Below are 55860 nucleotides of genomic sequence, written 5' to 3'. Positions count from 1 at the left end.
CTGCCCGCCCGGCAATCCAGCCTTTGCCCGGGCCGGGTCGACGTGGATCCAGTTGTGATCGCCGGTGGCGGCGGCGAAGGCGTCGATGCGCGATTGCGCCAGCCGCGTGTTGCCGCTCAGCCGCTCGTTCGCCGCCCATTGCTGCAGGGCCTGCAGGGCGGCGGGCAGTTCAGTGGCCGTGACGGCGGCGCTCATCGCACGCGCTCCAGCAAGGCCAGGATGGCCTCACGCGCCTCGGGTTCGGACAGGGTGGGCGCATGCCCGACATCGGGCACTTCGACCAGGCGGGCGCTGGCCGAGGTCGCCGCCATCTGCCGCGCGACATCGGCCGGCAATATGTCCGACAACGCCCCGCGCACCACCAGTACCGGCACGCGCGCGGTCAACGCACGCACCGCGCGCCACAGCACCGGGCGCAGCAGCCACAACACCCACGGCCGGGTGGTGCGGATGATCGCCGGGTCGTAGTCCAGTTCCAGCAGCCCATCCTCGCGCCGGCGGAAGCTGCGCGAGGCCATCGCCCGCCAGTCATCGCCGGTGAAGCGCGGGAACGCCGCCTTGCCGATGGATTCCACATAGGCCGTGGCCTGGGCCAGATCCATCGGCGGCACCGGCTTTCCGGCATAGCTGCCGATCCGCGCCAGGGCCTGGCGCGGTACCTTGGGGCCGGCATCATTGAGCACCGCGGCGGCAATCCGTTCCGGGGCGCGCGAGGCCAGGGTGATGGTGACCAGCACGCCCAGCGAGGTGCCGATGAACACCGCCTTGTCGATGTTCTGCGACTGCAGCAGCGCCACCATGTCGTCGGCATACGCGCGCGGGTTGTAAGCGGAGGGGTCCGGCGAACGTTCTGAACCCGCACGCCCACGCAGGTCGACGGCAAGCACGCGCCAACCGACGGCGGTCAGCGACTGGGCAAGCGCATCGAAGTCGGCGGCATTGCGGGTCAAGCCCGGAATGCAGACCACCGTGCCGCGGGCCGATTGGCCCGCCGCCGGTGCATGGTCGCGCGCATGCAGGCGCAGGCCATCGCTGCTGTTCCAGTACAGGTCATGGTAAGACGGCGTCATGCGGGTGTTTCCTAGAAATCGTAACGGACGCTGAGGCTATATTGGCGCGGCGGGCCGTAGAAACCAATCAGCGTGCCGACCGCCGGAATGTTGTAGCCGGTGGTGCGGTACTCCTTGTCGGCCAGGTTGGTGCCCTGCAGCGAGAAGGTCCAGGCGTCGTCGAGCTTCCAGATCACCCCGGCATTGACCAGCCCATAGCCCTCCTGGCGGATGACCGGGCTCAGGTCGGTGGTCGGCCACACCTCGCCCTGGTAGCTGTAGCTCACCCGTGCCGACAGGTTGCCGGCATTGCCCAGCGCGGTGCGGTACTCCACGTTCAGGGCACCGGAGAAATCCGGCGCGTTGGTGAACTTCATGCGGTCGGCCACGTTGATGCCGCGGTCCATGTACTCGTCGTACTTGGTGTCCAGCCAGGCCAGGTTGCCGGAGATCAGCCAGTGCTGGGTGGGCAGGTACTGGTACTCGATCTCCAGGCCGTTGACCGTGCCTGAGCCGGCATTGGTGAAGTCGCCGAAGAAGGCATCGTCGACGCCATCGCCATTGCTATCGATGCCGGTGAACACCGACAGCTGGATGTCCTTGTACTTGTTGTGGAACGCCGACAGGTTCAGGAACAGGCGCTGGTCGAGGAAGGCCATCTTGCTGCCGATCTCGAAGCTGTCGACGGTCTCGTCATCGAACGGCTCGGCCGAGCGCGGCACCGCCACGGCATTGGCGCGGATGTTGTACCCGCCGGACTTGAAGCCTCGCGTTGCCAGCCCGTAAACCATGATGTCCGGGGTGATCTGGTAGTCCAGCGACACCTTGGGCGAGACGTTCTTGAAGTTGGTTTTCTTGTCGAAGTTCGCGGTCACCGCGACCGGCCGGCTGAAGGTCGCATCGGAATACAGGCGGTTGAGCACGATCGCGCGCTTGTCCTCGTCGGTGTAGCGGGCACCCACATCCAGCTTGAGCTTGCTGGTCAGGTCGAAGGTCCAATCGGCATACAGCGCGATGCTGTCGGTCAGCACCTTGCCCTGGTTGTCGGCGAACTGGGCGCTGAAGTAGTTGTTCTGGATCTGCCCGCCGGCTTCACCGCTGAACTGATAGAGACCCACCACGCCGCGCACGCGGCCGCCGGCATCGTAGTTGACCTGCACCTCGTTGCTGACCTGGCTGTCGCTGTAGGTACCGCCCACGTCGGCCAGCTTGACCGGGGTGGTGTCGAAGTCGATGTTGGCCTCACTGTCCGATTCGCGCTTGGCCACCACGTACTTCACCGCCACATCCTCGCTGGGCCGCCAGTTCACCGTGGCCGAGGCCCCCTTGGTCTCCACGCTGTTGAGGTTGCGCATGCCCGAGCGGATGTCGTAGCGGCTGTCCATCGGCGGGTAGGCCCGCAGGAACGGATTGGGCGCCAGCATCTTGGAGCCGCGCATGCCGGATTGGTCGTCCATCCAGTCCAGGGCGAACTGCACATCGAAGTCGTCGCCCGCATAGGCGCCCAGGTTCAATCGCGCCGCATTGATCTGCTTGTCGCTGATCGGCTGGCCATTGAAGGTGTTCTCGCCGAAGCCATCGCGGTTCATGCTGGCCACCGCCACGCGCGCGCGCAGGCCGCTGTCGGGCCCGCCCAGCGGGCCGCCGATGGCCGCCTTGGCGTCGAGTTGGCTGTAGTTGCCCACGGTGATCTGGGCGAAGCCTTCGGTCTGGGTGGGCAGGCCGCGCGAGATGTACTTGATCGCGCCGCCAATGGTGTTCTTGCCATACAGCGTGCCCTGCGGGCCACGCAGCACCTCGATGCGCGATACGTCGAAGACATCCAGCAGCGCACCCTGCGGGCGCGCGATATAGACATCGTCCAGGTAGATGCCCACGCCCGGGTCCGCCCCCCAGGTCGGATCGGACTGGCCAATGCCGCGGATATAGGCGGTCACCGTGCTGCTGGCACCGCGCGCGGCGTAGATGGTCAGGTTGGGCACCTGTCCGTCGAGGTCGCTGATGTCCTGCACGTTCATCTTGTCCAGGGCTTCGGAGGTGAAGGCGGTGACCGCAATCGGTACCTCCTGCAGGGTTTCCTCGCGCTTGCGCGCGGTGACCGTGATGCTGTCCAGGTTGGTGGCCGAAGCGGTCCTGCCTGCCGTCGGCGCGGCCTGTGGCGCCTGCTGCGCCAGTGCCGGCGCGGAGGCCAGCAGCGCGCCGATCATAAGACTCAGACAATTCCGTTTCATTCGGTCCTCCCCCAAGGCAATACGTTGCAGATGGCCCAATGCCACCCATGGAGCGCAGGCTACCGGTGCCGTGGCGCACCGGCGAGTGGACCTAGGTCCAGTCGGCAGCACCGGCCAGATCCGGATACTGGGCGCGTCCCCAGCTGGAAGCGCCCCATGTCGTTACTGATCGTCCTTGCCGCACTGGGCTTCCTGATATTTGTGGCCTACCGCGGTTACAGCGTGATCCTGTTCGCGCCCATCGCCGCCCTCGGCGCGGTGCTGCTGACCGATCCCTCGCTGGTGGCGCCGATGTTCACCGGCTTGTTCATGGACAAGATGGTCGGCTTCCTGAAGCTCTATTTCCCGGTGTTCCTGCTGGGCGCGGTGTTCGGCAAGCTGATCGAACTGTCCGGCTTTTCCCGGTCCATCGTCGGCGCGGCGATCGCGCTGTTCGGCCCGCAGCGGGCGATGCTGTCGATCGTGCTGGTATCGGGCCTGCTCACCTATGGCGGGGTGTCGCTGTTCGTGGTGGTGTTCGCGGTGTATCCGTTCGCGGCCGAGATGTTCCGCCAGAGCAATATCCCCAAGCGGCTGATCCCGGCCACGCTGGGGGTGGGCGGTTTCAGCTTCACCATGGATGCGCTGCCGGGTACCCCGCAGATCCAGAACATCATCCCGACCACGTTCTTCGGCACCGACACCTGGGCAGCGCCGGTGCTGGGCACGCTTGGCAGCCTCTTCGTGCTGGCGGTGGGCATGGCCTACCTGGAGTGGCGCCGTCGCGCCGCGGCGCGCAATGGCGAGGGCTACGGCGACCCGGCCACCCTGGTCAATGAGCCGGCACCGTTCGCCGGCACCCATCTGGCGCATGCGGGCATCGCCATGTTGCCGCTGCTGCTGGTGTTCGTCTCCAACAAGCTGTTCACCCTGGGCATGCCGCACTGGTATGGCAGCGAGCACAGCTTCGTGCCATCGATCCTGGGCAGTGCCGCGCCCGTGGTGCAGGACGTGGCCAAGATCGGGGCGATCTGGGCCGTGGTGGGAGCGTTGCTGGTCGGCATCCTGTCGGTGCTGGCGCTGGCCTGGCGGCCGGTAGTCACGCAATTTGCCGACGGCACCCGGACCGCAATCGGCGGTGCGGTGCTGGCCGCCATGAACACGGCGTCCGAGTACGGCTTCGGTGCGGTGATCGCCGCCTTGCCGGGTTTCATGATGGTGGCCAACGCACTGGGCGCGATCAAGGATCCGCTGCTGCATGAAGCGGTCACGGTGACCGGCCTGGCCGGCGTCACCGGCTCGGCGTCCGGCGGCATGAGCATCGCCCTGGCCGCGATGTCGGAAACCTTCATCGCCAATGCGCAGGCCGCCGGCATCCCGATGGAGGTGCTGCACCGCGTCGCCGCGATGGCCTCCGGCGGCATGGACAGCCTGCCGCACAACGGTGCGGTCATCACCCTGCTGATGGTGACCGGGCTGACCCATCGCCAGGCCTACAAAGACCTCTTTGCCGTGACCCTCATCAAGACCCTCGCGGTGTTCGTGGTGATCGGCATCTATTACGCCACCGGCTGGGTGTGACAGCGGCGTCGCAGCAACCCTCGGGAAGGCGGGTCCACGAGGATTTCCGGTACCACTTCATCCACGACTCACGCATGAGGATCTGGCTATGAAATTTGGAATCGATTCGATCAAGACCGCACTACTGGTGCTGTGCACCTGGCTGGCGACGGCGGGCAGCGCCGTTGCGGCAAGCCCCGGGCATTGGGATGTGGGCCTGTACGGCAATATTTTCGGTGCCCGCGAGTACCAGGTGTGGGTGCCGGCCGATTACCAGCAAACCCAGCCGCTGCCCGTGCTGTTGGTGCTGCACGGCTGCGTCACCGGGCCGAACCTGATGGGCGAGGCCTCCGGCTTCAACGACGTTGCCGATACCGAAGGCTTCATCGTGGTGTACCCCCGCCAGAACCTCACCGCCAACCCGGCGCGCTGCTGGAACTGGCAGCTGCCGATCAACCAGGCGCGCGGCAGCGGCGAGGCCTCGATCCTGGCCGGGATCGTGGACGAGGTGAAGGCGGACTACAACGTCGACCCGCGCCGGGTCTACGTCACCGGCATTTCCGCCGGCGGGGCGATGACCTCGATCATGCTGGCCTGCTATTCGGACGTGTTCGCCGCCGGCGCGGTGCATTCCGGCGGCATGTACAAGGGCGCCACCACGGTATCCGGCAGCGCCTACGCGCTGTTGGCCGGCAGCATCTACTCGCCGGACAGCAACGGGCGGCTGGCCTGGCAGTGCTCGGGCTCGCCGTCGCCGCGCCCGATCCCGTTGCTGGTGTTCCATGGCACCGTCGACACCACGGTCAACCCGGTGAACGGACAGCAGGCCGTGCGCCAGTTCCTGCAGACCAACGACCTGGCCGATGACGGCCTGGACAACGACTCGGTGAAGTACCAGCCAACCAGCACCATCGCCGGACAGGTGCCGGGTGGGCACGCCTATACGGTCTACAATTACAGCTACGGCGGCAAGACCCTGGCCCAGCACTACGTCGTGCAGGGGATGGGGCATGCGTGGAGCGGGAGCCAGTCCGGGTTACCGTTTACCGACGTCAAGGGGCCGGATGCGACCTTGATTACCTGGTTGTTCCTGAAGGATCACCTGCGCTGAGCACAGGGATCGCCAGAGCGGTCAATTGGCGGGGCAGGGACGTGAGGGGAGGGGAGCGATCGCCCTTGCGGGAGCTGACTGCTCCCGCGCTGGTGTTTGGTTTTGGGGGAAATCCAAGGCATTAAACTTGACTGCGATGGGAGTTGCTTTTTCCCCCAGCTCAGTTTCTGCCATGGGGGGCAGTGACAGCGCCGCGATAAAGGGTGTTTATCGGGGGGGGGTGATAGCTTCCGACCTAAAGCGGACGTCCGATATTGCTAGCGCCGGTCCAGTGGATTCGGCTATACGTCAGCTTGCTAGCCTGGCCCAGCCGCCATAAACTCGAACTGCATCAAGGGTGTAGTGCACCACAGGGGCGCTATGGATAAGGCGTATGACCGGACCTAGGTATCCGGCTATTAGGTAGTTAGGCAGCATGGCAACTTACCGGTTCACCTCTAGCTTGTTTGATGTTGAACTCGGTGAGGACCAGGAGTCAACCCAGGCATGCATGGGCGACATCTGGCTGCTTGGATCAAAACTCAGCTCGATCTACGCGGCCACACCATCGAGTGCATTATTGCCGAGAACCCAGGCCGTTGCCTCACAATTCATTCAAGCTGATATCGCTTCGCGGCATGGCTTAACTCAAGCGTTAGGGAGCATATGGATATTGCCGAGAACCACGACGGACATGTCTACAGCTGGATCATGTTTGAGCGTGAAACAATTGAATTTGTACTGCGTGCGATTGACTTCTATGTATCGTTACTTGGCGACGAGTCGCGAGAGCTTGCTGAAGACCCGGACCTCGCGAGCTTGATCACGGAAGATACGCGCAGAGAACTTGGTCTTGGACGTGATAAGGATCGAGCTAACCGTCTCAAACAATGGATCAAGGACCAATCGGAAAAGAGCGACGATTCCTACCATGTAGACATATCCATGAGCCATGGGACCGTCCGCTTCATCAAGGCGGTTAGCCTGCTTTACCTTGCAAAGCTAAAAACCAAAAGAAACAGGCTGGCCAGTCGGCCAAATGTAACGCTTTCGACTCTTTCGGCATTGGATCGTGAAATATCTAGGAAAGAAGAGCTCTTCTCTTCCGCTGGCGTGTTTAAGAGCGCCTCTCCCATCCAGCTACTCGCCGAGTACGGCGAAGCACCCGAAACTGAGGTTGCGGAGACGCCACCGCAGCGCAATGAAGAAGTCGCACTCCTCACGGCGTCGCGGCCCCGCCCGGTGCTCGTCGGCTCCATCGAAATTTTGGATCATGAGCTGCGGAGCCGGTGCTTGGACCTGTTCAACCAGTTCCAGGAGTCGGGCCAATCTGAGCGCAATGACACGGTCGTCGCAGAAGCGTCGCGCATCCTAGAAAACCGCCTTCGAGCGGTGACGGGCTGTACCGACGGGAGCACTGGCAAGCAACTGGTCACTCTTGCGTTTAACGGTCAGAAGGCCAAGTTGCGTGTTAGTTCCGTTCCATCGGAGCAAGAAGCCGCGCAACTTCTCTTCATGGGCACCTTTGGCTTTATCCGAAACCAGGTTCAGCACAAACTCTTGGGCAGCCTTCCGGCCGAACGTGTACTTCAGATTCTGGGCTGGATTGACTATCTATTGTCAGTCCTAGAGCAGGCGGAGCGCGTCGCAGATGCCCCCTAATAATTCGTTCATGCCAACTAGCGACTTAGGCTTCCAACTGTGCGTCTTCTACCGCAGCATTGGACGTATCAGCTCGCGCGTGATCACTGCGGCCTGTCGGCGCGCGTTCCATTCAATTAGCCCATGATGAGGACCACAGCCAGGGCAACACCTCAAGCCATCAATGCCCAAGAAGGGGAGGTGTCTTGTTGTTCAAGGCGTCGTGGCCCACTGGATATGTGCGCCACATTTCAGTTGCATTCGATCATGCGCATCCATCGCGGTCATGCCTCAAGCTGGCCAACGCCAGGTGCGCGGGCAGGGACGCAAGAGCCGATCCAGAGTCGTAGCCATTGCCAGCCAGAGCCTACGAGCCGTGCGAGACGGCCCACCTAGCATGCAGTGGAATCGCGAGCTTGACCTCATGATGCAGCATCTAATGAAAGATTGGCTTTTGACCAAGCCTTCCGAGGCCCGACCCCTAGTCTCGGTGTGGCGCAGCTGAATCTCGTTAGTTCCTTCCAACATTGGGTTGCTACTCTAGCGGGGATCCGAGAGGAATTCGCCGGAAGCGGCAAGCGAGCAATATTGGATGGCGTGGGTGATACACTCCATTGAGTGCTGCTGCAAAAAGCGACCCGTTATAGCTGCCCCATTCACTTTCGACATCCATACATCCAATCGATAGGGCGATGCGACCGCGGCGGAATTAGCCGCCGGGAGTTTGAGAGGCACCGGGCTATTATGCGCAAGCTCCGCCGGCATAGTCACGCATTGGCCGCAACCAAGAGCTAGGCCAACAAGCCCGAGGGCTGCGGGCACCAGCCACCATTAGGGACAGGCGCCTCACTCACTGGAAGGTTATCCGGGATTCCACTCGACCTTCGTTTCCTTGAGCAGCGCATTGAAATGTGCAACGTCCTTTGCGCGGAGCGCCTCGAACAACGTTCTAACCACGTCACGTGACTGGGCCGGGAAGTCGGAGACCTGGAGCATCCTCAGGCTGGTCTGGCTGTGGGATCCTTCGTTGGCGAATTGGTAGATGCTGTCGCTCACATCGCTATCATCAAACAGGATATGCATCTTCTTCTGTATGCCCGCAGCTTCTGGGAGCCGCGCACCCAGATACATCTCTAGGAAGCGACGGACAAGATTTGGCGTGCCTATGTACAGGTCAACGTCAATCTCGCAGCTCTGACTAATTCTTGCCAAGCAGTGAAACACATGATGGTAGTCCGAGCGGAATTTCGAGAGGTGCTGAGGCAGCGCGGCTAGTTGACTGGTGGATTCACTAACACGATGCATCAGGTATCCCGCAGTTTTGGCTTTGAAGTTGCCGCGGTCTGTCCACTCCTCTTTAATGGCATTGAACAGTTCTGAACTGTGGGTCGAGATGAAAAGTTGCTTGGCGTCCTGCAGATGCCGGAGCAACAGAACAGACACCTGATGGACGTGATTGGCATCCAGACTGCTGATGGGGTCGTCAACAAAAACTATGGTCTGCGTCAGTTGCGCTCCTCCCTGACGTAAGCTAACCAGGAAATAGGACAGCGATACAGCAGTGCGCTCACCATCGCTCAGGTTGGCGGCAGGTACCAGTCCGCGCATGAATTTTAGCTGGCTGTCGGCCGCCTGAGCAGCCTTGATTCGCCCCCCGAGCAACTTGTGTAAAAGCACGTTGATCTCAGCAGCGGCGACCGACTGCTGCTGTAGCTTGGCTTGGGCCGCATGAATCCGATCTTTGGCCTTGGTGCCCACATGCGTCACACGCGAAAGATAGGCGCTCGCCTGTTCATGTTCGGCGAGCCGCAGCTTGCATTCCTCATCTGTAACGTAACGCGCGGCGAAATGCCGCTTCACCTTCTCTGCCGCAGCGGCTTGGATCTGACCAGCTTGGTCAATGATCCGCCTCTGGGCAGCCACGAGTTCTCGCAAGCCGGCATGAATCTCACCAAGCGCCGCCGAACGATCCGCAACATCAGCGACATCCACAGGCAGGTCCATGCGCTCTAGCTTCTCCGCAATTTGTGCCCGCCAACGCGCCCGGATCTGAAGCTCTGCTTCCTGCCATTGAACGGCTTGGTCGGCCAGTGTTCGAGCCCGATCGCGGATCGGCGGCGCCCACACCTGTTCCGGAGGTAGCGTTGGGAGCGGTAGTGCCACCGCCAGCCTTTGATCGAGAGAGAGCAAACGTTGACGCAGCTGGCTATACGCATCGGAGAAGTGCTTGGCGTAGTCAGCTAAGGCTTGGCTGGCGTCGCCACCACAGAACGCACACTGGCTGTTGTGCTGGTGAAACTGCAACCCTTGCCTAACCCAATCGCTCAAGCGGGTGTCACTGACAAGGTGAGCGATGGCCTGCTGCTGGGGGCATTCGCTCAGAGACGCCGCCAGGTGTTCTGCCTGTGGAAGGGGTAGGGGAAGAAGCCCGCCCAAGTTGACCGTCTGGTAGGTCTCTCGGTCGCGTGCCGCGTCTACGGCAACGGCAAGGGCGACGTCATCTAGCAAATCGCTGGCCGGCTGCTCCAGCTGGACCGCGAGCGCCTTCAGGTTGGGCGCGCGAAAGTTCCTGACACCCAGTCGGTCCGCGCACGCGCTGGCCCGGTCGGTCGCAAGACGCTCATACGCTCGCTCGGCATCTTGGGACGCCCTTTGCGCGGCCCGGAACGACACGGCCAGACGATCCCGGTGAATCTGCAAACGCTCGATGCGCTTTGTGAGACGAATGTTGTCTTCGCCGATGATGAACAGCGAGGGGGCGCGCGTGTGATCGCTCAGGTTGCGCTCTACGAAGTCGCGGTTGAATACGCGGACGTTGACGGTCGCTCGATCGGCCTCCCGCCGTGCATCGAGCTGGGCGCCGGCGACTGTCTTCCAAACTGCGCATGCCCCCTCAGGCAGCTGTGGGGCCCCAACACCCGGCTCAAGTTGCCCGAACAGACGTGAGAGGGTAGTTTTTCCGGATGCGTTCCAGCCATAGATCAGGTTCTTTGTCTTAAAGTCAGGTAGCTGTGCTGTTGCACCTGAGAAGCCTGCAAGAACACCGGCATTACTGATCGATACAATGTTGCTCAACATCCTTGTTCCCCCCTTGTTAACACCAGTGCCTAGAACGCGCTCAAGTAGCCGCGACCACGCCACATCGCCGTCTGAATCTACGAGTCCGCCGGTAGTTGCGCGTTAATCTCCCCGAAAGCCTTCTCAAAGCGGTCTAGCGTCTCATTGACCGCAGCACTGTCTTCAGTCAATACATGTTGGTTCTGGATGAGCCAAGACGCCGGTGAGAAGTGGTCGAAAGTCGGCACTGAGCTATCCATCACATTGAACAAGCTTTCCGCCTGTTTCACTTGGCGCAACGACGCATCCCCCGCACTTAGCTGGGCGGCCGTAATCCGCCCCTTTCCCTTCAGGGCATAGGCACCATTGAGGATTTCGGCATAGAGCGCCGGCGCAAAGAAGTCCTCAATATCGCTCTCATCCTTGCCAGTGAAGTCAGTTGCCACTAAGACCCCAGTGGATTTCAGGATCTGCGACGCCCGCAGTCGCTGGACCTTACTCTTGTCACCGCTTCCGTAGTCGCACAAGGCCACGATGTTGATACCTTTGCCCGCGAATAGAGACGCAAACGACTGCACCTTGTCGATACCGCCAGTGGGGCAGATCGTCCAACGGCGATCCAACCCATTGCGATTACGCTGCTTCAAGGCATGCGAGGCAGCCTGGAGGAAAAGAACATCCGACGGCCCCTCCACGAGCAGCGTATGGGCACCCACAAACATGCTCTGTGTTACCTCATAGCCCAGATGGGCTTGCAGCGGGAACAACGTGTCCTGATCAACGGTCAGTATGTCCGCGGACACCTGTGTGCCCTTTACGGTGGCGCGGTGACGCTGGTCATAGCTCACCACGTCCTCCACCACTCTGACATCCGCTAAACGATCCGCGGGCACCATGAACGGCGAGTGGGTGCTGTAGATGACCTGATGATCCGGCAGCAGGCGCTCGATGATGTAGCGGAGGAGATCAGCCTGAGCTTTACCATGCAGCGTCAGGCCCGGCTCGTCCAGCAGAATGATCGCGCCTGGCGTCTTCTTACGCATCTGCTTGAACTGCGAGAGGAAGGAAAAAAACCAGACAAAGCCAGCGCTGCGCTCGGACAAGGGTACAGACACCTTGTGATTATCATTGTGGATTCGGATCTTGGCTACGGTTCCCGAGTTGAACGGCGCAGGATCCTCCGACAGCCCCTGCGCCAACGCAATCTCTACGCGCAGCGCGTCGTTTTGACTCCAGAAATCGAAAATCTCATCAGTAATGTCATTGGATGCGGCCTGACACTTGGCGGTGAGTTCCTCCAGCCGCGTGCTATTTTCGAGCTCGTCTACCGAGGTGCCCGCGTACTCCAGGAAGTCCAGGAAGATCTGATCGCCTGCCGAGACGGGTTCATCATTGCGTTGATCACGGGTCAACTTCTCCAGCGACACCTCACCGGCCATCCTGTCAAAATGAGACGTGTAAAAGAACACGGGAAGCCGTGTTGAAAGTGCGTCTATGGCTGCCAACACCGGGCGACCATCGCGGAATTCGCCGATCTGCTTTTTGACCGCTTTGAGCGCATCTGAAGGCTCAGGTTGCGCCTCAATTTCTGCAAGCAAGTTCGCAAATGGCGTCTTGGAAAATTTGGCCAACTCTTGAGCCTCTACCCCATTTTGCTTAAGTAGGGTGGAGCGAACCTTGTTTTCATCGACCTGCAGGCTCCAGGTCTGATGGCCCCCATAGTGGGTCGTGATATCGAGGAGGGCATCGAGCACCGCGCCCTCCCCAAGCACCGCGGCCACAGAGGCGAGGTCATCAGGTGAGAGCTCCCACGTGGTGGTGGCCACCTCGGCGTCCCTACCGCCGTGACGCTCTGCATAGCGCGTTAGATAGCGGCGCGGGTAGTCGCGCACTTTGTCATAGGCAAATTTCTTGCCGAACGGCTTGACGCCATACAGCGCTGAAAGCACCGCTGTCTTGCCGGCCTCATTCTTGCCAACCAAACACGTCAGGCTTCCGACATCGAACGTCCCGGTGTCCTCCGCTGAGCGGAAATTGCGAATCCGTGCCTTGACTAGCTTCATGCTACCCCCGTGATGCCCGGCGTGGATGCTGCGGCTCTTTGCAGGATAGGGCGGGGCGGCGACACATTCAATGCAGTATCTTGCAGGCTTTACAGGCTCAGTCGGTGTCCAGCAGCGGCTTGTCCGGGCTGATGCCGGCCTTGGTGCCGTCCTGCAGGGTCTTGCCCCGGTCCAGGTGATAAACCGCACTCGGGCAGGCGGCGCAGATGGGCCAGCGTAGCCGCGGCGATTTCGCTGCGTCGACGACCGCCACTGGCAAGGCGAAGGAGAGCAGGGCGCAATCGCACGGGCCGACTAGGCCGGTCCCGCAGTTGGCCAGCAACGCGTGCAGTTCGACGCGGGTGATCGCCGCCTTTCTAGAGATTGACCCAGCGCCAGCCAGGGCCGGCAAACGCTGCAACACGGGCCATCGGTCATTTCGCATAATGTATAGACAGTGGCGCTATCGCCCACGCGTGCAGCGGCCTTCGCGTCGATAGGGGAGGCGAACCCCACTGCCAGGCAGAGCATCATTGCCGTGGCGGCCAGACGCTTCCAAAAGGTGCGCTCAGAGGATGTGCGCGCCTCGTTGCGCATGATCTCCACCGCAGCTATCTCGGGGTTGGGGTGCTTCTGGATCCGCAGGGCATCCGCTACCACCCACACCGATGGGATTTGTCGCCCGCGCCGGTAATGCCCGATGGCACCGTCCGTTACGCCAAGCTTCGGGGCGAGCTTTGAAAAGCTCTCGACGCCAGCTGCCACGCGCGTCTTTTCGAAGAAGTCATCCCAATCCATACCGCCTCCAGTCGTCTACAGCGGTAGCCTACAGCTATTGACGCCTACCGCAGTAGGCGCGTATAAAGCCCCCATCGCCTACCGCAGTAGGCGATACCCGCCACCGGTCCCCCTAGGCCGCTGGCGGGGTTCCTAGGGGCTAGGGGCAGGGTAGGGGCAAGGCATGTTCGAACTCTTCCACCGCGTGCGCATGCGCCGCATCGTCATCGGGGTGTACGTCACCCGCGAGGCCGCAATGGCCGTTCGCGCGGCTCGCCAGCATCGGCAGATCGCCGCAGGCAAGCCCGTCAGCATCTACCAGATCGGGCGGGTTTCGTGATGGTCGGCGTGATCATGACCGTCTGTCTGATAGGCGCCTGCTTGTCCATCGCGTTCGGCGTCGCAGTGTTCCCGCGCAAGCTGCGCGACTGCATCGAGACCACCCGCCCGAACCCGGAGCGTCATGCCCAGGTCGTGGCCGACACGCTGGCCGAACTTCTCCGTAACGAAATCGACGCCACCAAGCGCGGCGACCTACTGGCTGCTGCCGGCTTCGCCGAGCGCGCAGAGGTGATCCGTGGCTGACGGCGCGGGAGCGGCGGCAGGACTCCCCGCGTCTAACAGGGGAGTCAGTGAATTCAGAAACGCCGATGGCACCCTGACGGTCGGCATTGACTGGTTCTCCGCCTCGGTTGATCTGTTCGTTGCTCTTCAAGAAACCGGCTTCCTCGACCGCGACGCGCAGGACGAAGTTCGCCAGTGGATCGATGCCAGCGCGGATAACGCCCGCGTTGCTGCCCTACAGGTGTTCTGCTGGTTCTTCGCCGGGCTGGGGCTGGAACTGGACGAAGCTGCGAGTGGCGGTCGCTTCTACCTGTGGCGCGTCAAGATCCTCAACGCGGCTAAAGAATTCGTGGGCATGATCGAACTCGGCGGGGAAAACTGTCGCCGTGCCGATGGCACGTACACCGCCCGAATCGAGCTCACCGGCGATGGATGCAAGAGCGTAGGCGCAGCGCGCTGCGGCCATGCGAAGCGGTGGCTGGAGCTTCGAGCGAAGCTCGAAAGCTGCGCCGGAAGAATCACCCGTGTGGACGTATGCGCCGATGACTTGATCGGTCAGTACCCGCTTCGCCTCGCACAGTCGTGGTACGCCCAGGGCGAGTTTGACCAACGCGGCCAGCGACCCAAGGCGCAGACCGTGGATGACCACGATAGCGGCGATGGCAAGACGTTCTACGTGGGCGGCAAGAAGTCCGAAAAGCAGCTGCGCGTCTACGAGAAGGGCCGGGAACAGGGCGACAAGTCGTCGGAGTGGGTCCGCTATGAGGCTCAGTTCCGCGCGTCCAATCGCAAGGAACTGCCGCTTGACATCCTGCGCGACCCAGCCTCGTACCTGCTCGGCGCGTATCCGGTGCTGCACTTCCTGCACTGCGTAGCCACCCGCATCGACATCACGAAAGCCGCAGTCGAAGCGACGTGGAAGAGCGCACGCCGCCACATCAAACGCCAGTACGGCGCAACCCTGAATTTCATCACCCGCAACTGCCCGGACGCCGAGGCGTTGAAGGCGGTCATTGAATCCTGCACCTCGAACAAGCTGCCGAGGTGGGTCACAGGCGACACAGCAGCGCATTGGCCCGAAATCGCGGGCGTGAATCAAACCTCAAAGGGGTAACGAAATGGACAACATCATCAAGGTCACCGTGCTGGATTCGCAGATTGACGAACGCGGCGGCAGCTTCAAGAACGACCGCAACGAGGACGTGCAGTACAGCACCCGCAAGCAGAAGGGCAAGCTGGAAACCGGCGGTTTTGCCTACCCGTTCGACGTGCGCCTGGACAAGGGCCAGCCCGCCTACGCCGTGGGCGAGTACGAGCTCGACGTCGCCGCCATGGCACAGGTCAACAAGGGCGTCGTGACCCTGAGCAAGTTCACCGTACTGCGTCAGCTGGGCAAACCCGCTCCCCGCGCCACCACGGCGGGCTAACCCATGTCCCTGTGCGTAGCCCTGCAAGAGAACGGAACGCTGATTCCAACCGGGCAACCGGTGACCGAATGCACGGGCTACGTGCTGGTGAGTGCAGCCGAACACGGCATCTATGCCGTTGTGCAGCAGGCGCTTGCAATGCCCACAGCGGAGGACGCGCTCAAGTGGTTCACCGCGTGCTGTGGGGCAGTCATTTTCTGGTTTGTCGTGGGACGCATGGCCGGCAGCGTCGCATCGATGTTCAACAACTAGCCGGCACCAACCAAAACCAACAACCAACGTAGGAGAGACAACATGGAAGCGATTCTGACTGGCTTGAGCACCGCTGATGGCGTGACCGCAATGATCGGCGCAGCTGCGCTGATTGCGCTGCTGGGCTTCACCAAGTGGGCGGCCAAGAAGGTTGCCAGCTTCTTCGGCTGATGCAGGGCAGGGCGGGGCGGTGTTTCGGCATCGCCCCTGCTCTATGTCGGGACATAGGGGGGACAACGACCATGATCGTACTGGTGTTTTGCGGATTCATCGGCGCGTGCTGCGGTATAGCCGGGGTCAAGGGCCTGGACGCATGAAACGGAATCCGTGCGGGCTAATCTACAGCCCTGTCGTGGTAATTCTTGCTGTGCTTGCCTTCGGCGTGTTCGCGCCGTCTGCATCTGCACAGGACGTCTCGCAGTGCATGGCGCAGATTCGCGACGGCCGTCACTGTGAGGATCAGGGAAAGGCATACGTTGCCGCCGGTGCGGTAGCAGACATGTTCCTTGCGTCTGGGTGCGATGGCATCACGTCGAGCCGCCTAAGCAAAGGCCCTGTCGAACTTACGGGCGCAGACAACTATTCCGGCTTTCTCATTTGGGCGGCCAATGGCTCAAAGACTTGCGCTATTAGGCGCTACTGGCCGGAGGGGAAAACCTGCGCTACGCGGCCGGAGCAAACGGGCTGGAAAGGTGGCGGCGCTGCTGGGCTAGGTAGCGTCTGCAGCGATGGCTGCGCCTATGAGGGCAGTTTGTGGGCCGGATCGCCGACCGGTCGTTTATTTCAGGCCAATGGCGAGACCTGCAACAAGGACAATATGGCACCGCCCGACACTGGCGGTGGTGGCGATGACGGTGGTGGTGGCGGCGAAATTCCGGGCGGCGGCGATGGCGGTGGGGACGGTGGCGGTGACGGTGGTGGCGATGGAGGTGGAGACGGTGGTGGTGGTGGCGGGGATGGGGATGGCGATGGAGACGGCGATGGAGACGGAGACGGCGATGGAGACGGCGATGGCGACGGTGACGGTGATGGCGGCGGGGTAACCCCCGGCCCGGGCGAGGGTGAGGGCCCAGGCAAGCCCACGCCCCCAGACGGGCAGCTCTACAAGAAAAGCACCAAGACCGTTAAAGATGTGGTGAGCGAATTTCAAAGCAAGGTTAAGCAAACTGACCTTGCAGATGGCATCAAGGATTTTATGACGGTGCCGGGTGGCGGGTCGTGCCCCACCTTTACCGTTTCCGCCACGAAATGGTGGCAAACGATGACCTATAGCGCGCACTGCTCGGGCGACTTCTTGGCCCTGCTGCGAGCTTGCGGATACGTGATTCTTGCGATTGCGGCCTACGCGGCTGTGCGCATTGCGCTGACATAAGGGGCGAATATGTACGCTGGCTGGCTCGATGACATAACCGCGTGGCTGTGGAAGGTCGTAAAGCTGTTTTTTGATGCGCTTACCGACTTCATCGGTGACCTGTTCGTGCGCACGCTGGAACAGATTTTCTCCGTGATACTTCTGGTGTTGGAGTACATTCCGCTGCCCGAATTCATGAGCCAGAATAGCATCGGCTCCATGCTGGCAAACGGCGGCGGCACCGTCTTGTGGTTCGCCGAGGTGTTCCAGATCGGCCCGTCAATGGTCCTGATCGGCATTGCGATTGTCTTCTACCTGCTGCGGCGGGTCCTGACCATCGGTATCTGGTAATGCTGGTATTCAACGAAGGCGTGCCCCGGGCGGGCAAAAGCTACGACGCGGTGAAGAACCACATCTTGCCGGCTATCAAGAAGGGCCGGCGGGTGTATGCCCGGCTCAACGGCCTGCGTCATGACAAGATCGCCAAGCATCTGGCCATGAGCGAAATCGACGTGCAGAAGCTGCTGGTCTGCGTCGACACCAAGGACGTTGCAGGGACATTCGCGTGTGTCCAGGACGAGAGCGGCAAGTGGTGCATCCCCGACGAATTTAAAGATGCGTTGGTGGTGATCGATGAGGTGCATGAGTTCTACGTCAACGAGCGCAAGCCGCTGCCGCCAGCGGTAGAAAACTTTTGGGCGCTGCTGGGTCAGAACGGCGGCGACGGCGTGATCATGACGCAGTGGATCAATCGTCTTCACTCTGCGGTTAAGGCTCGCATCGAGCGTAAGAACACATTCCAGAAGCTGACCGTGGTCGGTGCGAAAACGCGTTACCGCGTGACTTTCTTCCACACGACATCGCCGGGCAAGTTCGAAAAGGTGGGCGGCCAGACGCTCAAGTACGATCCCGCGATTTTTCCGCTCTATGACGGTTACGCGCCGGGCGCGGAAAACACGGAGGTCTACGAGGAAGGTGGCAAGAGCGTGTGGGCGGCCATGGGCATGCGCGCGGCCATCTTCGTCGTGCTGGGCGCTGTCGGGCTGGTGGCCTTCCTCGGGTTCTTCAAGAAGTCAGAGCCGGCCGAAGCACCCGCCACGGCCGCGCAGGGCGCATCAGCGGGCGCGCAGGCAGGATTGGGCGGGGTAGGGCTCGCATCGGCCAGTAGTGTCGCTGCGGCCGTTCCTGTGCCCAAGCCGGATCCGCTGGCAGACCTGACCAGCGAGCAGCGCTATGTCGCAGGCCTCAGCGAAAAGGCCCGCATCCGGCTGGCGATGCTCGCCCAGGTCGATGGGCAGAACCGGGCGTCTATCCATTGGATTTCCAACGACAGCGGCGAGGTCATCGAAGAGCTTGATATCCGGCAGCTGCGATCACTGGGATTCGCCGTTGAGGTTAAGACCTACGGTGTGCGGTTGTCGGTTGGGAAGCATGTCATGGTCGCCACGGCATGGCCCATGCAGAAGCCAATCCGCGAAAAGGATGCGCGCCTGTACAACCTGTCGGGCGATGGCGCTGGCGCTGGGCCTGCGAGCGTAGCGAGTGGGGGCGGCGCTGGCGTCGTCGCCCAGGGCAACCCGGGTAACGTTGTCGTGAGCGTAGGCGTTCGCCCGCTGGGAACGTTCCCTGAGTCGGTCCAGCACACCTACAGCGGCAAATAACGCAACGCGTCACGCCTCAGCAGGGAGTGTTGATCTGCTTCCACCCGTTCTCGACGCGCTCAAACCGCCGGCCCTGCATGCAACGCTGATTGTCGCGCAGAGGGGCGGGCGGTGACTGCTGGCGCGCAGGCTCCGGTGCGTACTTGCTGGAATAGAGCGGCTCCATTTCGGCCTCAAACCGGCGCGTCACTTGGCCGACTTGGTATTTCAGGTATGCGGCCTCAACCAAGCTGTGCGCCGTCAGGGCTAAGAAGCCGCCCAGGGCAACTTGCCACCAGATGGAATGGATCGCGCTGGCCGTCCGTTGGTCGTTCAATTCCGTTCCCCGGTTGAATGGTCCGCGCATTCTAGCCGGGGTGTAGGGGCATAGCCCCTACGGACAACATTTCACACGCGCTGAGGCCGTCGTGGCCCACGTGACATGTGCACCACATTGGACACGTCGGCGCCGGCACCGGGATCGCCCATGCCCAACCGCCGTTCTCTGCGAATTCTGACGTACTCGCGGAGGTATACAACGCTGGAATCCTTTGTGGCGCAGCGCTTTCCAGAGGCCAGCGATCGCGTCGGCCGCGGCCGGGCTTCGGCCATCATCAGCCGCCATTCCCGGGCGATGTTGCAGGTCAGCGACCACCAGGCCATGTCGCAGGGTTCAAGCTGATGGCCTTCGGGGGTGAACATGTGGTCACCCTGAAAGCCGAAACCGGCCCAAGGGCCGGTCAGGTTGATACGGTCGTGCGGGTCCATCTGGCTCATGCTGCGATCTCGTCCTTGTTGGGGGAACGAGAGGGCAAGCAAGAGCCGATCCAGAGTCGCAACCAGCGCCAGCCAGAGCCGACAAAGCGCTGGATAGCCCTGTAGAGCATTTCGCATAATGTATATTATGTTAAATCGTTGGTAGCCCGGCTGGGGTACTACGCCGGCCTGCTCAAGCTGGTCCTGGCATCGCTCTTGCCTTACAGCTTGGGGCCAAGGACAAATCAAGCATTGCGCGCCTACACCCCAGGCTTCATTCCTCACGGCACCTCTGCCAGCCGCCGGACCGTGAGCTTACCTGCACCCATCCGTTCGGCAGCTTGCGCATCGCCTGCCCACCAATGCACGTCAGTCCTGATCGTCGCGCACCATCGGAACCAAGTGACGGCAGTCGTACAACATCGGTCGATGGTCCGGGCCGTCCGGCGCGGCGTGCCTCATCTTGGAGCGTGCGGGCCTCAAGACCGTCGCAGAAACCCTTCATGCCCGGATGCGGATGATTCGGCCAACGATGGTCCTCACAGTTGAACGGCGTGGTACTTTTCGCCATTGAGTTGTGGTGCGGCTTTGGAACCGGAGCAAGCGGCTTTGGCTTGGGTCCAGTGGCCGTGTGAATCTGGGCCGCTGCCGGGCAAGCAATTGCCAGTAACGCGCACAGAATTCCGGTTCGGATATCCATTTCCACCCCCTGTTGGTGGGCAGAAGGATATCAAAGCGCCTGCGTTAGGCGTCACATTACCGCCGCTGCAGGTGTGCTGGACCGGCTCGCGGAACGTGCCCAACGGGCGAACTCGCGGACGCGCCAACCCAGCTTCGGTGCTTGGCCTACTTCGCCTTAGCCCGCTCTGTCCCCGCCTCTGGCGCCAACGTATGAATCACCTCCCCTTCTGCATTGAGGAATTCAATGGCGCCGTAGCCTTCCTCGGTTACCGTCAGCCGCAAGCGTGTCTTGTCGGCCTTGTCGTTCAACGCGATCGCCGGCGTTCCGTCAGCGCCCACCACCATTCGGATGCGCGTGGACGTTTTAACCCCGGGAACCAAGCGGTTGTCGAGGGACGGCTCGCGCAGCAGCGGCGGCGCTTGGTTGATCGAGAACGCCACCTCCCCGTCCGGCGAAACGCGCCAACCGATTGCGTCCATCGCCGGGTGATCCAGGGCCAGAACGCCCATCCCGCCGGCCACATCGGCGGTGCCAAAGCCGCCCCGCTCGCTGCCCTTGTCGTCGTAAAGCACCAGGCCGGCAACGTTGAAAGCCCGACGGTACTGGATCCCATCGATGATCGGGGCCGGCGTCCGGCCCGAAAGTGTCATGCGGATCACGCCGTTCTCGTCGACGATATCGATGCGCTGTGCCGTAATCCGATCGTGGTCGGGCTTGGCGACCTTTGTCTCCGGACTTCGGGACTCAATGATGCGCTGCAGCGCCTCCAGGGAAGGCCGGGACGGAGCTGGATGCTCGGCTGCATTGGAGAAGGGGCAGGCAATCATGGCGGCAAGGAAAACAGCGAAGGCACGATTCTTCATGCAGGTTCCCGAGGTGGTTAATTGGCTTCTCGCGGAGCGCTTTGACGCTTCGGCAGGATCTCACCGCCACGTCACCCACGCCCCTGGCTGCACTGGCTGGACTTCGATGGAAGTTCCCCGCGCCACCCTGGCCAGAGCGCCAAGAGGATCGTCTACTTCCCGATACTCATCAACTCCCGAGATGCCGTAGTGGATTGGGACGACAAACCGCGCGCCCAGGATGGTGGCAGCAGCGATGGCCTGCCCGGGCGTCAGGACGCCCGGCTCTCCGCTGACAGGCTTGCGCCATCCGAACCTGGCGCCATTTATCGGCAGGAACGCCGCGTCGAAGGGTCCGAACTGGCGGGCGATCTTCCACCAGTGGCCGTGCCACATCGTGTCTCCGCCGTGGAATATCCGCCGGCCGGCTGCCGATACGACCCAGGATACCTGGGTGTCGCCGTATCCGTCCGAGGCGGGCACCGCCGTGGCGGTAAAGTCACCCAGCAACTGCGGCTCCCAAAGCGGCGCGGGCCGTGCCCGTGCGCCTGCAGGGACGGGAAGCGGGTGGGTTCCCGCCGGGTGAATCAAGCTCCCGCCGTTCCGCAGCGACTGGGCCACGGCCCCGGCGTCAAAATGGTCCGAGTGGACGTGAGTGAGCAGGACCGTGGTGTCGCCCTCCCCGCCCCCGACGGGAACCAGGACGTCCGGCAGTGCACTGCCCCACTCCCCGGCATTGGTCAGCGGGTCGATGAACAAGGTTGAGCCCGGCAGCTGAAGACGAATGCCGGCCCAGGCAAGCCGCTGGATTCGCAAAACATCCGACGATGGCCTTGCGGTGGCCTGGGAGACCGGCAGAAGCGCAGCCGTGGCGCCGGCCGCGAGGCTGGAAAGAAAGACGCGGCGCCCCATCCGTGCGCCGTCGGGTTGGTGGCCGCTCATGCGACATCCGCCGAGCGGGCCAGGTAAGTGTCCAGTCCAAAGATGCCCTGGGCCTCAATGGCCTCCAGGTTGCGCAGGTGCCACTCCCTTTCAAACGCGCTTGCCTCGACGCCGGGGGCCAGGCAGTCTTCGATCCGGATGGCGGCCAACCGGGACCTCAACGATTCACCCTCCGCCTGCGCCCGTATCGCCACCACGTTTCGGCAGATCCGGTCCAGGTAGTGCAGTGCGTTGTCGAGCACTGCGGCGCCAAAGCGTCCCATGTGGCCGCCGACGACGGTGCCGCGCCCAACCTGCTTTACCCGGTCAATGGCCGCTCGCATCTGGACGGGGTCGGAATTTGACAGGTAGACGATGTTCCCCACGATGTTGTCGCCGACGCAGGCCAGGTCAGCGCTGGGAACATCCACGCTTATGTGATCGATCGTCCTGCCGGGATTGTGGAGCAGGCCGAGCGCATGGCGGCCCCAACGGATGCGCATCGCGCTGTCAAACACCACCTGCGGCTCGCGGTAGAACCCGTCGACACGGCGGTTCTGCGACAGAAAGGTGTGCCGATAATTGCGATGGGCGATGACCATGGCGTCGGGAAAGGTCGCGAGGCCTGCGATGTGATCGCTCATGAAATGGGTGGAGACGATGACGCGCACCGCCTTCCCGAGCTCTTCGCAGATCAGTGCGCGCAAACGATCGGCGTCCGCTGCGCTCCCCATTGAATCCACCAGCAGCGCATCGTTGCCATCGAGGAATACGGTCGCAACGGATTGGTAATCCTCGCCGACGCACAGCAGCACGTCCGGACCCAGCGGTTGCAAATGCATGGCGGCTTCCCTTGGATGGAGGCCGCCATGATTGACGGATGGGGCGGCACCGACAAACGAGAAGATTTGACCTTCAGATTAGCAAAACTGAGCTGATAAGATCGGTCAACTGTGCTGGTAGGAGCCCCCGATGAAGCCGCGCCGCGCGCCTCCCCTCAATGCGTTGAGAGCGTTTGAAGCCGCCGCCCGATCCCTCAGTTTCCAAAAGGCAGCCACACAGCTTTTTGTCACACCGGCGGCCGTGAGTCACCAGGTCAAACGACTCGAAGCATACTTGGGGACCGAACTGTTCGAGCGCGGCCACAGGACGGTGACGCTCACCAGGGAGGGCGCGACCCTTGCTGCGTCCCTGAGTGAGGTTTTCGGGATGCTCCACCTGGCGCTGGACCTGACTGCGTCTACCTGCCCCGGCCATCTGCGCGTCAGTACCATGGAGTCTTTCGCGGCGAAGTGGCTGGCGCCCAGGCTTCACCGGTTCCACGAAACCCACCCGGATATCCACGTTCGGGTTCTGACGACGGATCAGCTGGCCGACTTCGGCCAGGAACAGGTCGATGTGGCGATTCGATACGGCCTTGGCAGATACCCGGGCGTGCAGGTCGAGAAATTGATGGACGCCCCTGTGTTTCCGGTATGCGCCCCCGGCACGTCGCGCAGGGATGGAAAGCCGATTGCCTCGCCCGCCGATCTGGCCCATGTCGCTTTTGTCCATGATCAAAGCGCTGAAGGGCGACCGGGCGTTCCCGATTGGGCTGCCTGGCTGCACGCTGCTGCCCTGCATGGCGTGCCAGCCGACGCCGGCCCCGTGTTTCCCAGCATCTACCTGGCCCAGGAGGCGGCGATCCACGGCCATGGCGTAGCTTTGGGATTGGCTCCGCTGGTAGAAGAGGACCTGCAGCGAGGGCGGCTTGTGAGGCCCTTCGAAGCGAACCTGCCCAATGCGTATGCGTTCTGGACCATCCGGCCGTTCGGAGGGCACCGCCAAGCAGCGACGGACGCTTTCTGCAGCTGGATCCACGCCGAGGCCTCAACCTCCCCTGCCCTGGGCAACGCCGCCTGATGCCGCGCCGTTTTTTCCCGCGCTCCGCTGCGCTCGGGGCGGTCGTTCCTGCTGATGCACGGGCGAACGCCTACGCCCCGGTCACCATCTCCCCGTCTTCCTTTCGGAACGGTCCGGGCAGCGGCGGCAAGATGTCCAGCACCACCTCCGACGGCCGGCACAGCCGCACCCCCATCGGGGTCTGCACAAAGGGACGATTGATCAGTATCGGGTGGGCCAGCATCGCATCGAGCAGGTCTTCGTCGCTGAGCGCGGCGTCGCCCAGTCCCAGCGCGTCATACGGCGTGCCCTTCTGCCGGATCGCACCGCGCACGCTCAAGCCTGCGGCCGCGATCAGTTCGACAAGGCGCGCCCGGCTGGGCGGATGGGCCAGGTAGTCGACGACTTCCGGCTCGATTCCGGCATGCCGGATCAGCGCCAGCGTGTTGCGCGAGGTGCCACACTGGGGGTTGTGGTAGATGACAGCGTTCACGCATTTTCCTCTTCGTTCAAAGCCGTTTCCAGCACGCCCGCCGCTGCCGCCAGCGCCGCCGCTTCGACGGCGCCCTTGCGTTCGCTGTAGCGGTCCACCAGGTAATCGCTGCGCCCGCGCACCAGCAGGGTGAACTTGACCAGTTCCTCCATCACGTCCACCACCCGATCGTAATACGCCGAGGGCTTCATCCGCCCTGCCTCATCGAACTCCTGCCAGGCCTTGGCCACCGAGGACTGGTTCGGAATGGTCACCATGCGCATCCAGCGGCCGAGCACGCGCAGCGCGTTGACCACGTTGAAGGACTGCGAGCCACCGCACACCTGCATCACCGCCAGGGTGCGGCCCTGGGTGGGGCGTACGCTGCCCTCCTCCAGCGGCAGCCAGTCGATCTGGTTCTTGAACACGGCGGTAAGGGTGCCGTGGCGTTCCGGGCTGACCCATACATGGCCTTCGGACCACAGCGAGGCCTGGCGCAGTTCCTGCACCTTGGGATGGGTGGCCGGCACCGAATCGAGCATCGGCAGCGCGTGCGGATCGAACAGGCGGGTTTCCGCGCCCAGTTGTTCCAGCAACCGCTGCGCCTCCAGCGCCAGCTTGCGGCTGAACGACTGGGGGCGCAGCGAGCCGTACAGGATCAGGATGCGGGGCCGATGCGGTTGCGCGGCCGGGTCGTTGAGCTTGGCGGCCGTGGGGATGTCCAAGGCGCCCGGGACCACATTGGGAATCTGCTGCACGGGGTTGTCCTGCGATTTTTATTCCATTATTCTAGAATCATGGAACATAAGAACGCAACCCATGCCCTCGCCGCCCTGGGCCATGCCACGCGGCTGTCGATCTTCCGGTTGCTGGTGCAGGCCGGCAGTGGCGGCAAGCTGGCCGGCGACATTGCCCAGGCGCTCTCACTGCCCGGTGCCACCCTCTCCTTCCACCTGAAGGAACTGCTGGCTGCCGGCCTGGTCAACGCAGAACAGCGTGGCCGGACCATCTGCTACCGGGCCGGGTTCGAAACGATGACCGCATTGGTGGCCTACCTCACCGAAAACTGCTGCGCCGACGAACAGGCCTGCGAGCGTCCCGCAGGCTGCTGATCAACCTACCGTAGAGATCGCTCAAATGACCCGTCGTGTCCTGTTCCTGTGTACCGGCAACTCCGCGCGCAGCGTATTGGCCGAATCGACCCTGAAAAAGTGGGGCGAAGGCCGCTACCAGTCCTTCAGTGCGGGCAGCCAGCCGGCCGGCCGCGTCAATCCGTTCGCCATCGCCCAGCTGCAGCGCGAAGGCTTTCCGGTGGAGGGCCTTCGCAGCAAGTCGTGGGACGAGTTCGCCGAAGCGGATGCCGCGCCGATGGATCTGATCGTCACCGTGTGCGACAGCGCCGCGGCGGAGGCGTGCCCGGTGGTGTTCGGCGATTTCGTGCGCGTGCACTGGGGCCTGTTCGACCCGGCCGGCGTGGAAGGGTCGGACGCGCACAACAGCGACGCCTTCGACCGCGCGCATCGGATCATCAAGGCACGCCTGAAGGCCTTCCTGGAGATCCCCGACAGCGTCTGGGACGACCGCGAGGCCCTCAAGGCCCGTCTCGAGCCGATCGCGCAGATCAACTGACTGCCCTCCCGGAAACCGCCATGACCACCGATACCTCCCGCCTGTCCTTCCTGGACCGGTATCTCACGCTGTGGATCTTCGCCGCGATGGCGCTGGGCGTCGGCCTGGGCGCGCTGTTCGAAGGCCTGCCCGGCGCGCTCAACAGCCTGTCGGTCGGCTCGACCAACATCCCGATCGCGATCGGCCTGATCCTGATGATGTACCCGCCGCTGGCAAAGGTGAAATACGAAGAACTGCCCAAGGTCTTCGCCGACAAGCGCGTACTGATGCTCTCGCTGCTGCAGAACTGGATCGTCGGCCCGTTCCTGATGTTCGGCCTGGCCGTGCTGTTCCTGCGCGACCATCCCGAATACATGACCGGCCTGATCCTGATCGGGCTGGCGCGCTGCATCGCCATGGTGCTGGTGTGGAACCAGCTCGCCCGCGGCGACAGCCAGTACATGGCCGGCCTGGTGGCCTTCAACTCGATCTTCCAGATCGCGCTGTTCAGCGCTTACGCGTGGTTCTTCCTGTCCTGGCTGCCGCCGGTGTTCGGCCTGCAGGGCAGTGTCGTCGACGTCAGTTTCTGGACCATCCCCGAGGCGGTGCTGATCTACCTGGGCATCCCGTTCCTGGCCGGTTTCCTCACCAGCCGCTGGCTGAAGGCGCGCAAGGGCGTGCGCTGGTATGAAGAGAAATTCCTGCCTGCCATCAGCCCGATCACCCTGGCCGCGCTGCTGTTCACCATCGTGGCGATGTTCAGCCTGAAGGGCGGCGACGTGCTGCGCCTTCCGATGGACGCGGTACGCATTGCGATCCCGCTGACGCTCTACTTCATCATCCAGTTCGTCATCAGCTTCTTCATGGGCAGGCTGATCGCCAAGGACTATCCGCGTACGACCGCGATTGCCTTTACGGCGGCGGGCAACAACTTCGAACTGGCCATCGCCGTGGCCATCGCCGCCTTCGGGCTCGCCTCGCCCGTAGCCTTTGCGGCAGTCATCGGCCCTTTGGTGGAGGTGCCCGTCCTGGTACTGCTGGTGCATGTCGCCCTGCGGCTGGGCAAGCGCTTTTTCCCGGCGGACGCCCATGCGACGGCGAGCCGATGAACAGGCTCATGGCGGAGCCGGTTCCGGCACCGCCCCTTCGGGAACGTAGACCATGCGGCCGTCGGGGAGGCGGTAGGTAACCCCGGCCTTGATCCCGCCGCCCTCGCCGATCTCGCCGGTCGACTCGTACCGGGTCAGCTCTTCGCCCTTCTTGACCGTGATGCGCATGTCCGCCTGCCCCGGGTTCTCGATGACGGTGACATCGGTGGCAGAGAACGGGTTGAGCGGGTTTCTGACGATCACGATCATCAGGATGCCGGTCACGACCAGGAACAGGTCGATCAGGTTGACCACCGAAAGGATCGGATCGTCGGCCTCATCGTCTTCAAGGAACCGCATCAGCCGGCCTCCTGCAGTCGTTCGAAGTGGCGCAGCTCTTCAAGAAGCCAGCGGCGGCGCACGGTCATGATGAAGAAGGTCAGGCTTGCAGACACCAGCGCCAGGATGACCGAGGAGAACGCCACCACCATGTTCTCGCCGACGCTCTGTGCGTCGCTGCGGGTAAGCGCAAGCAGCGCCGGGCCCATCGGGATCATCGTTGCCACCAGGCCCAGCATGGGAGCCGTACGGGAAACGATGCGCAGCAGTTCCAGCTTCTTGAGGATCCACAGCTCGGCATCATCGGCCGTACCGCCTTGACGGGCGTGCCAGCCCAGGAGCGCGGAGGAGTACTGGCCCCGTCTGCGCTTCAACGCTTCCCAGGCGAATCCCCCGAGGGCGATGAACGAATACGCCAGCGCTGCCAGGATCAGCAGGAGCACCGGCACCAGGAAGAGGTGGGAGAGATCGTAGAGCGTCTTTTCAATGGCATTCATCAGTCAAGGTCTTTTTGGGGGGCGGCGGGTGCTGGTTGCTGCCTGCCGCCAGGCGCCGAGTCCAACGAGCAGCAGGATGGCGAGCAGCGCCAACCCGGTGTGCCCGGAGGGGAGCGGAGGCAGCGGGTTGCTCTGACGCATGACCCGGCCCCGTACGCTGGGCGCCGGCGCAGGTGATGCAGGTTGCGATGTCGCGGCCTGGGCGTCGGGCGCAGCCGCAGCGGCAGGCGCCTTGCCCCGGGTTGTTCCGAACCCGGAACCCCCGCTTCGCGATGAGGTGGGCCGGGCCGGATCGACCGCGGCGCTGGTCAGCGACGAGAGCTGGTCGAGGCGTTGCTGCAGCTCGGCCCTGGTCTGCGCATCGGGGTTCCAGTAGCCCCTCGCGATGGCCTCCTGGAGCCGCTGGATGAGCTGGACCTGCGCGGTCGGGTTGGAGCGCTCGAACCACTCCGCCACGCCCTGGTTTCTCACATCGCCGACGTAGGTGTCGTGCATGGCCTGCCATTGATCCTGACGCACCGTCCCCGGTGCCGTGACCTGCCAGCCGAGCAGATTGCCGGTGGTCTTCAGTACTTCCAGCGTGCCGGCGTAGCCTTCCTGCTTCATGGTCGATATCCAGGCCGGGTTCAACACACCGGTCCGCAGTTCATCGGCCAGGAACCGCGCGGCGGTGGTGGTTTTCGGCGTTGCCTGGCGAAGATCGGAAATGAACAGCGACGGCGTCTTCCCGTCCAGGTGCCGGACCGCGAGCGCCAGACCGCCCAGGTACTCGAAGGGATGGTCTGTGCCGAGCAGGCCGTTCACGTTGGACGAGCGCGACAGAACGGCGGCCTGGACACCGCGCAGCTGTTCTGCGAACAGGTTCCCGTCTGGCAAAGTGAGTGCCTGGCCCTTGGCGTCATAACCGTACTGCAGGCTGTCGAGGAATCCGTTTGCCAGCGTTGCATCATCCTTGTGCGCCGCCGCGCCGGCACCCAGCACCGCACGGTTCAACCCGCTCCCGAACGCGCCCGGCGCGTTGCTGAATACCCGAAGGTCGGCCAGCGCCCGGGCCTGCCCGGCTGGAACACCGCGGTCGCGCAGCTTCTGCTCCATTGCGCGGGTATTTCGGGCAACGGGGTTGGTGGCCGTGGGCGGAAGGCGGCCCAGGCGAACCACCGCATCGGCCAGCAGTCGCAGGAACGGGTCGAACTGATCCCGGTACACGCTGGTGGCCTGCACCACGACGTCGATGCGCGGATGGCTCATGTCTGCTACCGGCACGATATCCAGGGCGACGACCTTTCCGGCTTCGTCCCATCGCGGCCGCAGGCCCATCGCGTGGAGTACCTGGGCCTCCAGTACACCCAGATGGCGGATGGCCTCGCTGGACCAGAGGCTGATGGCCAGCTTTTCCGGCAAGGCCGTACCGTGCTCCTGGCGATAGGCCTGGAGCAGTTGATCCAGCGCCTGGCGCCCACTTTCGAAAGCGGCCCTGGTCGGAATCCGGTCGGCCTCGAAGGCATACAGGTTGCGGCCGCTGCGCACCTCGGGCGAACGGATGGGATCACCGCCGGATCCGGGGAGGACGAATCCGCCGGCGAGCCCCCGCAGCAGGGCCTCGACTTCCTGGGTGTCCACCAGCGCGGCATCCAGCGTCTTGGCGCGCGCGAGCTGTGCGCGCAGATCCGTGTTTTCGACCGCCTGGAGGTCGGCGCCATCGCGCACGTAGCGCACCAGTGTCTGATAGGGCGCACCCCCGCGGATCTGCCCGGCATCGCCGGTATTGGCCTCCGTTGGGTCCATGCCCAGCGCGGCCGGATACGCCGGGCCCAGCTGCTGCATGACGGTCAGCAGCCGCAGCTCCGCGTCCGCCGGCTCGCCGAAGGTGTGCAGGCCAAGCGGGAGTTGGCGGCGCGCCAGCTCGTGCAGGTGGTCGTGGAGCGCCTGCAGGAAGGCCGGGAAGCGCGATTGCATGTCCACCGGCGTCCAGCCCATGTCGCTGGCGATGCCGGAGCTGGAGGCCATCTCCTGCAGTTGTGCGGCAGTGGTCTGGCGGACCTGCCCGGCATCCAGTTGCTGGTATTCGTGGACAAGCTGATGCAGGTCGCGCAGTTCGTCATACAGGCCGGACGGGGCGTACGCCGGGGTCTGGTGGCTCACGATGACGGCCCGCCCCCGCCGCTTGGCCTGCATGGCCTCGCCGATGTTGTCCTGGATGTACGGATAGAACACCGGCACATCCCCGACGGCCAGCCAGGGATAGTCCTTTGCCCACAGCCCCCGGTCCTTGCCCGGCGTCCATTCCTGGGTGCCGTGGGTGCCGAAGTGGATCAGCGCATCGGCACGCCACGACTCCTGCAGGTACAGGTAGGCCGCCAGATAGTAGTGACTGGGTACGGCGTCCAGGTCATGCGTGGCCTGCCCTACCCCACCGGCGCGCGGGGGCTGGGGCATGACCAGCAGGTTTCCAAGCTGAAGCCTGGGGATCACGAAACTTGGCTGTCCCTGTACCGTCCGAACGTAGGGACTGTCTGCCGCCTCGCCCCAGCGCCGGGTGAGTTCGTCGCGACGTTGGCCGGGGAGCGCCTCAAGCCATCGGGTGTAGCGCGACACCGGGAAGGCCACGGCCAGGCCGCGGGCCAGCAGATCGTCCAACGATGCTGGCCGGTAATAGCCGCCCAGAAGCGCCTGTGCATCGGCGATGATCTGCTTCTCCTCGGCGGTTTTCACCGCGTAGCCCGCCGCCTGGAGTTTGGGCAGGAGCGAGGCGATGCTGCGCGGCACGTTCAGGTGAGACGCGGAGAGATTCTTCTCCCCATCGGGCGCGTTCCAGAACAGAAGGGCGAGGTGCTTTTCCGCAGCCGGCCGCGCACGCAGGCGTGCGAGGCGGCCAAGCTTGGCGGCCAACGCGTCCACCTGCTCCGGGATGGGCTGCAATGCGCCGTCCTGCATTGCCGAGAGGACGATCGGGTCGGATACGCCCCAGGTTTCCGGAAGCGCCACGAAAGTGGACATCAACGACATCGGCACGCCGCTGGTGGCATCGCGCCACTGCTGCGCATTGCCTTGCCGGTAGTTCAAGGCCTGGATGACCGGCACGTCCAGTGCGGCAAATTCTGCGGCCAGCGCCTTGCCGTTCTGGAGATGCGTCAGGTTGACCACGGCCGACACATCCAGCGCACCGATCGCCTGGCCAAGCCCGTCGCCGGCTTGCTGGTCGTACCACACGCCGAAGACGGCGATCTTGTGCCGCCGTCCCGCCGCCACCAGGGCATCGACTACCTGCGTCTGCATCGAACTGACGCTGCTGGCGGCGATGATGACCGCTGCACGGGGCCAGGCGTCCTGGCCGGCCCTCGTCCATGCATCTTCCAGCTCCCGACTGGTCTCGTAGGCTGGTTGCGCAGGGCCTGTGTAGTAGCCGGAAGGTGGCAGGACGTAGGGTGTGGGCAGGGAATCGAGGTCCGGCTCGGCCTTGGCCCATTTGCCCAGCCACCACCCCAGCATCTGGAAATTGGCTTCCCCGCCGTTGCCGTAGTAACCGGCGATGCGCCGGGCATGGCCCGGCTGCAGGCCGCCGGATGCCGGCGCCCCGCCGCCCACCCGTACCCATGGGGCGGTACCGGCCTGCAGCGCGGGTTTCACCGCCGCCATGATCTGCTCGGCATCCGACGGCCGTGGACTGTCGATGATGACCAGGTCCACGCCCGCCGGCCATGCCTCGGGAAGCACTTGGCCCTTTCCAACCAGCCGCTGTGTTACCTGTACTCCCGCAGGCCGCACCAGCCCATCGATCGCGGCGATCTTGGCCGGCGTGATGAAATCGGTTGTGACGATCTCCACCTGCAGTCCCGCCGCTGCTACAGACAGCGGAGCCAGCAGCATCAGGAGCACCAGCCAGGCCGTCGGGCGCACGTTCAGAACGCCAGCTCGAAACCGGCGTGGACGTATCGGCCCGTCTCCGGATAGGCGTAGAGGGCGCCTGTCTCGTCCAGTCGCTTGTCGGCGATGTTGTCGATTCCAGCCACCAGACTCAGTTTCGGGGTGATCGACCAGCGGGTATCCAGGGAGAACAGTGCGTAATCCGGCAGCGTGACCTGGGCCGTCCCGGAAGCCTGCTTCTGGGGCCCGACATACTCGCCACGCAGCGTCGCCTGCACAGCCCCGCGTTCCCAGACCAGATTGGCCGCACCGCTGCGCGTGGGACGCTCGTTGAGCTGCTGCCCGGTCTCCTTGTCTTCGGTGTCGAGCCAGCTGTAATTGGCTTCAAGGCGCAGGCCATCGGCCAGCAGGACGGCAGCGGCCAGTTCCACGCCGCCGATGCGTGCTTGGGCCACGTTGGTGTAGTTGCGCAGTTCCCGTCCCCGCAGGCCGCAGGCCCGGACGCAGACGGTCTGGATCAGGTCCTTCAGCTCGTTCTGGAACACCGTGGCCTGGACCGACCAGCCCTGGTGCCGCCAGGCCCCCGAGAGCTCATAGCTGGTGGTCTGTTCGGGCTTCAGAAGGGGATTGCCCATGATTGTAAAGCGTCCACCACCGCCTACCGCCGAATACCCGGGCGACAGCTGCTTCAGGCTGGGCGCCTTGAAGCCGGTGCCGACCCCGCCCTTGAGCGTGAATGCATCGTCGAGGTGCCATACCGCGTAGGCGCGCGGGCTGTGGTGCCAGCCGAACGCGGCGTGATGGTCGGCACGATCGCCCACGACGACCGAAAGGCCATCGGTGAGCTGGATTTCGTCCTGCAGGAACAGCGCAGTCTGGATCGCCTCGACCTTGCCCGATGCAGCGGCAGATGCATCATCGAGGCGCTCCCGACGCCATTCGCCGCCTGCGCTGAGCCGGTGCGACGCGCCCAGGTTCAGGGTCACCCGTCCATCGACGATATCGTCGCGTAGGTCCTGGGGACGGGTCGCTTCGCCGATGTCGCGCCGGTTCTCGCGCTCCAGCCTGCTCTGGTACGCGCTGAAGCGGGTCTGGCCCCAGCTCCAGTCGCCCTGGTGCGACAAGGTGGTCTGCTGGCGCCGGATGTCATCGGACGTGGCGTAGACGTAGGGTGCGGTGCCCGCCTGGAGGGCGTTGCGCCGGCGCAACTCCGAGCCTTCCAGGTGCGACAGGTCGATGCGCTGTTGGTCATCGGGCGTCCAGGTGAGCACCGCACGCCCGGTGTTGACCCGGCGCTGCTCCTGCTCGTCCAGCCGCGGGTCTGTCCGATCCCGGGTTGCGTCCTTGTGGCGATGTTCGGCAAACACACTGAGCCCCAGGGTGCCCGGGACGAGCGCGCCGCCGGCGTAGAGACCGGCCTGGAGCGTATTGCCCCCGTGGTTTCCGTCGACCACGCCGCCGTTGTAGACCAGGTTGCCCTGCCAGTGGTCGGTGGCACGGCGGCTGATGACGTTGACGACGCCGCCCAGCGCCTCCGAACCGTACAGCGAGGACATCGGGCCACGAACAACCTCGATGCGCTCGATGGCCGCTGCCGGCATCCAGCCCAGGTCGAAGTCCGCATGGGCGATGGCATCGCTGGCGGCATTGACCCGCTGGCCATCGAGCAGCACCAGGGTGTACTCCGGATCCATGCCGCGGATACGGATGCCGCGCCGGCCAAAACCGACCCCCGCCAGGGTCACGCCGGTGGTACCGCGAAGCGCGTCGCTCAGGTCCAGGACGGCGCGTGCCTGGATCTGTTCGCGCGTGATGACGCTGATCGAGGCCGGTGCATCACTGGCCAGGCGGTCCGTCGCGGTCGCGGTGACAACGACCGGATCGAGTTCGCTGGCCTGTGGAGCTGCAACGGCCGTCCAGCCGCAGGCCAGGGAAAGAGCAGCGACCAGGGCGCGCTGCGGCATGTCCGGAACCGGGAGAAGGGTCATGGGGAAGCAATCCCGCGATAGTGCAATGCTATAACATAGCATTCTTAACGCTTTCATCACACCTGTCGAAGGTGCCTGGGGCTTCTGGCATGTCATCGCTGTGCCAGGTGGAGGTGGTGGGCAGTGACGTCGACTTCAACGATGCCGTGTCTGCCGTGATCCAGTGGATCGCGGCCAACGGCGGGGGAACGCAACCTGCTGATCGTCACCACCGACCATGACAACAGCCTGCCGATGGGCAGCTCGGCACAGCGCGTGGCGTTCGAGCCGGTCATCAACAAGGGCCGGGGGCGGATGCCCGGCATCACCTTCCGGCCGACCGGCAATCATTCCAATGCACTGGTCCCGTTGTGGTCGAAAGGCGCAGGGTCGGAACTGCTCGGTGCGCGCGTGCGCGGGATCGACCCGGGCTACCGCGACCATGTGAAGCTCAATGACGGAAGCTACATCGACAACACCGATGTCGCGGCTGCGGTCAGAGCGGCGCTGGAGAGGCGGTAGCAATCATGGTGGGAGAGGCCCGACGTCGCCATCCGGCCGCCGCGGGACGCTGGCATCGTCCATATGTCGGTGCGATGACGCCGCTGCGATCAGAGAGGAAGGCGGGCACCCGTGCGCCCGCCTTCCCGACACTCAATGGCCGGACGATAGCGTGGCGCCCGGCGTGCGATGCTTGCCCAACCGGTCCACCAGCGTCTGGCTCGCATCGTTGAGGCCATGGACCTCCACGGTCGCGCCGTGCTCACGCAGCTTCATCACCACCCGGTCCAGTGCGTCTACGGCAGTCAGGTCCCAGAAGTGCGCATCCTTCAGATCGATGATGACGTCGCTGGGGACATCCAGGTAGTTGAAGCTGCTCACGAACTGTCCGGCGGAGGCGAAGAACACCTGCCCCTTCACCACGTAGACCCGCGTGCCCGCATCCACCTGGGTCTCGCTGATCGTGAGCATCTTGCCGACCTTGCGGGCGAAGAACACCGCCGACAGCACCACGCCTGTCAGCACGCCCTTGGCGAGGTCGTGGGTGGCCACGGTCACGATGACGGTGCCGATCATCACCACCGAGGAACTCTTCGGATGGATGGCCAGCTCGCGCAGCGAGCGCCAGCTGAAGGTGCCGATGCTGACCATGATCATCACCGCCACCAGGGCCGCCATCGGAATCCGGCTCACCAGGCCCGAGCCGTATACCACCAGCAGAAGCAGGACCACGCCGGCGACCAGGCAGGAAAGCCGGCCGCGGCCTCCCGAGGTGATGTTGATCACCGACTGGCCGATCATGGCGCAGCCCGCCATGCCGCCGAAGAAGCCGGTGACCGTGTTGGCCAACCCCTGGCCTGCGCATTCGCGGTTCTTCTGGCTGGGCGTGTCGGTCATGTCTTCCACGATCTGCGCCGTCATCAGCGACTCCAGCAGGCCGACCACCGCCAGCGTTGCCGACACCGGCAGCAGGATCTGCAGCGTTTCCCAGGTCAGCGGCACGTCGGGAATCAGGAATACAGGGAGACTGTCCGGCAGTTCGCCCATGTCGCCGACGGTTCGCACCTCGAACCCGAAGTACATCGAAGCGGCCGTCAGCACGACGATGGCCACCAGCGGCGACGGAACCGCTTTGGTCGCAAGCGGCAACAGATAGATGATCGCCAGGCCCGCCGCACAGATCGCATAGACCAGCCAGGGCATGCCGATCAACTCGGGCAGCTGCGCAAGGAAGATCAGGATGGCCAGTGCGTTGACGAAGCCGGTCACCACCGAGCGCGATACGAAACGCATCAACGAGCCCAGCCGCAGGGCGCCGGCCAACAGCTGCAGCACGCCGGCCAGGATGGTCGCCGCAAACAGATACTGGATGCCATGGTCCTTGACCAGGGTGACCATCACCAAGGCCATGGCGCCGGTTGCAGCCGAAATCATGCCGGGGCGGCCACCGGCGATGGCGGTGATGGCGGCGATGCAGAACGAGGCATACAAACCCACCTTGGGGTCGACGCCGGCGATGATGGAAAACGCGATCGCTTCGGGAATCAGGGCCAGTGCAACAACGATGCCGGACAGCAGGTCGCCACGGATATTGCCGAGCCATTGCTGGCGCAGGGGATAGATTGCAGACATGTGGAATGATCTCCGCGCACAGCCGTGCGCGCCAAGCGAAAAAAAACAGGCACCCTTCCAGACATCAGTGTCTGGATCGCTTCTTCAATCAAGCGTCAGGGTGGCGTCATCGCTGGTGGATCCAGGCATTCCGGGGTGGCGATTGTAGCCGCTACGGGGATTGATGGGAAATCGTGGCTCGATCAACGCCCACCAACATGCCGTGGCCGGAATCTACCAGTCACGGCAGTGGCAACACCGCAATCGAGAACCTACGAACCCTTGGCCACGTCGACGACGAACGGAACGGTCCGGATCTCGCCACCGGCCATGAACTGGATCCAGAGCGCGTACTGGCCTGCATGGGGAGGCTTGGCGTGCAGCATCATCCGTGCCGGCACCGGCCCGGCCGGGTCATGCGCTGCGCCATGCGCGCCATGCGCGCCGTGTGCAGCGTTGGCGGCATCGGCCGACATCGCATGCGCGTGGACGTAGGCGAGATCGTCGGTGCCGACGAACACCGCGTGGGCCGGCACGCCCAGGTAAAGACCCAAATCCTGCGCCGGCTTGCCGTCCTTCAGGACCGTCAGGTTCAGCATGCTTTCCTTGCCGGCCTGCAGGCCGGCCTGGTCCAGCTGGATGGTATAGGGGCCATCGCTGCCGTGTCGGGAAGACGGCGCTGGCGTCGCCGCTGCACCCGGCGGCGACGCCACGGAGACGTCGAAGCGGACCACCTGCTGGCCCAATCCGGTGGGGACCGCGTCGGCGAACACATGGTAGACGCCGGGCCTGGGGAAGTTCATTGCCACCCGGAAGCGGCCGTCCGGCCCGGCCTTGCCGGGATGTTCGTGCAGGAAGCTGGAGAAGTCGCTGTCGGTAGCCAGGACGTGAAGCTGCTGGGTCAGCTCCTCGTCGAAATGCACGATGCGCTTGCCGGTGGTCTTGTCGGCGAAGGTGATCAGCAGTTCGCGGGAAAGCGGGCCGGTGGTTTCCATGGAGAGTTCGGCGGTGACCTTTTCGGCCGTCCCCGACAGCGCGAAGATGCCCTGGGTTACCGCATCGGAAGCCAGCGCGGGCATTGCCGCGGTGCCGATCGCGGCCACGCCGAAGCTGAGCAGTTGTTTGATGAACATCGGTGTGTCTCCTGGTTACCTGCCCGGCTGCGGCTGGTGCGGGTACCCGGCTTCTGCCAGTACCGCGATGAAGGCCGCTTCGTCCAGCGCGGTTTCCACGCGCACCTGCCGCGCGGGTGTGTCGGTTTCGATCTGGGCCAGCGGATCGACGCTCAGCAGCGCGTCTCTCACCGGCCGGGCGCAGGAACCGCAGGTCATGTTGGGGATGTGGAACTGAAGCATGTTGATCTCCTGGTTGTTGGGTGCGTGAGTCACTCTCGGCGTTGACAGCGTGGCAATGTCAACCGGGAATCCAGGAAATCCGCCGCTGGCTTGGCCTGCGTTCATCGTGCGGAAAACACAACCGACAGGACCGCGCACGCGCAGGCCCCACGGCCGCGGCGGCGGCATGGGGCGGCGCGTTGCGGCATGCCGCAGCTTTCAGGAGGTGCTTGAGCTGGCCTTGCGTGCGCGCGAGGAAGCCGGCATGTCCATGCCGAAGCGCGGTGTTTTGCGGGCCAACGCCGGGCGTTCGGCACGTGGGCGGGAACCGGTGTGCTCGGCCAGCTCCTCGATGATGGGGCAGTCCGGGCGGTTGTTGCCGTGACAGTTGTTGGCAAGCTCGCGCAGCGTATTGGCCATGGCCTGCAATTCGCCGATCTTGGCCTCCAGCTCGGCGACATGCGAGAGCGCCACCTTCTTGACGTCGGCGCTGGTGCGCTCGCCGTCGCGCCACAGCATCAGCAGTTCGGAGATCTGCTCGACGGTGAAGCCCAGGTCGCGCGAACGGCGGATGAAGCGCAGGCTGTTGGCCTCCTGCGTGGTGTAGTTGCGGTAGCCCGCCTCGGACCGGGTGGCCGGAGGAATCAGGCCGATGCTCTCGTAGTACCGGATCATCTTGGCCGACACTCCCGAGAACTTGGCTGCTTGCCCGATGTTCACGATATTCCCCTTGGGATCTGCTCGATCAGTATAGAAGTACGCCGTCAACCGGCGGTCAGTGCCGCCTCGGGCGTGAAGAAGACGTCGGCATGGAGGTCTTCCGGGCGCAGGCGCCCTGCCCCGCAGACGCGCATGGCCGCTTCCACCATCAACGGCGGGCCGGCCACATAGGCCTTCCATCCTTCCAGCAGCGGATGGTCGGCGGCCACCGCGTCGGTTACCCAGCCGGTGCGCCACGGCGATGGCCCGGTATCGTTGGACAGCACCGGGGTGAAGCGCAGGTTGGGATGGCGCCGGGCCAGTTGCTGGAAATGCGCCACCTGATAAAGGTCGGCACGGCTGCGCGCACCGAAATAGACAAGGATGGCCTGGCGCATGCCCTCGGCGAGTGCCGCCTGCACGATCGCCTGGATCGGGGCAAGGCCCGATCCGCCCGCGATACAGAGGATGGGGCCGGCATGTTGCCTGCGCAGCTGGGACGCGCCCAGCGGGCCCTCCACCAGCACCGGGTCGCCCGGCTGCAACGCAGCGTGGATCCACTCGCTCACCGCCCCGCCCGGCACCCGGCGGATGTGGAAATCCAGTTCGGCGTCCCCTGCCCCGCCGGCCATGGAATAGTCGCGCGGCGCAACGCCGGGGAAGGTCAGCCGCGCGTACTGGCCGGCCTCGAAGACCAGCCGCTCGGTGCCACTGGCGGCGAGCCGGATACGCTTGATGTCGTGGGTGAGGATTTCGATCGCCTGCACCCGGTACGCCAGGCGTTGCAGCGCCGGCGCCGGGCCGGTATCGATGTCGCCTGCACGGATGGCAACCCGGTCGCTGCCCGGCATGGCGCGGCAGGCAAGGAACAGGCCCTGCGCCTTCTGGGCGTCGGTAAGCGCGAAGCGGCTATGTTCCAGGTGCACCACTTCGCCGCTGATCAGCCGCGACAGGCACGAACCGCAGCGGCCGGAACGGCAGCCGTGCGGATAGGCAACACCGGCCGCCAGTGCAGCCTCCAGGATGGTGCTGCCTTCGGCCACGGCAAGGCGGTGGCCGGCAGGCTGGATGTCGACGTGCCTGGTCATCGCCGCCACTCAGGCCGCCCCGGACAAGCCGAGCGCGGCGGCCAGCAGCGGCTTCTGTTTCAGGAAGGTGCCGTAGAAGAACGCGTCGCCCACCACGGTGATCGGCGCCACGCGGACGCCGGTGCGCGCCTTGGCTTCCTCCATCACCTCGCGCAGGGTGAGATCGCGCTCTTCGAACGCGATTCCCTGGCTGCCCAGCCAGGCTTTGAGCGTATGGCAATCCGGGCAGGTTGGCGTGGTGTACACAATGACGGGGGGATGGGATGTACTGGCCATGGCAGCCTCCTTCAGGCGGGTCCGGGGGTGGCGTCGATGTTCATGGGGGCGCTGAAGCGCTTGAGCCGCAGCGCATTGGCCAGCACGAAGATGCTCGACAGCGCCATCGCCGCCGCCGCGAAGATCGGCGACATCAGGGTGCCGTTCAACGGATACAACGCGCCGGCCGCGACCGGGATCAGCACCGCGTTGTAGGCGAACGCCCAGAACAGGTTCTGCTTGATGTTGGCGATGGTGGCCTGGCTCAGCGCGATGGCGTTGATCACCCCGCGCAGGTCGCCGGCCATCAGCACCACGTCGGCCGCTTCGATCGCCACGTCGGTGCCGGTGCCGATGGCCAGGCCAACGTCGGCCTCGGCCAGCGCGGGCGCATCGTTGATGCCGTCGCCGACGAAGGCCACCCGCGCGCCGTTGACGCGGAACTTCTTGAGCGCGGCGACCTTGCCATCGGGCAGCACTTCGGCCGCCACTTCATCGATGCCCAGCTGGCGCGCGATCGCCGCGGCCGTGGCGGCGTTGTCGCCGGTGATCATCGCCACCTTCAGCCCCAGCGCGTGCAGCGCCCTGATCGCCTCCGGGGTGGTTTCGCGGATCGGGTCGGCCACTGCGATCACCGCGGCCAGGCGGCCGTCGATGGCCGCGTACAGCGGGCTCTTGCCCTCCTCGCCCAGCCGCTGCGCGGCCGCCCGGAATGCGCTGACATCCAGGCCCAGGCGGGTCATGAAGCGGTCGGCGCCGACCGAAACGGTATGCCCGGCAACGGTGGCGGTCACGCCGAAGCCCGGCGTCGCGTCGAAGCCATCGACCGCCGCCAGGCTGAGCCCGCGCTGGCTGGCAGCGGCAACGATGGCTTCGGCGATCGGATGCTCGGAGCGGGTTTCCACGGCCGCGACCAGCGCCAGCACCTGGTCGTGCTCAAAACCGTCGGCCGGCACCAGGTCGGTCAGCTCGGGGCGGCCCTTGGTCAGCGTGCCGGTCTTGTCCAGCGCCACCACGCTCACATCGCGCAGCGCCTGCAGCGCCTCGCCCTTGCGGAACAGCACGCCCAGTTCGGCGGCGCGGCCGGTGCCGACCATGATCGAGGTCGGCGTGGCCAGCCCCATCGCGCACGGGCAGGCGATGATCAGCACCGCCACCGCATTGACCAGCGCGAAGGTCAGCGCCGGCGACGGGCCGAACACCAGCCAGACCAGGAAGGTCAGCGCCGCGGCGGCCATCACCGCCGGCACGAACCACATGGTCACTTTGTCCACCAGCGCCTGGATCGGCAGCTTGGAACCCTGCGCCTCTTCGACCAGGCGGATGATCTGCGCCAGCACCGTGTTGGCGCCCACCCGGGTGACCCGGAAGCTGAAGGCGCCGGTCTTGTTGAGGGTGCCGCCGACCACATCGTCGCCCACGTTCTTGGACACCGGCACCGGCTCGCCGGTGATCATGCTTTCATCCACGTACGAGGCGCCCTGGACGACCTGGCCGTCCACCGCCACCTTCTCGCCCGGGCGCACCAGCACCACGTCCCCGGTGGCCACCTGTTCCAGCGGGATCTCCACGGTGGCACCGTCACGTTCCACCCGTGCGGTCTTGGCCTGCAGCCCCACCAGCCGCTTGATCGCCTGCGAGGTGCGGCCCTTGGCGCGCGCCTCCAGGGTGCGTCCCAGCAGGATCAGGGTAACGATCACCACCGCCGCTTCGAAGTAGACGTTCGCCGTGCCCGGCGGAAGCACGCCCGGCGCAAAGATGGCCACCACCGAGTAGCCGTAGGCGGCCGCCGTGCCCACCGACACCAGCGAGTTCATGTCCGGGCCACCGCGCAGCAATGCCGGCACGCCCTTGCGGAAGAAGCGCAGGCCCGGCCCGAACAGGACCAGGGTGGCCAGCGCGAACTGCAGGTACCAGCTGGTCTGCTGGCCCAGCGTATGCATTACCCAGTGGTGCATGGCCGGCACCAGGTGCGAGCCCATTTCCAGGATGAACACCGGCAGGGTCAGCACCGCGGCGATCAGCAGCGAACGGCGCAGCTCGCGCCCTTCGGCCTCGCGCCGCTCTGCGTCCTGATCGCCCGCCGCGCCGGCCGCTGCCGCCACCGGATGGGCGCTGTAACCGGCCTTGCCGATCGCCTCCACCAGCTCGGCGATGCCGACCACGCCGGCCAGGTGGCGTACCTGCACCCGCTCGGTGGCCAGGTTGACATTGGCGTGGATGACCCCGGGAACCTGCCGCAAGGCCTTTTCCACCCGGCCCACACAGGATGCGCAGGTCATGCCCTGGATCATCAGCGCGCTGGTTTCCTCGTGGACCGCGTAACCGGCGCCCTCGATCGCATCGACCACCGCCTGCGGATCGGCGGCGCCGATGAAGGTGACCTCGGCACGCTCGGTGGCGAGGTTGACCACGGCGGTGTTCACGCCGGGAACCGCGTTGAGGGCACGTTCCACGCGCCCCACGCAGGAAGCGCACGTCATTCCCTTGACCGGAAGGCTGAGCCGCCCATGCGGCGGTTTGGTCGGTCTGGCGTCTTGCTGGACAACGGCGGAAGCCATCGGGCTACCCCTTGTGAGTGTAAGTTGGAACGAGCTTAGGGATTCCCACGGTGGGAAGGTCAAGGGCCTGGCACGGGCCCGGTGAGTCGCCCTTCAGGGGCGCCGCTGGCGCCGCCGCAGGCGCTGCCGGCCTCGGTGCACGGCACCCAGCCGCCGCCCAACGCCTTGTAGATACTGACGATGGCCAGGCGCTGCTCGGTGCGCGCCACCACCAGGGCGCGCCGGCTGGCGAAGTCGGCCCGTTCGGCCTCCAGCACCTCCAGATAGAGGCCTTCCCCGTGCGCGAACTGCGCCCGTGCCAGGCCGGCGGCCTGCCCGGTGGCGGCCGCTTCCCGGGCACGCAGTTGCAGCGCGGTGCCGGCCGCGCCATAGGCGGCGAAGGCGTTGTCGGTTTCCTCCAGCGCACGCAGCACGGTCTGGTCGTAGTGGATCAGCGCTTCGCGGGCACGGGCTTCACTGGCCGCGATCCTGGCGCGCGCCCGGCCGGTGTCCAGGAAGGACCAGCGCAGCAACGGTGCCAGCAGGCTGGACAGCGCCGAACTGCCGCCGGTGGACGCCAGGCTGCCGGCCACCACGCCGATCGAGCCTTGTATCTCCAGCTGCGGGTACAGCCCTGCGGTCTCGACCCCGATGCGCGCGGTCGCCGCGGCCAGGCGCAGCTCAGCCGCCTCGATGTCCGGGCGCCGTGCCAACAGCGCGGCCGGGTCACCCACCACGATGCTCCGCACCGCCAGCGCCTGGCCGACGGTTGGCGATGCAGGCGCAGCGAAGGTCTGCGGTGTCTGGCCCAGCAGCAGGGCCAGCGCATTGAAGGCTGCGGTGCGGCGGCGTTCCAGTTCCGGCGCCACCGCGTCGACGGCGTGCAATGCCGCTTCGGCGCGCAGCCGGTCCAGCGCCGTGGCCGAACCGGCATCGGCCAGGCCCTCGACCAGGCGCAGGCCGTCGCGCTGGCTTTGAGCGATGGCGGCCACCACCTCCAGCTCGGCATCCAGCCCGCTCAGTTCGAACCAGCTGGCCGCCACCGCCGCCGCCACGCTGGCCTGTACATCGCGCAGCAGCGCTTGGCGGGCGCCGGCGTCGGCCCGGGCCGCCTCGGCCGACCGCCGCACGCGGCCGAACAGGTCGATCTCCCAGGAGGCATCCACGGCAGCGCGGTAGGTCTCGCTCCGGCGCGGCTGCCCCGGCGCGGTTTCCGTTTCGCTGCGGCGGCGGTTCTCATGGCCCACCCCGGCGCCGCCCTGCGGCAGGAAGCCCTGGCGGCTTTCGCGCAGCATCGCCCTGGCTTCATCCAGGCGTGCGGTAGCCAATCCGATGTCGTGGTTGGCCGCCCAGGCGCGAGGGATCAGCGCGGTCAACGCCGGGTCGTCGAAGGACTGCCACCACGCCGCGTCCACCGCGCCAGGCAACAGCGCGGCAGGCCGCGCGCCGAAATCGGCCGGGAACGCCGCCGAAGGCAGGTGCGGCGGCGACGGCCGCGAGACGTCGGGGCCCACCGAGGCGCACGCGGACAACAGCAGGCCGGCGCCAAGCGGAAGCACGATCAACAAACCTCGGCGCCTGCTCATGATGCAACCTCCTGCTGGCCGGCCGCCGGCCCGGGCCGGGGCTTTTCGAAGCGGGATGAAATGCGGCGGATCACCACATAGAACACCGGCGTCAGGAACAGGCCGACCACGGTCACCCCCAACATGCCGGCAAACACCGCAACGCCCATCGCCTGGCGCATCTCCGCACCCGCGCCGGTGGCCAATACCAGCGGCACCACGCCGGCAATGAAGGCCAGCGAGGTCATCACGATGGGCCGCAGCCGCAGCCGGCAGGCCTCCACCACCGCGTCCACCGTGCCCCACCCGTCGGCCTCCAGCGTCCGGGCGAACTCGACGATCAGGATCGCGTTCTTGGCCGCCAACCCGACCAGCACGATCAGCCCGATCTGCACGAACACGTTGTTGTCGCCGCCCATCAGCCAGACGCCGCCGATCGCGCTGAGCAGACACATCGGCACGATCAGCAGCACCGACAGCGGCAGCAGCCAGCTGTTGTACTGCGCGGCCAGGATCAGATAGGCGAGCAGGACGCACAGCGGGAAGATGTACAGCGCCGCATCGCCGGCCAGCTTCTGCTGGTAGGTCAGTTCGGTCCATTCAAAGCTCACCCCTTCCGGCAGCACTTCCTTTGCCAGCCGTTCCATCACCGCCACCACCTGGCCTGAACTGACCCCCGGCGGTGCCCCGCCGGAGATGTCGGCCGAGGGGTAGCCGTTGTAGTGGATGACCCGGTCCGGGCCCGAGCCCGGCGTTACCGTGACGAACGAGGACAGCGGCAGCATCTGCCCGGCGGCATTGCGTACCTGCAGCTGGCCGATCGCCTCGGCCTGCATGCGGTGGGCCGCATCGCCCTGCGCGGTGACCTTGTAGGTGCGGCCGAAACGGTTGAAGTCGTTGATGTACAACGAGCCGAGATAAACCTGCAGCGACTCGAACACATCGGCCAGCGGCACGCCCTGGCTCTTGGCCTTGGTGCGGTCGATCACCACGTCCAGCTGCGGCGCGTTGACGTCCAGGCTGGTCATCACCCCGGCCACCTGCCCCGACTCGGTGGCCTTCATCATCAGCAACTGGGTCTGCTGGACCAGGGTGTCCAGCCCTACCCCGCCGCGGTCCTCGATCTGCATCTTGAACCCGCCCGTGGCGCCCAGCCCGGGCACCGGCGGCGGCGGGAACACGCCCAGGAAGCCGTCCTGGATGCCGGCGAACCTGGCCTGCAGGCGCCCTGCGATCGCCGTGGCGGCCAGATCGGGCGATGCGCGGTCCTTGAACGGATCCAGCATGACGAACATCACCGCCGCGTTGGGCACGTTGACGAAGCCATTGATGGAAAGCCCCGGGAAGGCGACCACGCTTTCCACGCCCGGCTCGGCCAGCGCGAGCTTGGACATCTGCCGGACCACCTCGTCGGTACGGTCCAGCGATGCCGAATTGGGCAGCTGGGCGATGCCCACCAGGTAGTACTTGTCCTGCATGGGCACGAACCCCGGGGGCACAACCTTGAAGCCGAACAGGGTCAAGGCCAGCAGGCCGGCATAGACGAACAGCGCCACCCCACTGACCCGCACGATCTTGCGCACGCCGTTGCCATAGGCATCCGGCGCGCGCGCGAAGGGACGGCCGAGCCACTGCAGGGCACGCTCGGCACGGCCACGCAGGCTGCGCGGATCGCGCGGGCTTGCGGCCGTGCGCGGGCGCAGCAGCATGCCGGCCAGGGCCGGGCTGAGGGTGAGCGAGTTGACCGCGGACAGGATCGTGGAGATCGCGATGGTGAGCGCGAACTGGCGGTAGAACTCGCCCTGCAGGCCGGTCAGGAACGCGGTGGGAATGAACACGGCGGCCAGCACCGAGGTGATCGCGATGATGGGGCCGGTGACCTCGCGCATGGCGCGTCTGGCCGCCTCCACCGGTTCCTCGCCGTCCTCGATATGCCGCTCGACGTTCTCCACCACCACGATCGCGTCATCGACAACGATGCCGATGGACAGCACCAGGCCGAACAGCGACAAGGTGTTGAGCGAGAAGCCCATCAAGTGCATGACCGCGAAGGTGCCGATCAACGACACCGGCACCGCCAGCAGCGGAATCAGCGAGGCCCGCCAGTTGCGCAGGAACAGCACCACCACGATCACCACCAGCACGATCGCTTCCAGCAGCGTGGTGGCCACCGATTCCAGCGAGGCCCGCACGAATACGGTCGGGTCGTAGGCGATACGCGAGCTCAGCCCTTCCGGGAAGCCCTTCTCCAGCCGCTGCATGGTCTCGCGCACCGCGGCGGAGACATCCAGCGCGTTGGCGCCGGGGCTTTGAATGATCTGCAGCGCCACCGCCGGCTCGCCGTCGAGCAGGCTGCGCAGCGCATAGGCATCGGCGCCCATTTCGATCCGCGCAACGTCGCGCAGGCGCGTGACCTGGCCCTCGCTGCCGGTGCGGATGATGATGTCGCCGAACTGTTCTTCGTCGGTCAACCGCCCCAGGGTGTTGACCGTCATCTGGAAGGCGGCGGTGGAATCGGGCGACTGGCCCACCGAGCCGGCGGCCACCTGTACGTTCTGCTCGCGCACCGCAGCGATCACATCGCCGGCGGTCAGGCCGCGGGCGGCAATCAGGTCCGGATCCAGCCACAGCCGCATGCTGTATTCGCCCGCGCCCCAGACCAGCACGTCGCTGATGCCCGGAATGCGCGACAGCTCGTCGCGTACCTGCAGGTAGGCGTAGTTGGAGATGTAGAGCGGATCGTAACGTTTGTCCGGCGACAGCAGGTGGACCACCATCAGGATGTCCGGCGAGGTCTTCTGGGTGACCACGCCCTGGCGCTGCACCTCGGCCGGCAGGCGCGGCAACGCACGCGATACCCGGTTCTGCACCTGCACCTGGGCCATGTCCGGGTTGACGCCGTCGGCAAAGGTGACGGTGAGGATCATCCGGCCGTCGGTGGCCGACTGCGAGGACATGTACATCATGCCCTCCACGCCGGTGATGGCCTGCTCCAGCGGTGCGGCCACCGTTTCCGCGATGACCTTGGGATTGGCGCCGGGATAGGACGCGGTGACCTGGACGGTGGGCGGAGTGACTGCCGGATACTCGCTCAGCGGCAGCTGGAAGAACGCGACGATGCCGGCAATCACCATCAGCACCGACAGCACGATGGCGAAGATCGGCCGGTCAATGAAGAAACGCGGGAAATTCACTGCCCTGCTCCTTTCTTCCCGGGCGCTTTCAGCGGCGCGCCGTAAATGGCGCTGGCCTGCGGCGTCACCTTCATGCCCGGGCGCACCAGGCCCTTGACCACGATGCGTTCGCCCGGCTGCAGGCCCTGCTCGACCACCCGCAGCCCGTCCACCACCGGGCCCAGTTCCACCGGCCGGTATTCGGTGGTATCGCCCTTGCCCACCACCAGCACGTAGCGGTGGCCCTGGTCGGTACTGATCGACTGGTCTGATACCAATACCCGTTGTTTCGACGCACCGGCCTCCAGCCTGATCTTGGCGAACAGGCCGGGCGTCAGTTGGCCGTCGGGGTTGTCGATCACCGCGCGCACCCGCACCGTCCCGGTCCCCCGGTCGGCGGCGTTGGACAGGAAATCCAGCCGCCCCTGGCGGGTGAAGTCCCGGTCGGTGACCAGGGCCACCTGCACCTTGGCCGATGCCGCGCCTGCCGCGTTGCCTTGCGCGCGTCCGGCCGCCAGCGAGCGCAGGTAGGTGCGCTCGTCCACGTCGAAATAGACGTGCAGCGGGTTGACCGAGACCAGGGTGGTAAGCGGGGTGACCCCGCTGGCGACATAGTTGCCCTCGGTGACCAGCACCTGCCCCACCCGGCCGCTGATCGGCGCGGTGACGCGGGTGAAGCCCAGGTCCAGCTGCGCCGCCTCCAGCGCCGCCCTGGCCGCGTCCACCTGGGCCCTGCCCGCGCCCAGCGCGGCGGTGGCGGTGTCGAGCCGGTTGCGGGCCACGATCTTCTGCGCGAACAACTGCTCGGCGCGCGCATGCTCGGCCTGGGCCAGGGCCGAAGCTGCTTCGGCCTCGCGCAGGCGCGCGGCGGCGGCGTTGCGCGCGGCCTGGAAGGGACGCGGGTCGATGTGGAACAGCGCCGTGCCCTTCTCCACGAAGCTTCCTTCCGGCACGCTGACCTGCTGGACATAGCCGGCAACGCGCGGGCGCAGTTCCACCTGTTTGACCGCGGTCAGCGAGCCGGTGAACTCGGCAAAGGGCGTGACCGGCCGGACCACGACCTCGGCGACCGGCACACCGGGCGGCTGGGCGGGGCCAGCGTCGGGTGCGGCCTGCCTGCATCCGGCTAAAGCGAGCGCGGCGGCGATCGCCACTGTCATCAAGGTGGTGCGCGTGATTGTCATCGTTGTGCCTTTCCGCGACTGCGGCTGGATTTCTGGTCTGCTGAACCGAAGCGGCTCCGGCGACCGTTGTCCGGCATGCAACGCTGGGAAGGTCAAGCGGTTTTTACAGGCATGGCCCGATGCGCTGCCCGGTCTGCAGGCATGGCAATGCCGGCCGGGCCGCGCTGGGCGGCAGGCCGGGTGCGGGGCGCGTTGTCAGGCCCGTGGGCCACGTTGCTGTCGCTGTCGAAGCGGCATAGGCCGACCGCGAGCGGCCTACCAGTTCGCCCGCAGGCCAACCTGCCCGGCCAATTCCCGGTAACCGCCGTCCCCTCGCTGGCTGCCCAGATCGGCCCAGGCCGACCAGCGCAGCCTCAGGGTCAGCTCGGCGCCGGCCCTGGCTTCGTAGCGGTTTCTAGCCAGCCGCTGGCCGGCGAAGCGCAGGCGGCGGTCGGTGGACTCGCGCATCCAGTTGCCGGTCCCGCAACCTCCGGGTCGACGCCGGCATCGCTCAGCTGCGGTACGCAATCGAGGCGATGAACCGGTCCCACACAGGGTCGCCGGTATGCCGGTCGGGGTAGCGGTCGACCAGGTAATAGGTGTGGACCTGCGGCGGCCGGAACACCAGCACGCTCTGCACATACAGCGCGGCGCTTTCCCCGGATTCGAGCTGGTGCCGGTAGGTCCAGCGGCAGCGGGTGGCATCGGCACCGGATACCGACACTTCCACCGGTGCCTCCAGGATGCGGCACTGCTGGTAGGACCGCCCCAGCCAGCCGACCATGTTGGCGTGCGCCTTCAGCTGATCGCCGGGCGTGCCGCCGCGCAGTGGTTCGTCATACAGAGTAATCGCCGGTGCGAAATGCCCCTGCCGGTGTGCGCTGTTTTCAAACAGGAATACCGGCAGATTGGTCGGGTCCTTCAGCGCATGCAGCGCATCGGGAAACTCGTCCAGCAACAACGCCTGCGCGCGCAGGTTGGCGAAATCGGCAATCGAACTGAAACTCCAGCCGGCCGGCCTTTCCACCGCCAGGCCGATCCGGGCATTGCGGTAGATATCACCCTCGGTGGACACCCCGTGCAAGGGTCTCAGCGCCAGCGACGCCGCTGCCGCCCCCAATCCCTGAAGAAACCCCCGCCTGGACAACATGCGCCACCCCTGGATCGTATCGTCCGTGATCAGGGCCAGAGAATACCAAGCAGGCCGGACTTCTCAAGCCTGCCCGCTGCCCGGAAAGCACCCGGCAGCGGCCGCTGCGGCCGGTTTCGTTCATATCCACCGGCGCGCCATTGGCGCCCGCCCCCCCGGATCGGGGACAATAGCCGCCGCCCGGCGACCCCGGTCCGCCCCGCGTGGCCCAGCATCGACGTGGGCCGCTTCCCTGCACATCCCTGCCTTCCTGCTGCTTTCCCCGGATCCGAATTGAACACCATCGCCCCACCGCCTGCCGACGACGACCTGCCCCTGACCGACCGCCTGCGCGCCGCGCTGGACCTGCTGGAGGTGATCGAGGCCGACCGCAGCGTGCTCGACACGCTGCCCGAGGCCGACCGCGTGCGGCTGCACCAGGTGGTGGCCAAGGTCTACCACCCCGAGCCCAAGGCGCGCCGGCAGAAGCTCAAGCAGCAGGCCAAGGCCGCCCACCAGGAAAAGGTGCGCAAGGCCGAGGCGTTGCTGGAACAGACCGGCATCCGCGCCCTGCGCCGCAAGCCGGTGTTCAGCACCCCGAACTATTTCCCGCCGCATGCGGCCGGCCTGCATGACGCCCACAACGGCGAGAATGCTGCCGCCGCGCCGGAGCCGGTGCACTCGCCGGAGCTGCGCCACTGCTATGTGTGCAAGCAGAAGTTCACCCAGCTGCACCATTTCTACGACCAGATGTGCCCGGCCTGCGCCGAACTGAACTTCCACAAGCGCACCGAAACGGCCGACCTGCGCGGCCGCGTTGCGCTGCTCACCGGCGGCCGGGTCAAGATCGGCTACCAGGCCGGGCTCAAGCTGCTGCGCGCCGGCGCCGAGCTGATCGTGACCACGCGCTTCCCGCGCGACTCGGCCGCGCGTTATGCCGAAGAGCCGGACTTCGCCGAGTGGGGCCACCGCCTGCAGGTCTACGGCCTGGACCTGCGCCACACCCCCAGCGTGGAAGCGTTCTGCAGCGAGCTGCTGGCCACCCGCCCGCGGCTGGACTTCATCATCAACAACGCCTGCCAGACCGTGCGCCGCCCGCCGCAGTTCTACGCGCACATGATGGCCGGCGAAACCGCCGCCCTGCACGAACTGCCTGAGACCGTGCGCAAGCTGGTGGGCCATTACGAAGGCCTGCGCAGCCCCGAACTGCTGCAGGCCGGTTCGGCCGCCGCGCTGCCGGCGGTACAGGGCCGCGGCCTCAACGGCGCCGACGGCCTGACCCGCGCCGCCGAACTGTCGCAGGTGCCGCTGCTGGATGACGAACTGGTCGGCCAGCAGCACCTGTTCCCCGATGGCCGGCTGGACCAGGACCTGCAGCAGGTGGACCTGCGCGGGCGCAATTCCTGGCGCCTGCTGATGGCCGAAGTGCCCTCGGTGGAACTGCTGGAAACCCAGCTGGTCAACGCCATCGCACCGTTCATCATCAACGCGCGGCTGAAGCCGCTGATGCTGCGCACGCCCGAGCGCGACAAGCACATCGTCAACGTGTCGGCGATGGAGGGGCAGTTCTACCGCAACTTCAAGACCACCCGCCACCCGCACACCAACATGGCCAAGGCCGCGCTGAACATGATGACGCGCACCTCGGCGGCCGACTACCAGAACGACGGCATCCACATGAACAGCGTGGACACCGGCTGGGTCACCGATGAAGATCCGGCCGACATCGCCGCCAAGAAGGTGCAGGAAGAACGCTTCCACCCGCCGCTGGACATCGTCGACGGCGCCGCGCGCATCGTCGACCCGATCATCCACGGCTTCAACAGCGGCGAACACGTCTGGGGCCAGTTCCTGAAGGACTACGCGCCTACCGACTGGTAAGCGCGCGCCACGCACCGTTCCCTTCCGCTCAAACCATCCGAGACACCATGTCCGCACGATCCCTCGCAACCTGCGCCCTCCTCGCCCTGCTTGCCCCGGCCGTTGCCCAGGCCCAGGGCAGCACCGCAGCCACCTTGTCGCGCCTGCTGGAATGCAAGCTCACCGCCGCCGAAGTCGCCGGTTTTGTCGAAGCGATCAACGCCGAACAAGTGTCCGACTTCGCCCATGGCGATGCCGGCGGCGATTCGGCGCTGAGCCTGTGGAAGAGCGATGCGCCGGTCACCGCCTGGGGCGAGACCTCCACGCTGGTCAATATGTCCAGCACCACCGAAATGCACCTGGCCCTGCAGGTACCGCAGGGCCAGGAACTGACCCGCGGCAAGGCGATCGTCGATCGCATCGGCGGCATGTCGCCGCGCCCGGACCAGGCCGCGATGGAAGCGACCTACGGCTGGAAGGGCATGGACTTCCGCAAGTCGCTGCCGGACAACCGCAACGCCCGCGTGCTGGTGGACCTGAGCTATTCGCCGGGCTGGGTGATCGTGGGCTGTTCGTACGGCGACATCCTGTAACGGTTGCCAACGTACCTCGCTCCCCCCCGCTGCGACGCAATGTCGCAGCCCGCGCGCGCTGCGGCTTGACCAATGTCATGGCCGCCGCGCGGCGCCAGGCCGATCCTGAGCTGGACACGACGTCGGCGGTGCCAATGCCCCGCCCCACCTGCCCCGCTCCAAGGAACCTGCCATGCACTACGCCCCCGACAACGCCCAGCTGCTGACCGCCCTGCAGAACGTGATGGTGATCTCCACCACCGACCTGCAGGGCAACATCACCTATGCCAACGACCTGTTCTGCACGCTCACCGGCTTCCAGCGCGAAGAGCTGATCGGCCAGCCGCACAGCATCGTGCGCCACCCGGACGTGCCCAAGGCGGTCTACAAGGACATGTGGGACACCATCAAGGCCGGCAACAGCTGGACCGGGATCGTGCCGAACCTGGGCAAGGGCGGCGTGCTGTACGTGGTTGATACCACCGTGCAGCCGCTGTTCGACGCCGACGGCAAGATCAGTTCGTACATCAGCATCCGCCGGGTGGTGAACGATTTGATGGCCAACTTCGACGCGGTGGAGTTCAGCAAGGAAAAGTTCGACGACTTCTACGCCGCGGCCTGACCATGGCCCTGCCGATTCAACGCGTGCTGGTCGGCTACGGCTCCGAATCCGGCAACGCCCGCGCCTTGGCCCAGCGCCTGGGCGCGTTCCCGGCCCTGCAGGCGTTCGCGCCGCAGGTGCTGCCCTTCAATGCCATCGACGTGGCCTCGCTGGGCGCCGGCGATGTGCTGCTGGCGTTGTCCAGTTCGTTCGGCGACGGCGAGCCGCCGGCCAATGCCGAGCAGTTCGCCCAAGCCCTGCGCCAGGCCCCGGCGCTGCCGGGCCTGCGCTATGCGGTGTTCGGCCTGGGCGATACCGGCTACCCGCAGTTCTGCGGTTTCAGCAAGATGCTCGATGCACTGCTGGCCGAGCGCCAGGCCACGCCGGTCCTGCAGCGGGTCGATGCCGACGCCGGCTATGCGCAGTTCTTCGAGCGCTGGGCACCGGTGCTGGGCGAGGTGCTGGCCGGGCGCGCCGAGGCCGGCCGCGACCTGCGCCTGCAGGTCACCGCCTACGGGCAGGACCACGCGTTCAGTGCGCCGATTCTGTCGCGGCGCCGTCTCAACGGCAGCGACCCGGCCGCCTGGCACCTGGAACTGGACCTGCGCGGCAGCGGCATCGCCTACCGTGCCGGCGATACCCTGCACGTGGTGCCCGGCAACGACCCGGCGCTGCTGCAGGCATTGGCGCGCTGGTACGGCCAGGACGAGGCGGTTGGGCTGCTGGCCGGCAAGGAACTGCGCCTGCCCGGCAAGGGCGTGCTGCGCGAGATTGCCCGGCGCGCCGGCAGCGAGACCTTGAAGGGGCTGCTCAAGGCCAGCCAGCGCCAGGCGCTGGACGCCTATCTGCACGGCAGCGACGTGCTGGACGTGCTGCACGACCACGCCACCCCGGATACCCTGCCGCTGGCCACGCTGGTGGAGCTGCTGTCGCCGTGCCTGCCCCGCGCGTATTCGATCGCCTCGCCGGCCGGCGCCGACACCGCCGCGCTGTGCATCCGCGAAGTGCGTTACACCCGCAACGGCCGTGAGCGCCGCGGCACCGCCACCGGCTGGCTGCTGGACGGCGACGGCAGCGCACGGGTGTATTGCCGCTCCAACCCCGGCTTCCATCTGCCGGCCGATCCGCACTGCCCGTTGCTGCTGGTCGGCACCGGTACCGGCATCGCGCCGCTGATCGGGCTGCTGCAGGAGCTGCACGCCAACGATGACCGCCGCCAGGTCTGCCTGGTATTCGGCGAGAAGCACCGCCAGCACGATTTCCTGTACCGCCAGCAGTTGCAGGACTGGCAGGCGCAGGGGCGACTGGGCACGCTGCACACCGCGTTCTCGCGCGACGGCCAATGCAAGTACTACGTGCAGGATGCGCTGGCCGAGCATGCCACGCAGGTCCGCGAGCTGCTCCAGCGCGGCGCGCACCTGTACCTGTGCGGTAACAAGCAGCACCTGGAAGGCGCGGTGCAGCAGGCGGTCAACCGGCTGCTGCCCGGCCCGGATGACGACATTACCGCCTGGGGCACGCTGCAGGCGCAGGGCCGGCTGCACTGCGAGCTGTACTGACTCAGCCGGCGTCGCCGGCCTCGGCGCTGCTGGCCAGCGCGGCCAGCCGCTGCGGCTGCAACAGCTGGATCTCGCGCTGGTTGACTGCGATCACGCCCTCATCGATGAGCCGGCGCAATACCCGGCTGGCGGTCTCCGGCGCCATGCGCAGGTAGTTGGCGATCTCCACCCGGGTCATGCCCAGGTTCAGGCGCGTGGCCGAGAAACCCCGCCGCGCATAGCGCTCGGACAGGTCCAGCAGGAACGCGGCGACGCGGGTATCGGCGCGGTGGTTGGCGCCCAGCAACGCGGCCTTGCCGATCTCGGCGCTGAGCAGGCTGAACAAGCGCGCCTGCAGCCCCGGCATGCGCGTGGCCAATACGCTCATCTTCGGGAACGAGAACCGGCACAGGTACACCGTGTCCAGCGCCACCGCGTTGCACGGGTAGCGCGCGCCATGGATGGCGTTGAGCCCGATCACTTCGCCAGGCAGGCTGAAACCCAGCACCTGCTCGTTGCCCTGGCTGTCTTCGACAAAGGTCTTGACCATGCCGGCACGTACCGCAGCGATCGCATCGAAGGCATCGCCGACCCGGAACAGGGTGTCGCCGGCATGGAACGGGCCGACGTGGTCGACCAGCACGTGCAGCTCGGCCAGGGCGCTCTTGTCGTAGCCCTGCGCGGTGCACGCATCGGAAAACGCACAGGTGCTGCAGAAGCGCAGCGCATCGCCGTCATCGGCCGCAGCCGGGTTGGGCGTGGCCGAGGGGTTCGCGCTGCGGCGTGGCGACGAGGGCGGCATCATCGCCGAATCAGGCCGCAGCGGCGTGCGCGCGGTTCACCGCTGCGCCAGCGCATGGTCGAGCCCGGCGCATACCGCTGCCACCTGCGCGTCATTGCACTGCTGTGCGGTGGTGCGCGGACTGTCCGGGTAGACCTCGGTGGTGGTGGCATAACGCGCGTCGGTGAAGCCGGCGCAGGCGCCGATCGAGCGCGACTCGCCCCAGACCACCCCGGGCGACTGCAGCGGCATGCCGATCAGCTCGCCCTTGGCATCGGCCGGGGCGATATGGGTGATCTTCTCCACCGCAGCGATCAGTGCCTGCTGGAACGCCGGCTGCGGGTCTTCGCTGTTGCCGATCACATAGAAGCCATCGGGAATGATCTCCGGCTCCAGCGGTTTGCCGTCGCGGGCGCAGCGCGCCGGATCGAATTCGTGGGCGTCGCTGTCGGTGGTTTCGTGCAGGTCCATGTGCACCAGCAGCGCATCGCCACGCGCGGCCATCCAGCGCATCAGCGCGGCGGCCTCCTCGATCAGCCCACCGTCACGGAAGCTGCGGTTGGGGTCGACCGCATCGGGGTTCCAGCGCTGGATGCGTTCGTAGCCCCACGGGCTCACGCACGGCGCCACCACCAGGTTGATGCGCCCGGCATAGGCGTGGGCATGCTGCTCCAGGAACTGCAGCGCGCCATGCACGCCGCTGGTTTCATAGCCGTGCACGCCGCCGGTGACCAGCGCGGTGGGCAACGCCGGATCATGGTTGCGGTTGACCACCGCAAACAACGGGTAGTGATCCGGGGCGTAGTGGAGCTGGCCGTACTGCACCACCTCCAGCGCATCGTCCAGCCGCCCCAGCGCGGCGATGACATCGTCGCGGTAGCTGCGCTGGCGCTGCTGTGTCGCCCGCCAGCGTGCACGCTCGGCCTCGCCCCAGGGCTGGCCGGGGGTGCCGATCGGATAGTAATGGGTGTTGGCCATCAGGAACTCCAAAGCGTGATCGGTACCGGGCGCCGCCGCTACAGGCGCGCTTCCCGGTGGCCGGCCATTGTAGCCCCGCAGGCCCAAACCCTATCGTCTATGGCGCAATAGTAGCCACCCGCAGCACCACTGCCGCGCGCGGCATTACTGCGGCTGCAACAGCTTCTGCACGGCATCGTGGGTCAACACCTGCGGCAACAACACGCCGTCGTCCTGGCCGCGGTACAGCACGTACAGCGGCACGCCCGGCGCGTTGTGCTGCTGCAGGAACTGCCCTACCTGCGAATCGCTGTTGGTCCAGTCGGCCTTCATGTACACCGTGCCGGTGGACACCAGCAGCTCGCGGAAACGCGACGTGCCCAGTACCGTCTGCTGATTGGCGATGCAGGTGATGCACCAGTCGGCGGTGACCGCCACCAGGACCTGGCGGCCTTCCTTGCGCGCCTGGGCCAGGTCGCGCGGCGAGTACGCGGTGGCACCGGCCAATTGCGAGGGCGCGCCGGTGGCCGCTTCCGGTGCCGGCACGCGATGCACGGCCGGCAGCGACAGCAGGCTGACCAGCACCACCGCCGCACCCAGCCCGCGTCGCCAGCCCTGGCTGCGCCAGCGGCCCTGCTCGAACAGCCACAGGCCCAATGCCAACACCACCATGGCCGCCAGCATCAGCGCGGCCGCGTCCATGCCCTTCTGCTTGCCCAGCAGCCACACCAGCCAGACGGCAGTGAGCAGCATCGGGTAGGCCAGCAACACTTTCAGCGTTTCCATCCACGCGCCCGGGCGCGGCAGCCAGCGCGCCAGCCGCGGCACGAAGCCGACCAGCAGGAACGGCAGGGCCAGGCCCAGCCCCAGCGCGATGAACACCGCCAGCGCCGCGGCCGCAGAGGCGCCGAACGCG

General features: G+C 65.5%; 54 protein-coding genes and 2 pseudogenes (2 of these 56 running past the window's edge). 21 read left to right on the top strand and 35 right to left on the bottom strand.

Translation table 11 applies throughout. The annotated features are described in order from the left end of the window. The 3 genes in view from IC535_RS12920 to IC535_RS12910 are tightly spaced (at most 11 nt apart) and all read right to left on the bottom strand, a layout consistent with a single transcriptional unit that may run on beyond the window. Positions 1–195, bottom strand: the 5' end (the start) of a protein-coding gene (locus tag IC535_RS12920; RefSeq protein ID WP_228886975.1) for a MaoC family dehydratase. 288 nt of this gene lie to the left of the window's left edge; 195 of the gene's 483 nt are visible here — the first part of the coding sequence; it begins with the start codon at positions 193–195; its stop codon lies off the left edge, out of view. Next, positions 192–1070 carry an alpha/beta fold hydrolase gene (locus IC535_RS12915; RefSeq protein WP_228886976.1) on the bottom strand — a complete coding sequence of 293 codons (879 nt, stop codon included), beginning with the start codon at positions 1068–1070 and terminating at the stop codon, positions 192–194. Before IC535_RS12915 ends, IC535_RS12920 begins: the two co-directional genes overlap by 4 nt. Before the next feature lie 11 nt (positions 1071–1081). Continuing rightward, positions 1082–3280 carry a TonB-dependent receptor gene (locus IC535_RS12910; RefSeq protein ID WP_228886977.1) on the bottom strand — a complete coding sequence of 733 codons (2199 nt, stop codon included), beginning with the start codon at positions 3278–3280 and terminating at the stop codon, positions 1082–1084. Positions 3281–3436: 156 nt separating this feature from the next. Here IC535_RS12910 and IC535_RS12905 point away from each other — a divergent pair, with 156 nt between their 5' ends. The 3 genes from IC535_RS12905 (at position 3437) to IC535_RS12895 (ending at position 7571) form a co-directional block, all read left to right on the top strand. Continuing rightward, positions 3437–4840 carry a GntP family permease gene (locus tag IC535_RS12905; protein WP_228886978.1) on the top strand — a complete coding sequence of 468 codons (1404 nt, stop codon included), beginning with the start codon at positions 3437–3439 and terminating at the stop codon, positions 4838–4840. Between the two features lie 88 nt (positions 4841–4928). Then, positions 4929–5930 (top strand): extracellular catalytic domain type 1 short-chain-length polyhydroxyalkanoate depolymerase, encoded by a 1002-nt coding sequence (locus IC535_RS12900; protein WP_228886979.1) that lies wholly within the window; start codon positions 4929–4931, stop codon positions 5928–5930. Between the two features lie 645 nt (positions 5931–6575). Continuing rightward, positions 6576–7571, top strand: coding sequence for a TIGR02391 family protein (locus IC535_RS12895; protein ID WP_228886980.1), 996 nt, complete (start codon positions 6576–6578; stop codon positions 7569–7571). 840 nt (positions 7572–8411) lie between these two features. Here the strand turns inward: IC535_RS12895 and IC535_RS12890 are convergent. The 4 genes from IC535_RS12890 to IC535_RS18885 all read right to left on the bottom strand — a co-directional run bounded on the left by IC535_RS12890 (position 8412) and on the right by IC535_RS18885 (position 13246). Continuing rightward, positions 8412–10628 (bottom strand): AAA family ATPase, encoded by a 2217-nt coding sequence (locus IC535_RS12890; protein WP_228886981.1) that lies wholly within the window; start codon positions 10626–10628, stop codon positions 8412–8414. 77 nt (positions 10629–10705) lie between these two features. Continuing rightward, positions 10706–12670, bottom strand: coding sequence for an AAA family ATPase (locus IC535_RS12885; RefSeq protein WP_228886982.1), 1965 nt, complete (start codon positions 12668–12670; stop codon positions 10706–10708). 97 nt (positions 12671–12767) lie between these two features. After that, positions 12768–13073, bottom strand: coding sequence for a hypothetical protein (locus IC535_RS12880; RefSeq protein WP_228886983.1), 306 nt, complete (start codon positions 13071–13073; stop codon positions 12768–12770). Further along, the gene (locus IC535_RS18885; protein ID WP_429000424.1) at positions 12965–13246 is read right to left on the bottom strand and encodes a DUF3693 domain-containing protein; all 282 of its coding nucleotides are present in this window, start codon (positions 13244–13246) and stop codon (positions 12965–12967) included. The genes IC535_RS12880 and IC535_RS18885 overlap by 109 nt, the downstream gene beginning before the upstream one ends. A gap of 364 nt (positions 13247–13610) precedes the next feature. Here IC535_RS18885 and IC535_RS12875 point away from each other — a divergent pair, with 364 nt between their 5' ends. From IC535_RS12875 to IC535_RS12850, 6 genes are read left to right on the top strand one after another with little or no spacing between them, the layout of a single operon-like run. Then, entirely contained in the window at positions 13611–13766 is a 156-nt protein-coding gene (locus tag IC535_RS12875; protein WP_228886984.1) for a hypothetical protein, read from the top strand. Beyond that, positions 13766–14011 (top strand): hypothetical protein, encoded by a 246-nt coding sequence (locus IC535_RS12870; RefSeq protein WP_228886985.1) that lies wholly within the window; start codon positions 13766–13768, stop codon positions 14009–14011. Before IC535_RS12875 ends, IC535_RS12870 begins: the two co-directional genes overlap by 1 nt. Then, on the top strand, positions 14004–15104 hold the full coding sequence (locus tag IC535_RS12865) for a replication initiation factor domain-containing protein (protein WP_228886986.1): 1101 nt from the start codon (positions 14004–14006) through the stop codon (positions 15102–15104). Before IC535_RS12870 ends, IC535_RS12865 begins: the two co-directional genes overlap by 8 nt. A gap of 4 nt (positions 15105–15108) precedes the next feature. Further along, positions 15109–15417, top strand: coding sequence for a G5P family DNA-binding protein (locus IC535_RS12860; protein WP_228886987.1), 309 nt, complete (start codon positions 15109–15111; stop codon positions 15415–15417). 3 nt (positions 15418–15420) lie between these two features. After that, a complete protein-coding gene (locus tag IC535_RS12855) occupies positions 15421–15669 on the top strand; it encodes a hypothetical protein (RefSeq protein ID WP_228886988.1) in 249 nt (82 codons plus the stop codon). 42 nt (positions 15670–15711) lie between these two features. Continuing rightward, the gene (locus IC535_RS12850; protein ID WP_228886989.1) at positions 15712–15840 is read left to right on the top strand and encodes a capsid protein; all 129 of its coding nucleotides are present in this window, start codon (positions 15712–15714) and stop codon (positions 15838–15840) included. A gap of 607 nt (positions 15841–16447) precedes the next feature. On the opposite strand, the gene IC535_RS12845 is transcribed toward IC535_RS12850, so the two are convergent. Next, entirely contained in the window at positions 16448–16819 is a 372-nt protein-coding gene (locus IC535_RS12845; RefSeq protein ID WP_228886990.1) for a hypothetical protein, read from the bottom strand. Here IC535_RS12845 and IC535_RS12840 point away from each other — a divergent pair. From IC535_RS12840 to IC535_RS12830, 3 genes are read left to right on the top strand one after another with little or no spacing between them, the layout of a single operon-like run. Then, positions 16805–17041 carry a hypothetical protein gene (locus tag IC535_RS12840; RefSeq protein WP_228886991.1) on the top strand — a complete coding sequence of 79 codons (237 nt, stop codon included), beginning with the start codon at positions 16805–16807 and terminating at the stop codon, positions 17039–17041. The two genes, IC535_RS12845 and IC535_RS12840, sit on opposite strands and share 15 nt — an antisense overlap. Positions 17042–17050: 9 nt before the next feature. Next, complete coding sequence (locus IC535_RS12835) at positions 17051–17371, top strand: phage coat protein (protein ID WP_228886992.1); 321 nt, start codon at positions 17051–17053, stop codon at positions 17369–17371. Continuing rightward, positions 17371–18681 carry a zonular occludens toxin domain-containing protein gene (locus IC535_RS12830; protein ID WP_228886993.1) on the top strand — a complete coding sequence of 437 codons (1311 nt, stop codon included), beginning with the start codon at positions 17371–17373 and terminating at the stop codon, positions 18679–18681. The genes IC535_RS12835 and IC535_RS12830 overlap by 1 nt, the downstream gene beginning before the upstream one ends. Before the next feature lie 16 nt (positions 18682–18697). Here IC535_RS12830 and IC535_RS12825 read toward each other — a convergent pair whose 3' ends face one another. From IC535_RS12825 to IC535_RS12805, 5 genes are all read right to left on the bottom strand, one after another. Continuing rightward, positions 18698–18997: a hypothetical protein gene (locus tag IC535_RS12825; RefSeq protein ID WP_228886994.1), complete on the bottom strand. Its 300-nt coding sequence runs from the start codon at positions 18995–18997 to the stop codon at positions 18698–18700. 71 nt (positions 18998–19068) lie between these two features. Further along, positions 19069–19437, bottom strand: coding sequence for a DUF3653 domain-containing protein (locus tag IC535_RS12820; protein WP_228886995.1), 369 nt, complete (start codon positions 19435–19437; stop codon positions 19069–19071). A gap of 825 nt (positions 19438–20262) precedes the next feature. After that, positions 20263–20961 (bottom strand): hypothetical protein, encoded by a 699-nt coding sequence (locus IC535_RS12815; protein WP_228886996.1) that lies wholly within the window; start codon positions 20959–20961, stop codon positions 20263–20265. Between the two features lie 60 nt (positions 20962–21021). Beyond that, positions 21022–21882: an MBL fold metallo-hydrolase gene (locus tag IC535_RS12810; protein ID WP_228886997.1), complete on the bottom strand. Its 861-nt coding sequence runs from the start codon at positions 21880–21882 to the stop codon at positions 21022–21024. Continuing rightward, complete coding sequence (locus tag IC535_RS12805) at positions 21879–22703, bottom strand: MBL fold metallo-hydrolase (RefSeq protein WP_228886998.1); 825 nt, start codon at positions 22701–22703, stop codon at positions 21879–21881. Before IC535_RS12805 ends, IC535_RS12810 begins: the two co-directional genes overlap by 4 nt. Before the next feature lie 130 nt (positions 22704–22833). On the opposite strand from IC535_RS12805, the gene gcvA reads away from it, so the two are divergent. Continuing rightward, a complete protein-coding gene (gcvA, locus tag IC535_RS12800; protein ID WP_228886999.1) occupies positions 22834–23763 on the top strand; it encodes a transcriptional regulator GcvA in 930 nt (309 codons plus the stop codon). A gap of 70 nt (positions 23764–23833) precedes the next feature. Here the strand turns inward: gcvA and arsC are convergent, their stop codons facing one another. Beyond that, positions 23834–24235 carry an arsenate reductase (glutaredoxin) gene (gene arsC / locus IC535_RS12795; protein WP_228887000.1) on the bottom strand — a complete coding sequence of 134 codons (402 nt, stop codon included), beginning with the start codon at positions 24233–24235 and terminating at the stop codon, positions 23834–23836. Beyond that, positions 24232–24972 carry an arsenical resistance protein ArsH gene (arsH, locus tag IC535_RS12790; RefSeq protein ID WP_324250479.1) on the bottom strand — a complete coding sequence of 247 codons (741 nt, stop codon included), beginning with the start codon at positions 24970–24972 and terminating at the stop codon, positions 24232–24234. The genes arsC and arsH overlap by 4 nt, the downstream gene beginning before the upstream one ends. Positions 24973–25011: 39 nt before the next feature. Here arsH and IC535_RS12785 point away from each other — a divergent pair, with 39 nt between their 5' ends. The 3 genes from IC535_RS12785 to arsB are packed head-to-tail and all read left to right on the top strand — an operon-like array spanning position 25012 to position 26931. Then, positions 25012–25326: an ArsR/SmtB family transcription factor gene (locus IC535_RS12785; protein WP_228887001.1), complete on the top strand. Its 315-nt coding sequence runs from the start codon at positions 25012–25014 to the stop codon at positions 25324–25326. Positions 25327–25351: 25 nt separating this feature from the next. Next, entirely contained in the window at positions 25352–25843 is a 492-nt protein-coding gene (locus IC535_RS12780) for an arsenate reductase ArsC (protein ID WP_228887002.1), read from the top strand. Positions 25844–25863: 20 nt separating this feature from the next. Further along, a complete protein-coding gene (gene arsB / locus IC535_RS12775) occupies positions 25864–26931 on the top strand; it encodes an ACR3 family arsenite efflux transporter (protein ID WP_228887003.1) in 1068 nt (355 codons plus the stop codon). Positions 26932–26937: 6 nt separating this feature from the next. Here arsB and IC535_RS12770 read toward each other — a convergent pair whose 3' ends face one another. The 4 genes from IC535_RS12770 to IC535_RS12755 are packed head-to-tail and all read right to left on the bottom strand — an operon-like array spanning position 26938 to position 33574. Further along, entirely contained in the window at positions 26938–27270 is a 333-nt protein-coding gene (locus IC535_RS12770; RefSeq protein WP_228887004.1) for a DUF2149 domain-containing protein, read from the bottom strand. Continuing rightward, positions 27270–27746: a MotA/TolQ/ExbB proton channel family protein gene (locus IC535_RS12765; RefSeq protein WP_228887005.1), complete on the bottom strand. Its 477-nt coding sequence runs from the start codon at positions 27744–27746 to the stop codon at positions 27270–27272. Before IC535_RS12765 ends, IC535_RS12770 begins: the two co-directional genes overlap by 1 nt. Before the next feature lie 3 nt (positions 27747–27749). Further along, positions 27750–31613 carry a cobaltochelatase subunit CobN gene (gene cobN, locus IC535_RS12760; RefSeq protein ID WP_228887006.1) on the bottom strand — a complete coding sequence of 1288 codons (3864 nt, stop codon included), beginning with the start codon at positions 31611–31613 and terminating at the stop codon, positions 27750–27752. A 32-nt stretch (positions 31614–31645) separates the two neighbouring features. Next, a complete protein-coding gene (locus IC535_RS12755) occupies positions 31646–33574 on the bottom strand; it encodes a TonB-dependent receptor domain-containing protein (protein ID WP_228887007.1) in 1929 nt (642 codons plus the stop codon). A 152-nt stretch (positions 33575–33726) separates the two neighbouring features. Between IC535_RS12755 and IC535_RS12750 the strand changes: the two are divergent. Next, a pseudogene (locus IC535_RS12750) lies at positions 33727–34099 on the top strand (alkaline phosphatase); the annotation flags it as partial. A 132-nt stretch (positions 34100–34231) separates the two neighbouring features. Here the strand turns inward: IC535_RS12750 and IC535_RS12745 are convergent. From IC535_RS12745 to IC535_RS18880, 13 genes and pseudogenes are all read right to left on the bottom strand, one after another. Further along, entirely contained in the window at positions 34232–35710 is a 1479-nt protein-coding gene (locus IC535_RS12745) for a SulP family inorganic anion transporter (RefSeq protein WP_228887009.1), read from the bottom strand. 251 nt (positions 35711–35961) lie between these two features. After that, positions 35962–36822 carry a hypothetical protein gene (locus IC535_RS12740; protein ID WP_228887010.1) on the bottom strand — a complete coding sequence of 287 codons (861 nt, stop codon included), beginning with the start codon at positions 36820–36822 and terminating at the stop codon, positions 35962–35964. A gap of 15 nt (positions 36823–36837) precedes the next feature. Next, positions 36838–37044: a heavy-metal-associated domain-containing protein gene (locus tag IC535_RS12735; RefSeq protein WP_228887011.1), complete on the bottom strand. Its 207-nt coding sequence runs from the start codon at positions 37042–37044 to the stop codon at positions 36838–36840. Positions 37045–37242: 198 nt separating this feature from the next. Further along, the gene (gene cueR / locus IC535_RS12730; protein ID WP_228887012.1) at positions 37243–37743 is read right to left on the bottom strand and encodes a Cu(I)-responsive transcriptional regulator; all 501 of its coding nucleotides are present in this window, start codon (positions 37741–37743) and stop codon (positions 37243–37245) included. A gap of 44 nt (positions 37744–37787) precedes the next feature. Further along, positions 37788–38810 (bottom strand): 2Fe-2S iron-sulfur cluster-binding protein, encoded by a 1023-nt coding sequence (locus tag IC535_RS12725; RefSeq protein WP_228887013.1) that lies wholly within the window; start codon positions 38808–38810, stop codon positions 37788–37790. A gap of 9 nt (positions 38811–38819) precedes the next feature. Then, positions 38820–39086, bottom strand: coding sequence for a glutaredoxin family protein (locus IC535_RS12720; RefSeq protein WP_228887014.1), 267 nt, complete (start codon positions 39084–39086; stop codon positions 38820–38822). Positions 39087–39097: 11 nt separating this feature from the next. Continuing rightward, positions 39098–41626, bottom strand: coding sequence for a heavy metal translocating P-type ATPase (locus IC535_RS12715; RefSeq protein ID WP_228887015.1), 2529 nt, complete (start codon positions 41624–41626; stop codon positions 39098–39100). A 59-nt stretch (positions 41627–41685) separates the two neighbouring features. Continuing rightward, the gene (locus IC535_RS12710; protein WP_306433102.1) at positions 41686–43191 is read right to left on the bottom strand and encodes an efflux transporter outer membrane subunit; all 1506 of its coding nucleotides are present in this window, start codon (positions 43189–43191) and stop codon (positions 41686–41688) included. Beyond that, positions 43188–46364, bottom strand: coding sequence for an efflux RND transporter permease subunit (locus tag IC535_RS12705; protein ID WP_228887016.1), 3177 nt, complete (start codon positions 46362–46364; stop codon positions 43188–43190). The genes IC535_RS12710 and IC535_RS12705 overlap by 4 nt, the downstream gene beginning before the upstream one ends. Further along, positions 46361–47527 (bottom strand): efflux RND transporter periplasmic adaptor subunit, encoded by a 1167-nt coding sequence (locus IC535_RS12700; protein WP_228887017.1) that lies wholly within the window; start codon positions 47525–47527, stop codon positions 46361–46363. The genes IC535_RS12705 and IC535_RS12700 overlap by 4 nt, the downstream gene beginning before the upstream one ends. A gap of 255 nt (positions 47528–47782) precedes the next feature. Beyond that, on the bottom strand, positions 47783–47974 hold the full coding sequence (locus IC535_RS12695; RefSeq protein WP_228887018.1) for an autotransporter outer membrane beta-barrel domain-containing protein: 192 nt from the start codon (positions 47972–47974) through the stop codon (positions 47783–47785). Positions 47975–48017: 43 nt separating this feature from the next. Then, a complete protein-coding gene (locus IC535_RS12690; protein WP_228958685.1) occupies positions 48018–48581 on the bottom strand; it encodes a hypothetical protein in 564 nt (187 codons plus the stop codon). A gap of 15 nt (positions 48582–48596) precedes the next feature. Next, a pseudogene (locus tag IC535_RS18880) lies at positions 48597–48656 on the bottom strand (twin-arginine translocation signal domain-containing protein); the annotation flags it as partial. A 273-nt stretch (positions 48657–48929) separates the two neighbouring features. Here IC535_RS18880 and IC535_RS12685 point away from each other — a divergent pair. From IC535_RS12685 to IC535_RS12670, 4 genes are all read left to right on the top strand, one after another. Continuing rightward, positions 48930–50516 carry an SDR family NAD(P)-dependent oxidoreductase gene (locus tag IC535_RS12685; protein WP_228887020.1) on the top strand — a complete coding sequence of 529 codons (1587 nt, stop codon included), beginning with the start codon at positions 48930–48932 and terminating at the stop codon, positions 50514–50516. Positions 50517–50563: 47 nt separating this feature from the next. After that, positions 50564–51088 carry a hypothetical protein gene (locus IC535_RS12680; RefSeq protein ID WP_228887021.1) on the top strand — a complete coding sequence of 175 codons (525 nt, stop codon included), beginning with the start codon at positions 50564–50566 and terminating at the stop codon, positions 51086–51088. A 172-nt stretch (positions 51089–51260) separates the two neighbouring features. Next, positions 51261–51689, top strand: a complete 429-nt coding sequence (locus tag IC535_RS12675; protein ID WP_228887022.1) for a PAS domain-containing protein — start codon at positions 51261–51263, stop codon at positions 51687–51689. 2 nt (positions 51690–51691) lie between these two features. Then, positions 51692–53227: a diflavin oxidoreductase gene (locus IC535_RS12670; RefSeq protein WP_228887023.1), complete on the top strand. Its 1536-nt coding sequence runs from the start codon at positions 51692–51694 to the stop codon at positions 53225–53227. A gap of 1 nt (position 53228) precedes the next feature. On the opposite strand, the gene IC535_RS12665 is transcribed toward IC535_RS12670, so the two are convergent. The 3 genes from IC535_RS12665 to IC535_RS12655 form a co-directional block, all read right to left on the bottom strand. Continuing rightward, complete coding sequence (locus IC535_RS12665; RefSeq protein WP_228887052.1) at positions 53229–54008, bottom strand: helix-turn-helix domain-containing protein; 780 nt, start codon at positions 54006–54008, stop codon at positions 53229–53231. A gap of 36 nt (positions 54009–54044) precedes the next feature. Continuing rightward, complete coding sequence (locus IC535_RS12660) at positions 54045–54965, bottom strand: M14 family metallopeptidase (RefSeq protein ID WP_228887024.1); 921 nt, start codon at positions 54963–54965, stop codon at positions 54045–54047. Positions 54966–55109: 144 nt separating this feature from the next. Further along, on the bottom strand, positions 55110–55860 hold the 3' portion of the coding sequence (locus IC535_RS12655; protein WP_429000401.1) for a protein-disulfide reductase DsbD family protein. The gene runs 563 nt beyond the window's last position; only the last 751 of its 1314 coding nucleotides appear in the window; its start codon lies beyond the right edge, outside the window; the stop codon is at positions 55110–55112.

The organism is Stenotrophomonas rhizophila (assembly GCF_020857975.1).
GTDB lineage: Bacteria > Pseudomonadota > Gammaproteobacteria > Xanthomonadales > Xanthomonadaceae > Stenotrophomonas > Stenotrophomonas rhizophila_C.
This window is presented reverse-complemented; position numbering and strand designations above follow the sequence as displayed.

Bases quoted from the DNA above. Each gene is read 5' to 3' on its own strand.
- IC535_RS12915 (WP_228886976.1), bottom strand. From the start codon at position 1,070: ATGACGCCGTCTTACCATGACCTGTACTGGAACAGCAGCGATGGCCTG.
- IC535_RS12910 (WP_228886977.1), bottom strand. From the start codon at position 3,280: ATGAAACGGAATTGTCTGAGTCTTATGATCGGCGCGCTGCTGGCCTCC.
- IC535_RS12905 (WP_228886978.1), top strand. From the start codon at position 3,437: ATGTCGTTACTGATCGTCCTTGCCGCACTGGGCTTCCTGATATTTGTG.
- IC535_RS12900 (WP_228886979.1), top strand. From the start codon at position 4,929: ATGAAATTTGGAATCGATTCGATCAAGACCGCACTACTGGTGCTGTGC.
- IC535_RS12895 (WP_228886980.1), top strand. From the start codon at position 6,576: ATGGATATTGCCGAGAACCACGACGGACATGTCTACAGCTGGATCATG.
- IC535_RS12890 (WP_228886981.1), bottom strand. From the start codon at position 10,628: ATGTTGAGCAACATTGTATCGATCAGTAATGCCGGTGTTCTTGCAGGC.
- IC535_RS12885 (WP_228886982.1), bottom strand. From the start codon at position 12,670: ATGAAGCTAGTCAAGGCACGGATTCGCAATTTCCGCTCAGCGGAGGAC.
- IC535_RS18885 (WP_429000424.1), bottom strand. From the start codon at position 13,246: ATGCGCAACGAGGCGCGCACATCCTCTGAGCGCACCTTTTGGAAGCGT.
- IC535_RS12875 (WP_228886984.1), top strand. From the start codon at position 13,611: ATGTTCGAACTCTTCCACCGCGTGCGCATGCGCCGCATCGTCATCGGG.
- IC535_RS12870 (WP_228886985.1), top strand. From the start codon at position 13,766: ATGGTCGGCGTGATCATGACCGTCTGTCTGATAGGCGCCTGCTTGTCC.
- IC535_RS12860 (WP_228886987.1), top strand. From the start codon at position 15,109: ATGGACAACATCATCAAGGTCACCGTGCTGGATTCGCAGATTGACGAA.
- IC535_RS12855 (WP_228886988.1), top strand. From the start codon at position 15,421: ATGTCCCTGTGCGTAGCCCTGCAAGAGAACGGAACGCTGATTCCAACC.
- IC535_RS12850 (WP_228886989.1), top strand. From the start codon at position 15,712: ATGGAAGCGATTCTGACTGGCTTGAGCACCGCTGATGGCGTGACCGCA.
- IC535_RS12835 (WP_228886992.1), top strand. From the start codon at position 17,051: ATGTACGCTGGCTGGCTCGATGACATAACCGCGTGGCTGTGGAAGGTC.
- IC535_RS12830 (WP_228886993.1), top strand. From the start codon at position 17,371: ATGCTGGTATTCAACGAAGGCGTGCCCCGGGCGGGCAAAAGCTACGAC.
- IC535_RS12820 (WP_228886995.1), bottom strand. From the start codon at position 19,437: ATGAGCCAGATGGACCCGCACGACCGTATCAACCTGACCGGCCCTTGG.
- IC535_RS12815 (WP_228886996.1), bottom strand. From the start codon at position 20,961: ATGAAGAATCGTGCCTTCGCTGTTTTCCTTGCCGCCATGATTGCCTGC.
- IC535_RS12810 (WP_228886997.1), bottom strand. From the start codon at position 21,882: ATGAGCGGCCACCAACCCGACGGCGCACGGATGGGGCGCCGCGTCTTT.
- IC535_RS12805 (WP_228886998.1), bottom strand. From the start codon at position 22,703: ATGCATTTGCAACCGCTGGGTCCGGACGTGCTGCTGTGCGTCGGCGAG.
- gcvA (WP_228886999.1), top strand. From the start codon at position 22,834: ATGAAGCCGCGCCGCGCGCCTCCCCTCAATGCGTTGAGAGCGTTTGAA.
- IC535_RS12785 (WP_228887001.1), top strand. From the start codon at position 25,012: ATGGAACATAAGAACGCAACCCATGCCCTCGCCGCCCTGGGCCATGCC.
- IC535_RS12780 (WP_228887002.1), top strand. From the start codon at position 25,352: ATGACCCGTCGTGTCCTGTTCCTGTGTACCGGCAACTCCGCGCGCAGC.
- arsB (WP_228887003.1), top strand. From the start codon at position 25,864: ATGACCACCGATACCTCCCGCCTGTCCTTCCTGGACCGGTATCTCACG.
- IC535_RS12770 (WP_228887004.1), bottom strand. From the start codon at position 27,270: ATGCGGTTCCTTGAAGACGATGAGGCCGACGATCCGATCCTTTCGGTG.
- IC535_RS12765 (WP_228887005.1), bottom strand. From the start codon at position 27,746: ATGAATGCCATTGAAAAGACGCTCTACGATCTCTCCCACCTCTTCCTG.
- cobN (WP_228887006.1), bottom strand. From the start codon at position 31,613: ATGCTGCTGGCTCCGCTGTCTGTAGCAGCGGCGGGACTGCAGGTGGAG.
- IC535_RS12755 (WP_228887007.1), bottom strand. From the start codon at position 33,574: ATGCCGCAGCGCGCCCTGGTCGCTGCTCTTTCCCTGGCCTGCGGCTGG.
- IC535_RS12745 (WP_228887009.1), bottom strand. From the start codon at position 35,710: ATGTCTGCAATCTATCCCCTGCGCCAGCAATGGCTCGGCAATATCCGT.
- IC535_RS12740 (WP_228887010.1), bottom strand. From the start codon at position 36,822: ATGTTCATCAAACAACTGCTCAGCTTCGGCGTGGCCGCGATCGGCACC.
- IC535_RS12735 (WP_228887011.1), bottom strand. From the start codon at position 37,044: ATGCTTCAGTTCCACATCCCCAACATGACCTGCGGTTCCTGCGCCCGG.
- IC535_RS12725 (WP_228887013.1), bottom strand. From the start codon at position 38,810: ATGACCAGGCACGTCGACATCCAGCCTGCCGGCCACCGCCTTGCCGTG.
- IC535_RS12720 (WP_228887014.1), bottom strand. From the start codon at position 39,086: ATGGCCAGTACATCCCATCCCCCCGTCATTGTGTACACCACGCCAACC.
- IC535_RS12715 (WP_228887015.1), bottom strand. From the start codon at position 41,626: ATGGCTTCCGCCGTTGTCCAGCAAGACGCCAGACCGACCAAACCGCCG.
- IC535_RS12710 (WP_306433102.1), bottom strand. From the start codon at position 43,191: ATGAGCAGGCGCCGAGGTTTGTTGATCGTGCTTCCGCTTGGCGCCGGC.
- IC535_RS12700 (WP_228887017.1), bottom strand. From the start codon at position 47,527: ATGACAATCACGCGCACCACCTTGATGACAGTGGCGATCGCCGCCGCG.
- IC535_RS12695 (WP_228887018.1), bottom strand. From the start codon at position 47,974: ATGCGCGAGTCCACCGACCGCCGCCTGCGCTTCGCCGGCCAGCGGCTG.
- IC535_RS12680 (WP_228887021.1), top strand. From the start codon at position 50,564: ATGTCCGCACGATCCCTCGCAACCTGCGCCCTCCTCGCCCTGCTTGCC.
- IC535_RS12675 (WP_228887022.1), top strand. From the start codon at position 51,261: ATGCACTACGCCCCCGACAACGCCCAGCTGCTGACCGCCCTGCAGAAC.
- IC535_RS12670 (WP_228887023.1), top strand. From the start codon at position 51,692: ATGGCCCTGCCGATTCAACGCGTGCTGGTCGGCTACGGCTCCGAATCC.
- IC535_RS12665 (WP_228887052.1), bottom strand. From the start codon at position 54,008: ATGCCGCCCTCGTCGCCACGCCGCAGCGCGAACCCCTCGGCCACGCCC.
- IC535_RS12660 (WP_228887024.1), bottom strand. From the start codon at position 54,965: ATGGCCAACACCCATTACTATCCGATCGGCACCCCCGGCCAGCCCTGG.